This is a genomic window from Microbacterium altimontanum, from assembly GCF_058349865.2.
In genome coordinates this window covers 397,581-450,170 of record NZ_JBYRJB020000005.1, presented here as the reverse complement: position 1 = coordinate 450,170, position 52,590 = coordinate 397,581, and the positions used below count along the sequence as shown (strand labels likewise).

Annotated in this window: 47 protein-coding genes (1 of these 47 cut by a window edge); 16 read left to right on the top strand and 31 right to left on the bottom strand. The window is 69.2% G+C overall.

Annotation, left to right across the window (positions count from 1 at the left end; translation table 11 throughout):
* Positions 1 to 129: 129 nt before the first annotated feature.
* The 12 genes from AC3RX1_RS11550 to pheA all read right to left on the bottom strand — a co-directional run bounded on the left by AC3RX1_RS11550 (position 130) and on the right by pheA (position 12,809).
* A complete protein-coding gene (locus AC3RX1_RS11550; RefSeq protein ID WP_491501378.1) occupies positions 130 to 1,023 on the bottom strand; it encodes a ribokinase in 894 nt (297 codons plus the stop codon).
* Positions 1,024 to 1,025: 2 nt separating this feature from the next.
* The gene (locus AC3RX1_RS11545) at positions 1,026 to 2,009 is read right to left on the bottom strand and encodes an ADP-ribosylglycohydrolase family protein (protein WP_491501377.1); all 984 of its coding nucleotides are present in this window, start codon (positions 2,007 to 2,009) and stop codon (positions 1,026 to 1,028) included.
* Complete coding sequence (locus AC3RX1_RS11540) at positions 2,006 to 2,992, bottom strand: ADP-ribosylglycohydrolase family protein (RefSeq protein ID WP_491501376.1); 987 nt, start codon at positions 2,990 to 2,992, stop codon at positions 2,006 to 2,008. The genes AC3RX1_RS11545 and AC3RX1_RS11540 overlap by 4 nt, the downstream gene beginning before the upstream one ends.
* Positions 2,992 to 4,347: an ADP-ribosylglycohydrolase family protein gene (locus AC3RX1_RS11535; RefSeq protein ID WP_491501375.1), complete on the bottom strand. Its 1,356-nt coding sequence runs from the start codon at positions 4,345 to 4,347 to the stop codon at positions 2,992 to 2,994. Before AC3RX1_RS11535 ends, AC3RX1_RS11540 begins: the two co-directional genes overlap by 1 nt.
* Positions 4,344 to 5,495: an ADP-ribosylglycohydrolase family protein gene (locus tag AC3RX1_RS11530; protein WP_491501374.1), complete on the bottom strand. Its 1,152-nt coding sequence runs from the start codon at positions 5,493 to 5,495 to the stop codon at positions 4,344 to 4,346. Before AC3RX1_RS11530 ends, AC3RX1_RS11535 begins: the two co-directional genes overlap by 4 nt.
* Positions 5,496 to 5,564: 69 nt before the next feature.
* A complete protein-coding gene (locus AC3RX1_RS11525) occupies positions 5,565 to 6,851 on the bottom strand; it encodes an ABC transporter substrate-binding protein (protein WP_491501373.1) in 1,287 nt (428 codons plus the stop codon).
* Between the two features lie 58 nt (positions 6,852 to 6,909).
* Positions 6,910 to 7,746 (bottom strand): carbohydrate ABC transporter permease, encoded by an 837-nt coding sequence (locus AC3RX1_RS11520; RefSeq protein WP_491501372.1) that lies wholly within the window; start codon positions 7,744 to 7,746, stop codon positions 6,910 to 6,912.
* Positions 7,743 to 8,672: a carbohydrate ABC transporter permease gene (locus AC3RX1_RS11515; protein WP_491501371.1), complete on the bottom strand. Its 930-nt coding sequence runs from the start codon at positions 8,670 to 8,672 to the stop codon at positions 7,743 to 7,745. Before AC3RX1_RS11515 ends, AC3RX1_RS11520 begins: the two co-directional genes overlap by 4 nt.
* The gene (locus AC3RX1_RS11510; RefSeq protein ID WP_491501370.1) at positions 8,669 to 9,706 is read right to left on the bottom strand and encodes a LacI family DNA-binding transcriptional regulator; all 1,038 of its coding nucleotides are present in this window, start codon (positions 9,704 to 9,706) and stop codon (positions 8,669 to 8,671) included. Before AC3RX1_RS11510 ends, AC3RX1_RS11515 begins: the two co-directional genes overlap by 4 nt.
* Before the next feature lie 94 nt (positions 9,707 to 9,800).
* Complete coding sequence (locus tag AC3RX1_RS11505) at positions 9,801 to 10,601, bottom strand: HpcH/HpaI aldolase/citrate lyase family protein (RefSeq protein ID WP_491501369.1); 801 nt, start codon at positions 10,599 to 10,601, stop codon at positions 9,801 to 9,803.
* The gene (locus AC3RX1_RS11500) at positions 10,598 to 11,824 is read right to left on the bottom strand and encodes a CaiB/BaiF CoA transferase family protein (RefSeq protein ID WP_491501368.1); all 1,227 of its coding nucleotides are present in this window, start codon (positions 11,822 to 11,824) and stop codon (positions 10,598 to 10,600) included. The genes AC3RX1_RS11505 and AC3RX1_RS11500 overlap by 4 nt, the downstream gene beginning before the upstream one ends.
* Positions 11,825 to 11,828: 4 nt before the next feature.
* Positions 11,829 to 12,809 (bottom strand): prephenate dehydratase, encoded by a 981-nt coding sequence (gene pheA, locus AC3RX1_RS11495; RefSeq protein WP_491501367.1) that lies wholly within the window; start codon positions 12,807 to 12,809, stop codon positions 11,829 to 11,831.
* A 50-nt stretch (positions 12,810 to 12,859) separates the two neighbouring features.
* Here pheA and pgm point away from each other — a divergent pair, with 50 nt between their 5' ends.
* Complete coding sequence (pgm, locus tag AC3RX1_RS11490; protein ID WP_491501366.1) at positions 12,860 to 14,500, top strand: phosphoglucomutase (alpha-D-glucose-1,6-bisphosphate-dependent); 1,641 nt, start codon at positions 12,860 to 12,862, stop codon at positions 14,498 to 14,500.
* A 65-nt stretch (positions 14,501 to 14,565) separates the two neighbouring features.
* Here pgm and AC3RX1_RS11485 read toward each other — a convergent pair whose 3' ends face one another.
* On the bottom strand, positions 14,566 to 15,138 hold the full coding sequence (locus AC3RX1_RS11485; RefSeq protein WP_491501365.1) for a PadR family transcriptional regulator: 573 nt from the start codon (positions 15,136 to 15,138) through the stop codon (positions 14,566 to 14,568).
* Positions 15,139 to 15,214: 76 nt separating this feature from the next.
* Here AC3RX1_RS11485 and AC3RX1_RS11480 point away from each other — a divergent pair, with 76 nt between their 5' ends.
* Complete coding sequence (locus tag AC3RX1_RS11480; protein WP_491501364.1) at positions 15,215 to 15,655, top strand: SgcJ/EcaC family oxidoreductase; 441 nt, start codon at positions 15,215 to 15,217, stop codon at positions 15,653 to 15,655.
* A gap of 29 nt (positions 15,656 to 15,684) precedes the next feature.
* On the opposite strand, the gene AC3RX1_RS11475 is transcribed toward AC3RX1_RS11480, so the two are convergent.
* The gene (locus AC3RX1_RS11475; protein ID WP_491501363.1) at positions 15,685 to 16,833 is read right to left on the bottom strand and encodes a glycerate kinase; all 1,149 of its coding nucleotides are present in this window, start codon (positions 16,831 to 16,833) and stop codon (positions 15,685 to 15,687) included.
* 274 nt (positions 16,834 to 17,107) lie between these two features.
* On the opposite strand from AC3RX1_RS11475, the gene galE reads away from it, so the two are divergent.
* A complete protein-coding gene (galE, locus tag AC3RX1_RS11470) occupies positions 17,108 to 18,088 on the top strand; it encodes a UDP-glucose 4-epimerase GalE (protein WP_491501362.1) in 981 nt (326 codons plus the stop codon).
* A 56-nt stretch (positions 18,089 to 18,144) separates the two neighbouring features.
* Here galE and AC3RX1_RS11465 read toward each other — a convergent pair whose 3' ends face one another.
* A complete protein-coding gene (locus AC3RX1_RS11465; protein ID WP_491501394.1) occupies positions 18,145 to 19,128 on the bottom strand; it encodes a LacI family DNA-binding transcriptional regulator in 984 nt (327 codons plus the stop codon).
* A 136-nt stretch (positions 19,129 to 19,264) separates the two neighbouring features.
* Here AC3RX1_RS11465 and AC3RX1_RS11460 point away from each other — a divergent pair, with 136 nt between their 5' ends.
* The gene (locus AC3RX1_RS11460) at positions 19,265 to 20,557 is read left to right on the top strand and encodes a galactose-1-phosphate uridylyltransferase (protein WP_491501361.1); all 1,293 of its coding nucleotides are present in this window, start codon (positions 19,265 to 19,267) and stop codon (positions 20,555 to 20,557) included.
* A 68-nt stretch (positions 20,558 to 20,625) separates the two neighbouring features.
* On the top strand, positions 20,626 to 21,768 hold the full coding sequence (gene galK / locus AC3RX1_RS11455; RefSeq protein ID WP_491501393.1) for a galactokinase: 1,143 nt from the start codon (positions 20,626 to 20,628) through the stop codon (positions 21,766 to 21,768).
* 117 nt (positions 21,769 to 21,885) lie between these two features.
* Here galK and AC3RX1_RS11450 read toward each other — a convergent pair whose 3' ends face one another.
* Positions 21,886 to 24,144 carry a glycoside hydrolase family 3 C-terminal domain-containing protein gene (locus AC3RX1_RS11450; RefSeq protein WP_491501360.1) on the bottom strand — a complete coding sequence of 753 codons (2,259 nt, stop codon included), beginning with the start codon at positions 24,142 to 24,144 and terminating at the stop codon, positions 21,886 to 21,888.
* A 99-nt stretch (positions 24,145 to 24,243) separates the two neighbouring features.
* Here AC3RX1_RS11450 and AC3RX1_RS11445 point away from each other — a divergent pair, with 99 nt between their 5' ends.
* Positions 24,244 to 24,960 (top strand): TetR/AcrR family transcriptional regulator, encoded by a 717-nt coding sequence (locus tag AC3RX1_RS11445; protein ID WP_491501359.1) that lies wholly within the window; start codon positions 24,244 to 24,246, stop codon positions 24,958 to 24,960.
* Positions 24,957 to 26,471 carry a carboxylesterase/lipase family protein gene (locus AC3RX1_RS11440; RefSeq protein ID WP_491501358.1) on the top strand — a complete coding sequence of 505 codons (1,515 nt, stop codon included), beginning with the start codon at positions 24,957 to 24,959 and terminating at the stop codon, positions 26,469 to 26,471. Before AC3RX1_RS11445 ends, AC3RX1_RS11440 begins: the two co-directional genes overlap by 4 nt.
* Before the next feature lie 72 nt (positions 26,472 to 26,543).
* Here the strand turns inward: AC3RX1_RS11440 and AC3RX1_RS11435 are convergent, their stop codons facing one another.
* From AC3RX1_RS11435 to lplAB, 3 genes are all read right to left on the bottom strand, one after another.
* A complete protein-coding gene (locus AC3RX1_RS11435; protein ID WP_491501357.1) occupies positions 26,544 to 27,530 on the bottom strand; it encodes an LLM class F420-dependent oxidoreductase in 987 nt (328 codons plus the stop codon).
* Between the two features lie 79 nt (positions 27,531 to 27,609).
* Positions 27,610 to 28,638 (bottom strand): DNA-methyltransferase, encoded by a 1,029-nt coding sequence (locus tag AC3RX1_RS11430; RefSeq protein ID WP_491501356.1) that lies wholly within the window; start codon positions 28,636 to 28,638, stop codon positions 27,610 to 27,612.
* A complete protein-coding gene (lplAB, locus tag AC3RX1_RS11425; protein ID WP_491501355.1) occupies positions 28,617 to 29,666 on the bottom strand; it encodes a lipoate-protein ligase LplAB in 1,050 nt (349 codons plus the stop codon). The genes AC3RX1_RS11430 and lplAB overlap by 22 nt, the downstream gene beginning before the upstream one ends.
* Before the next feature lie 174 nt (positions 29,667 to 29,840).
* Here lplAB and AC3RX1_RS11420 point away from each other — a divergent pair, with 174 nt between their 5' ends.
* A complete protein-coding gene (locus tag AC3RX1_RS11420; protein ID WP_491501354.1) occupies positions 29,841 to 31,466 on the top strand; it encodes a DEAD/DEAH box helicase in 1,626 nt (541 codons plus the stop codon).
* A 63-nt stretch (positions 31,467 to 31,529) separates the two neighbouring features.
* Here the strand turns inward: AC3RX1_RS11420 and rhaI are convergent, their stop codons facing one another.
* The 11 genes from rhaI to AC3RX1_RS11365 all read right to left on the bottom strand — a co-directional run bounded on the left by rhaI (position 31,530) and on the right by AC3RX1_RS11365 (position 43,778).
* Positions 31,530 to 32,696, bottom strand: coding sequence for an L-rhamnose isomerase (gene rhaI, locus AC3RX1_RS11415; RefSeq protein ID WP_491501353.1), 1,167 nt, complete (start codon positions 32,694 to 32,696; stop codon positions 31,530 to 31,532).
* Between the two features lie 54 nt (positions 32,697 to 32,750).
* The gene (locus AC3RX1_RS11410) at positions 32,751 to 34,217 is read right to left on the bottom strand and encodes an FGGY-family carbohydrate kinase (RefSeq protein ID WP_491501352.1); all 1,467 of its coding nucleotides are present in this window, start codon (positions 34,215 to 34,217) and stop codon (positions 32,751 to 32,753) included.
* Between the two features lie 40 nt (positions 34,218 to 34,257).
* Positions 34,258 to 34,950, bottom strand: coding sequence for an HAD family hydrolase (locus AC3RX1_RS11405; RefSeq protein WP_491501351.1), 693 nt, complete (start codon positions 34,948 to 34,950; stop codon positions 34,258 to 34,260).
* Positions 34,950 to 35,723, bottom strand: coding sequence for a class II aldolase/adducin family protein (locus tag AC3RX1_RS11400; RefSeq protein ID WP_491501350.1), 774 nt, complete (start codon positions 35,721 to 35,723; stop codon positions 34,950 to 34,952). Before AC3RX1_RS11400 ends, AC3RX1_RS11405 begins: the two co-directional genes overlap by 1 nt.
* Before the next feature lie 36 nt (positions 35,724 to 35,759).
* Complete coding sequence (locus AC3RX1_RS11395) at positions 35,760 to 36,764, bottom strand: LacI family DNA-binding transcriptional regulator (protein WP_491501349.1); 1,005 nt, start codon at positions 36,762 to 36,764, stop codon at positions 35,760 to 35,762.
* A 104-nt stretch (positions 36,765 to 36,868) separates the two neighbouring features.
* Complete coding sequence (locus tag AC3RX1_RS11390; protein ID WP_491501348.1) at positions 36,869 to 37,921, bottom strand: rhamnose ABC transporter substrate-binding protein; 1,053 nt, start codon at positions 37,919 to 37,921, stop codon at positions 36,869 to 36,871.
* Positions 37,922 to 37,975: 54 nt separating this feature from the next.
* Entirely contained in the window at positions 37,976 to 39,025 is a 1,050-nt protein-coding gene (locus AC3RX1_RS11385) for an ABC transporter permease (protein ID WP_491501347.1), read from the bottom strand.
* Positions 39,022 to 40,050 (bottom strand): ABC transporter permease, encoded by a 1,029-nt coding sequence (locus AC3RX1_RS11380; protein WP_491501346.1) that lies wholly within the window; start codon positions 40,048 to 40,050, stop codon positions 39,022 to 39,024. The genes AC3RX1_RS11385 and AC3RX1_RS11380 overlap by 4 nt, the downstream gene beginning before the upstream one ends.
* Positions 40,047 to 41,555 carry a sugar ABC transporter ATP-binding protein gene (locus AC3RX1_RS11375; RefSeq protein ID WP_491501345.1) on the bottom strand — a complete coding sequence of 503 codons (1,509 nt, stop codon included), beginning with the start codon at positions 41,553 to 41,555 and terminating at the stop codon, positions 40,047 to 40,049. The genes AC3RX1_RS11380 and AC3RX1_RS11375 overlap by 4 nt, the downstream gene beginning before the upstream one ends.
* Positions 41,552 to 42,514, bottom strand: coding sequence for an aldose 1-epimerase family protein (locus AC3RX1_RS11370; protein ID WP_491501392.1), 963 nt, complete (start codon positions 42,512 to 42,514; stop codon positions 41,552 to 41,554). Before AC3RX1_RS11370 ends, AC3RX1_RS11375 begins: the two co-directional genes overlap by 4 nt.
* 25 nt (positions 42,515 to 42,539) lie before the next feature.
* Positions 42,540 to 43,778: a hypothetical protein gene (locus AC3RX1_RS11365; protein WP_491501344.1), complete on the bottom strand. Its 1,239-nt coding sequence runs from the start codon at positions 43,776 to 43,778 to the stop codon at positions 42,540 to 42,542.
* 222 nt (positions 43,779 to 44,000) lie between these two features.
* Here AC3RX1_RS11365 and AC3RX1_RS11360 point away from each other — a divergent pair, with 222 nt between their 5' ends.
* The 4 genes from AC3RX1_RS11360 to AC3RX1_RS11345 all read left to right on the top strand — a co-directional run bounded on the left by AC3RX1_RS11360 (position 44,001) and on the right by AC3RX1_RS11345 (position 49,162).
* Positions 44,001 to 44,762 carry a DeoR/GlpR family DNA-binding transcription regulator gene (locus AC3RX1_RS11360; protein WP_491501343.1) on the top strand — a complete coding sequence of 254 codons (762 nt, stop codon included), beginning with the start codon at positions 44,001 to 44,003 and terminating at the stop codon, positions 44,760 to 44,762.
* A 104-nt stretch (positions 44,763 to 44,866) separates the two neighbouring features.
* Positions 44,867 to 46,900 carry a bifunctional aldolase/short-chain dehydrogenase gene (locus AC3RX1_RS11355; protein ID WP_491501342.1) on the top strand — a complete coding sequence of 678 codons (2,034 nt, stop codon included), beginning with the start codon at positions 44,867 to 44,869 and terminating at the stop codon, positions 46,898 to 46,900.
* A gap of 5 nt (positions 46,901 to 46,905) precedes the next feature.
* Positions 46,906 to 48,333 (top strand): rhamnulokinase, encoded by a 1,428-nt coding sequence (locus tag AC3RX1_RS11350; protein WP_491501341.1) that lies wholly within the window; start codon positions 46,906 to 46,908, stop codon positions 48,331 to 48,333.
* 52 nt (positions 48,334 to 48,385) lie between these two features.
* Complete coding sequence (locus AC3RX1_RS11345; protein WP_491501340.1) at positions 48,386 to 49,162, top strand: IclR family transcriptional regulator; 777 nt, start codon at positions 48,386 to 48,388, stop codon at positions 49,160 to 49,162.
* Here the strand turns inward: AC3RX1_RS11345 and AC3RX1_RS11340 are convergent.
* Complete coding sequence (locus AC3RX1_RS11340; RefSeq protein WP_491501339.1) at positions 49,159 to 49,650, bottom strand: VOC family protein; 492 nt, start codon at positions 49,648 to 49,650, stop codon at positions 49,159 to 49,161. The genes AC3RX1_RS11345 and AC3RX1_RS11340 overlap by 4 nt on opposite strands.
* A 116-nt stretch (positions 49,651 to 49,766) precedes the next feature.
* Here AC3RX1_RS11340 and AC3RX1_RS11335 point away from each other — a divergent pair, with 116 nt between their 5' ends.
* The 4 genes in view from AC3RX1_RS11335 to AC3RX1_RS11320 are tightly spaced (each overlapping or abutting the next) and all read left to right on the top strand, a layout consistent with a single transcriptional unit that may run on beyond the window.
* Entirely contained in the window at positions 49,767 to 50,510 is a 744-nt protein-coding gene (locus tag AC3RX1_RS11335) for an SDR family NAD(P)-dependent oxidoreductase (RefSeq protein WP_498239389.1), read from the top strand.
* Positions 50,507 to 51,562, top strand: a complete 1,056-nt coding sequence (locus AC3RX1_RS11330) for an LLM class flavin-dependent oxidoreductase (protein WP_491501337.1) — start codon at positions 50,507 to 50,509, stop codon at positions 51,560 to 51,562. Before AC3RX1_RS11335 ends, AC3RX1_RS11330 begins: the two co-directional genes overlap by 4 nt.
* Positions 51,559 to 52,326 carry an SDR family NAD(P)-dependent oxidoreductase gene (locus tag AC3RX1_RS11325; RefSeq protein ID WP_491501336.1) on the top strand — a complete coding sequence of 256 codons (768 nt, stop codon included), beginning with the start codon at positions 51,559 to 51,561 and terminating at the stop codon, positions 52,324 to 52,326. The genes AC3RX1_RS11330 and AC3RX1_RS11325 overlap by 4 nt, the downstream gene beginning before the upstream one ends.
* A protein-coding gene (locus tag AC3RX1_RS11320) for an alpha-ketoacid dehydrogenase subunit alpha/beta (RefSeq protein ID WP_491501335.1) crosses the window boundary here: on the top strand, positions 52,323 to 52,590 show its 5' portion. It continues 1,688 nt past the right edge of the window; only the first 268 of its 1,956 coding nucleotides appear in the window; its start codon is at positions 52,323 to 52,325; its stop codon lies beyond the right edge, outside the window. The genes AC3RX1_RS11325 and AC3RX1_RS11320 overlap by 4 nt, the downstream gene beginning before the upstream one ends.

The window sequence follows — 52,590 nt, the reverse complement described above, 5'->3', positions numbered from 1 at the left end:
CATATCAGACTGACCACGCGTCACCAGACACGCCGCATCCCGTGACCGATCGAGCGAACGACGAAGCGCCGCCCGGCCGCCAGCCCCGGCGGCGCTTCACCCTGCCCACTTGACAAAACTCACCACATATCAGGCGAGGAAGTCCTCGAGCTGCACTGTCGTCGGGTAGGACGGCTGGGCCCCCGCCACGGTGGCGGCCAGAGCAGCGGCGCCATTCGCTCGGTGAGCGGCGTCCTCGAACGTCCGACCTGCGACGAGACCGGCGGCGAACGCGCCCAGGAAGGCGTCGCCGCACCCGGTGGTGTCGACCGCGATCACGCGGTGCCCGGGGATGCGTGTGACCGCGTCCCGTTCGGCGACGACCACTCCCCCAGCTCCCAGCGTGACGATCAGGACAGCCACGCCGAGGCGCGACAGCGCGCTCCGGATGTCGTCGTCGGATGCGCCGCCGCCCGAGATCGCGGCAAGCTCACCGGCGTTGACGACGAGCACGTCCGTCCATGCCAGTGTCACTGCGTCGAACGACGCCACGGGAGAGGCGTTCACGATCACCGTGGCGCCGGCCCCGTGGGCGCGCTGGGCGGCCGCTGCCACGACGGCCTGCGGAGGTTCGCAGCACAGCGTGACGACATCATCGCTCGAGAGCTCCACCGTCTCGAGGTCGCGGGGAGAGAGGAGGTCGTTCGCTCCGGCGGACAGGACAATGGTGTTCTCCGAGGCGTCATCGACGCAGATGAACGCGGATCCGGTGGGAGTTCCGGTACAGATCCGCACGCCGGTCACATCGACGCCGGCATCGCCGAGGGCACTCAGTGCGAGCCGCCCATGCTCATCGTCGCCGACGCATCCCACGAAGCGGGCGGACGCCCCCAGCCGTGCGGCCGCCGCCGCCTGGTTCGCGCTCTTCCCGCCCGCGGCCTCCGCCACGCTGTGCGCGTGCAGCGTCTCTCCTGGCGCGACGAGATGCGGTACGCGGAAGATGACGTCGACGTTCGCTGATCCGATGGCGACGACGCTCCCCACGATCAGTGCGGTTCCCGCTCGATCGCCTCGGCGATCGACGAGCCGGCAAGGGCCGGAACGCCGATTCCCGCGAGGCGCGCATCCAGGGTGATCTCGGCGGGGATCCACCCGCCGCCGAACAGCGCCGCTGCCGCCGCACCCGCGAGCGCCGCGAGCGTCGTGCCGTTGCGGCCCGTCCCCGCCGTCCCCGCCAGCAGCGCCTCGGCGCTGTCCGCCACACTGACGTGTGCGAGGAGCACCGCCAGCGTCTCGGGCGCGGCGACAGGGTAGCTGTAGATCCAGTCGCACACCTCCCGACCGAGAGCCACGGCGAGACCGAACGGATCGCCGTGCTCCTCGGCGGTCTGCAGAGCGGTGCCCGTCAGCCGCCGACTCCAGCTGCCCGATGGCAGCGCGGCCGCCGCCGCCCGGGCGGCATCGCCTCCCGACGCACCGGCCATCAGCGCCCGGAACAGCACGACGGTGGCATCCGCCGCCCACACGCCGTCGAGGTCGTGCGTGGCATGGGCGTCGGCGGCCGCGAGTGCGCGAGCGGTCTGCTCATCCTCGTGCAACACTGCCGCAGCCAACGCCCGCACCATGGCCAGGTCGTCGAAATAGTGGGGGTTGTCATGCCCGGACTGGGGAGGCCGGAGGCCACGGCGCATGTTGTCGAGCGCGATCGCAGTGCCGGGACGACGACGACCCTGCGGACCGCCCGCCAGGGCGATCCATCCGTCGGTGACGACCGCAGCGTCTCCCGACGCGATCAGCCCCGCACTGAAGGCGAACCACTCGGCGTTCTCGCCGGCGCCCTGCAGAAGCTGCGGCGGCGAGGAGTGCGCGTACGGGCGCGTCGGAGTGGTCTGGTCGTGCTCCCTGTCGAAAGCGTGCAGCACCTCCATCCGAGCGAACCGCTTCGGGGGAAGGGCATGGATGCGGAAGTCGAGATTCGCCGGGTGAAGGCACTCGCCGGCGACGAGTCCGCGGACGATGTCGGTGTTCATCGGTTCTGCTCCCGGAGGTCGATCAGCGCGTCGGCGGCTTCGAGCGGATGGATGCCGGCGGTCGACCGGATGCACGATCCTTCGACCGGCCGCAGAGCCTCGACCCAGTCGGCCGGGATGGCGTCGATGCCCGAGATGGCGCCGGCGACGCATCCGGCCATCGCGGCGATGGTGTCGGCATCGCGTCCGAGGTTCACGGCGAACAGGACGCTCGCGCGGAAGTCGCCGTCTCCGGCGAGGACCGCGGCCATGGCGAGCCCCACTGCCTCCGGCGCGAGATCTGCCCAGTAGTAGTCGTCGACGGCGAGCCGGTCGTGCAGCGCGATCGCGAGGCGCCCGGGATCCGGCTCCGCATCGACCAGCTCGCGCCCCGCCACGAGGTTCCGCGCCGTCCACGAATCGGCGGGGATCGCCGCGAGCGCCGCCGCGTACGCCTCCCGTGCCGTTGCGCCAGACATGGCGGCCGCCACCGCGACCGCCACCACGACGCCGGCGTGGATGCCCTCGCCGCTGTGGCTGACCTCGCCGTCGGCCACCGCGAGACGCGTCGCGACCGCGGTGTCGCCGTCCGACACGATGCCCAGCGGAGCGACGCGCATCGCGAGCCCGTCGCTCCACGCGTGGATGTGATCGCCGGACTGGGGCGGGCGCACACCGCGTCGCAGGTTGTCGATCGCGGCCATCTCGCTGAAGCCCCCGCCGGCGAAGTTGTCGAGCTGGGGAAGCACGTCCTCGATCCACGTCTGCGCGAAGTCGTCGGCCGTCGCCCCCACACCGACCCGGTGGATCGTGCGGGCCGTCAGCAGCGCGTACTCGGTGTCGTCGCTGCCCGCAGGCGGCCACTGCAGATACCCCTCGACCCGGCCGTAGCGGTCCTGGATCTCCTGCGCCGACAGTCCCTCGACGGGGCGACCGATCGCGTCGCCGATCGCCAGCCCGGCCATCGACCCCCTCGCCCGATCACGGGCGGACATCGTGCTCATTATTCCTCCTTGCCGACGGCCAGCGCCGTCGTCCGACGTGCGAGTTCCGAGATCGCGACCCCGTCGAGCCCGGGAAGGCTGGTCGCGATGCGGTCGCGCAGCGGCGCCGTCCACTCGTGTGGCAGCGCCCGAGCGCCCGCCATGGCACCGCACACCCCGCCGACGGTGGCCCCGACCGAGTCGGTGTCCCACCCCGCCATGACAGCAAGCGGCGCAGCCTGCTCGAGTCTTCCGCGACCGCGGGTCAGTGCCCAGGCGATCGTCGCGGCGTTGTTGATGACGTGCACCCAGTGCATGCCTGCGTACCGAGCGGCGAGCGCGGCGAGGTCGTCGTCCAGGGTTCCCCCGCCGCGCCCGAGACGGCGGCCGAAGTCGATGGCGTCGGCGAGGGCGCTGGATGCCGGGACGACCGATGAGGCGGCGTCGAGCACGGTCTCGACGTCGGTGCACACGACCGCCGCCGCCGCGAGCGCCGCCGCCCACAGTTCGCCGTAGACGCCGTTTCCGGTGTGGCTCAGTCGAGCGTCTTCATGAGCCATCCGTGCCGCCGCCTGCGGGTCGCCGGGTGAGACCCATCCGAAGACGTCTCCTCGGATGAGCGCACCGATCCACTCGCGGAACGGATTGCGCACCCGCGCACAGCGATCGGGGTCGATCCCCTCCAACAGGTTGCGATAGGCGACGCGCTCCGCGGTGAAGACCCGGCCTGCCGGAAGCTCCGCGAGCCAGGCCTCCGCCACGTCGTCGACCGTGAATCCTCGTCCACGGCGCTCGACGAGCGCGAGGTTGAGCAGTGGATAGTTGAGGTCGTCGTCCTCGGGCATCCCGTCGATGTTCTCGACGAGGGAGGTCGGAGCGCTGCGCCGGTTCCACGGCCAGCGCGCGAGCACGTCCGCCGGGACGCCGTCGGCGCTGAAGTAGTAGCCGAGGGGCCATCGCCCGGCGGCTGCGAGAAGCTCACGGATCCCCTCCGGGGGGATCTTCTCGACCGGCTTGCCGAGGAGGCACCCCGCAGACCGACCGAGCCACGCACCGTGGATGCGGTCCCCGAGGTCGCCTGGCACGGGCGGGAGGGCGACGGATGCGGGGGCGGCCGCGAGGATGTCGTCAATCCGCTCCGGACGACGCGGGTCCGCGGGAGTCGGAAGGGCGTCGAGCTCGTCGAGCAGTCGCGCTGCGATCATCCGCCGGTCGTCGGGCGCTCGTTGCGGGGACGCCCCGTTCCGGGGGACCTCCAGCTCGCCGCCGGCGCCGACCCACGACGCGGCGATGGCGTCGACATCCCGCCCCTCGTCGCGCGAAGCGACGATCTCCTGCGCGACGAGATCTTCCGGCTGCGACCAGCTCAGCCTCATGAACCGATCCCGGCGAGCGCATCGAGACGCTCGAGGCGGAGCCGCGCACGACGCACGTCGTCGCGCACGATCTCCTCTGCGGCGTCTGCGAGCATCGTCGCGTAGTGGTCGAAGTCGATCCGGCTTCCCTGCGCCACGCCGCGGGCCCACTCCTGCGGGACCGCCTCCGCCCCGCCGAGCGCTGCCGCGATCGCTCCCGCCATTGTGGCGATGGAGTCGCTGTCGCGGCCGTAGTTCACGGCACCGAGCACTGACTCGCGGAATCGGCCCTGATGTGCCACGAGGAACCCGAGCGCGACGGGGAGCTCCTCGATCGACTTCGTCCGCGAGGGGCGGCGGGCATCGGCATCCGGTTCGCGGTAGGCGGCACCCACCGTGTCGAACGGGATCACCGCCTCGCGCAGGGCCGCTGCGAGAGCGCGGGGCTCCGCGTCGGCGTTCTGCCGCGCCGCCGCGACCACGGCCTCGATCGCCGTGCCTGTGCCGTCCCGCGCGAGGTCGAGCGCCGCCGCCACGACGGACTCGGCGTCCGCTCCCGGCGTGAGGGCCGCCGCGACGGCTGCCGCGAAGACACCGGCCGCCTCCCGCCCGTAGCTGGACTGGTGCGCACCGGCGAGGTCGATCGCCTCGGCATACGCCGCCGCCGGATCTGTGGCGTTGACGATCCCGACCGGCGCCATGTACATCGTCGCCCCGCAGTTCACGGTGTTGCCCACGCCGGCCTCGCGCGGATCGATGTGCCCGTACTTCAACCGCAGCACGAGCCACTTCTCGGCGAGGAAGATGCGCTGCAGCAGCACCGTCTCCCGCTCGAGCTCCGGGATCCACCGCACCTGCTCCATGAGCAGCGGCACGAGGTCCTCGGCGAGGTCGAAGGCGTCGAGATGACGTCGGCGCTTCGCGTACACCTGAACGAGCGCCTGAGTCATCAGGGTGTCGTCGGTGACGTGGCCATCGCCCTTGTGGTAGGGGCTGATGGGCTTGCGCGTCTGCCAGTCGGCGAAGAACGGCGGGACGATGCCGTCCACGCGTCCGCCGTAGCGCTCCTCGATGGCCTCGGGGGTGAAACCCTCAGTGGCACCGCCCAGGGCGTCTCCCACGGCGGCTCCCATCAGGACGGCGGCCGTTCGCTCGCGCAACCAGTTCACTGCTCTCTCGCTCTCGCATCGTTCGATCGGGGATGTGGCCGGCGCCGTCGTCGACGCCGGCCACCGGCCTCACTGGTTGGTGTTCGCCCAGCCGTCCTCCAGTTCCTTCGCCAGCTGATCGGTGTTGATCTGGCCCGCAAGGAACTTCTGGTACGCGGGGTTGGCCACCGTGCTCTTCCAGCTCTCGTACTTGGTGAAGGTGTTCCACTGCGGGTTCACGAGGTTCTTGCCGGATGCCAGCACCTCCGCCCAGCCGTTCTTCCCCTCCGTGAGCTTCGCGGCAGCGTCCTGAGCCGATGTCGTCGCCGGGATCTCGCCGTCGGCGATGTTGATCTTCGCGAGGTTCTCGGGCGACTGATAGAACTCGACGAACGCCGCGGCAGCGGGGACGTTCTTCGACGACTTCGTGATCGACAGCGTGATCGGGGCGGACATCTGCTGCGATCCTTCACTGCCCTCGAGGGCGGGGAGCACGATCCAGTGGAACCCCTGCGGAGCCTGCGTCTCGATGTTCGCGATCTGGTACGAGCCGGCCACCGTCATCGCGGCCTTTCCGCCGTAGAAGGTGGGAAGCGCCTCCGACGTCGACTGGGTGACGCTCGTCTTGTCGACGTAGCCCGCGTCGATCATCGACTTGACGCGGGTCGGCACCTGCAGTTCTGCCTCCCCGATCGACGCCTTCGCCTGGCTCTCGTCGGCGCTGGTGAAGAACTTCGCACCGAATCCGAGCCCGAAGCTCGCGAACACCGAGGTCGGGCTGCCGAGGCCCCACGCGAGACCCTTCACACCGTCCTTCGTCGTCGCCTTCGCGATGTCCTGGAACTCATCCCACGTCATCGTGTCGCCGGTCGGGATCGTGACCCCCGCCTTCTCGAGAAGATCCTTGTTGGCGAAGACGACGTAGCTCTGCTGCTCCGTGGGCACGGCGAGGAGCTTGCCATCCTTCTGCAGCCCCTCGCGCACACTGTCGGGGATGTCCGAGACCATCTCGGCGGGCAGCAGCGAGCCGAGGTCGGCAAGATAATCCGCGAAGCGGAGGGTGCTGCCGGGCGAATCGTTCTGCACCACATCGGCGGCGACACCGCCGGCATACTGCACCTGCAGCTTCTGCTGGAGGCTGTCGGCGGGCGCCACCTGAAGCGTCACGTCGACGTCGGGGTACTTCTTCTCGAAGTCCGCCACGATCTGCTTGGTCGCCTCGATCGCGGCAGGCTGGTTGTTGAAGTACTCATACGTGATCTTTCCGGTCGGCTGACCGGAGGCGTTCGTCGACGGGGTCGTCGAGCCTCCGCCGGAGCACCCGGCGAGAGCTGCAATGCTGACGACGGCGACGGCGCCGGCCAGGATGGGACGCATTCTCATGATCCTGATTCCCTTCTGATGTGATTGCGATGGTGGGGTACTGAAGCCGGTCTCAGCCTTTGACCGCGCCGGCGAGCATGCCGCCCGTCAGCCGTTTCTGCAGGATGGCGAAGAAGATGATGCTCGGGATGCTCGCCAGGAGCGCGCCGGCCGCCAGCGGCCCGATCAGGCTGATGCCCTGTCCGTTGACGAACGTGCTGAGAGCCACGGACAGGGTGTACTTGTCGCTGCTCTGCAGCAGGACGAGCGCGAAGAAGAACTCGTTGTACGCCGACACGAAGGTGAAGATGGCCGTCGCGATCAGCCCGGGCCGCAGCAGCGGCAGAACCACGCTCGCCAGCACCCGCATCCTCCCGGCCCCGTCGATCGCCGCGGCCTCCTCGATGTCGATGGGTATGCCCGCGACGTAACCCTGCAGCATCCACAGCGCGAACGGCAGCGAGTAGACGACGTAGACGATGCCCAGTCCGCCGAGGGAGTCGAACAGTCCCATCGAGCGCAGGATGAAGAACATCGGGATGATGATGATCGGGACCGGGATGATCTGGCTGACGAGGATCCAGCCGACTCCGGCAGCGCGGATCTTTCCGCGGTAGCGCGCCATGACGTAGGCGCCGGGCACCGACACCAGCACCACCACGATCGTCGTCGCGACCGACACCACGATGCTGTTCACGGCCGCCTGGACCAGCCCTTGGGACTGGAGCGCCTGCACGAAGTTGTCGAATGTCGGCTCGGTCGGGATCAGATGAACGGCGAGCGAGTTGAGCTCGCGGTCGCTCTTGAAGGAGGTCGAGATGAGCCAGACGAACGGGAAGCCCAAGAAGATGATGAACAGGGCGAGCGCGACGTACTGGAAGACGCGAGTGAGAACGGGTGTCCGGTTCACTTCTTCACCACCAGACGTCGCAGCCGGGTCAGCTGCGACAGCAGCAGGATCACGACCAGCACGAGCAGGATCACGAACGTCATCGCTGCCGCGACGCCGGTGTTCCCGTTGTGGAACGCCTCGTCATACACGAACAGCATGGGCAGAAGCGTGCGTCCGCCCGGTCCTCCCCCGGTGAGCACGTAGACGATGCCGAACGAGTTGAAGTTCCAGATCGCGCTGAGGGTCGCGATCGAGACGATGACGGGGCGCAGTCCGGGCAGCGTCACGTGAACGAAGCGCGCCCACGCGCCGGCGCCGTCCACGGTGGCCGCCTCCATCAGCTCCGCAGGGATCTGCTGAAGCCCGGCGAGCATCGTGATGGTGTTCTGAGGGATGCCGGTCCACACCGCGACGAGGATCACGGCGGGAAGCGCGAGAGCGAAGTCACCCAGCCAGTTGATGCTGTCCGGACCTCCCAGCGCGGCGATGAGCCAGTTCAGCGGCCCGTTCGTGGGCGAGTAGATCATCTTCCACATGATCGCCACGACGACCGGCGGCATGGCCCACGGGATGATCGCCAGGACGCGGGCGATCCCACCGAAGCGGATGTTCGTGTTCAGGAGGAGTGCCAGGCAGAGCCCCAACACCACCTGGAGGACCGTGACGCTGATGGTCCAGATCGCGCCGATGCCGAAGGAGTGCCAGAACGGGGCATCGCGGAAGACCTTTCCGAAATTGTCGAGGCCGACGAACGTCGGCACCTCCGTGCTGGCCAACTGGGAGTCGGTGAAGGCGTAGCCGAGCCCGATGAGGATCGGCAGCACACTCAGCGCGACGATGGGGATGAGCGACGGAAGGACGAGGGCGGCGGCCTCGTTCCGTCGAGCGGCGGACAGTCTGCGCTGCCGAGGGCCGAGCACAGGAGAAGGTGCGAGCGTCGTCATGATGCAAGGATCCCGGCGGTGCTCAGCGTCGTGGAGCGCCGCACGACGAGGCGAGGTTCGACGCTGAGGAGGCGGGCCGGGCGTTGCGGCTCCGCGAAGCGCTGCAAGAGCAGCTCTGCGGCGAGCCGGCCACGCTCGGCTGCGTGGAGCGAGACGCTCGTCAGGCTCGGGTTGTACACGGCGGCGATCTCCGTGTCGTCCACGCCGGTGAACATCACGTCGTCGGGGATGCGCAGACCCGCGTCGGTGGCGGCGTTCATCGCACCGATCGCGATGAGGTCGTTCGCGGCGATCACGGCGTCCGGCCGGTCGACCGGCCGTCGGCGGTGCCAGCCGGTGAACAGATCGGCCGCCGCCGCTCGCGCCGCCGCCACGGTGAAGTCGTCGGCGAGCACCTGCCGGCAACGGTCAGCGTCGAGCCCCATCGTCCGCACGGCACGGTAGAAGCCCCGTTCTCGAGACGACCCGGGATTCGTGTCGAGGGGCCCATTGAGGAAGACCAGATTGCGGCGGCCCAGAGCGGTGACGTGACCGACGGCCATGCCGATGCCCTTCGCCGAGTCGACGTGGACGACGTCGACGGGTGCGTCTTCGCCGAGCGAGCCGATCACGACGACCGGGATTGGCGAGCTCGTGATGGCCCGGCGCAAGCGGTCGTTGACACGTATCGGGGAGATGATGATGCCGTCGGCGGCTGACGCCGCATGCCGCACGAGTTCCACCGCCTGATCGTTGCTGCCGGTGGAGGTGACGCTGACGGACGGACCGCCGTGCCCCATCGCTCCTTCGATGGCCCGGAGCATCGCGACGTAGTTCGGGTTCCCGATGTCATCGACGGCGAATGTGATGCGGCGAGGGGCGCCGGTGCGCAGCGCGCGCGCCGTGGCGTCGGGGAAGTACCCGAGATCGCGGGCGGCCGTACGGACCTTCGCCACCGTCCGAGGGCTGGCCACACCGCCGGAGAGCGCTCGGGAGGCCGACGCGATCGACACGCCCGCCGCCGCGGCGACCTGGTGAAGTGTCGGTCTTGCCATGTCATCTCCTCGTCGAGCATCGGTGGAAACGTTTACAGTTCGGAGCCGCACGTCCCCTCAGGTGCGGATACGGTAGCGACCTCGGTCTCCGCCGTCAACCACGCGCGCGATCGAGCAGAAGGCGCGCCCGACCGACCATCGCAGCATCCACCATCTGACCGTCGGCGAGCCGCGTCACTCCTCCGCCCGGCTCGACGACGGAGATGACTTCCCGCGCCCAGGCGACCTCGGCGTCCGACGAGCGGAACACGGCGGCGATCGGCGCGATCTGCGACGGGTGGATCGCCATCCGCCCGACGAGGCCCTGTTCCCGTCCGCGGCGCGTGTCCGAGACGAGCCCGTCGACGTCGGCGATCGCGGGATACGCGGAGAGCATGGGCGGGGCGATCCCGGCGGCGCCGGCGGCGTAGACGGCGGCGAGGCGGGCGTGCTCGATGACCGGCTCGCCTCCGCCGAGCTGACTGCGCAGGTCGCTCTCGCCCAGTGCGATCTCGGTGACGGCAGGATGCGCCGCGATGGCGGCGGCGCAGAGCACCGCTCCCGCCGATTCGAGCAGTGCTGTGACAGGACGCCCCGGGGCCAAGGCCGCTGCCGCGTCCACGTCGTGGACCCCCTCCACCTTCGGCAGGCGCAGCCCGACAGTGGGGGGAAGCCCTGCCACGGCTCGCAGGTCGTCGAGATCGCCGGCGTTCACCCTGATCTGGATCGTCACGCCGTCCGTCGGATCGTGGCTCGCCGCCCATGCGCACGCAGCGGTCCTCGCTGCGGTCTTCGCATCGGCGGCCACAGCGTCCTCCAGGTCGATGACGACGAGGTCGGCGCCGCTGGCGGCGGCCTTCGCGAAACGGTCCGGCCGGTCCCCTGGCACGTACAGACCCGCGACGCGCAGCGTCATATCGTCCCCGCTTCCCGGAGCGCCGCCAGTTGGGCATCGTCGTATCCCACGCCACGCAGGACGGCGTCGGTGTCCTGCCCGTGCTGCCGGCCGGCCCAGCGGATCCCGCCGGGCGTCCGCGACATCCGGAACAGCACGTTCTGCATCGCGACAGGGCCGAGTTCCTCATCGTCGACGTGCACCACGGTGCCGAGCGCGCGATACTGCGGGTCGTCCATCACTCCCCGCACGTCGTAGACCGGCGAGATGGCGGCATTGGCCTCTTCGAACGCGGTGATGACCTCATCGGCGTCTCGTTCGCCGATCCACTCCTGCACGGCATCGTCGAGTTCGTCAGCGTGAAGGGCGCGATCGTGGCCGGTCGCGAACCATTCGTGCTCGACCACATCGGAACGGCCCACCAGCCGCATGACCCGCTCGGCGATCGACTGCGAGCTCGTCGACACGGCGAGCCAGACGCCGTCCCGCGACCGATAGACGTTGCGCGGCGCGTTGTTGACGGAACGATTGCCGACGCGGGGCTGAACCACCCCGAGCTGGTCCCAGGCGGTGATCTGGCCGCCCAGCATCATCAGGATCGGCTCGATGATCGCCATGTCGATGACCTGGCCGCGCCCGTCGCGCTCTGCCCCGCGCAGTCCGACCATGATGGCGTAGGCGGTGGCGAGCGCGGCGATCCCGTCCGCGAGGCCGAAGGGCGGCAGCGTGGGCGGACCGTCGGGCGCGCCGGTCAATGCTGCGAAGCCGCTCATCGCTTCGGCGAGGCTGCCGAACCCGGGCCGTGCGGAGTACGGACCGAACTGTCCGAAGGCAGTGACCCGCGCGAGGATCAGGCGCGGGTTCACATCGAAGAGGCGGTCGGGGCCGAGGCCCCATCGCTCCAGGGTGCCCGGCCGGAAGTTCTCGATCATCACGTCGGCCTCGGCTACGAGTCGCAGGAGGACCTCGGCTCCCTCCGGGCGGGAGAGGTCGATCGTCACGTCGCGCTTGTTGCGCCCGAGGGTCTTCCACCACAGGCTCGCTCCGTGCTTCTGCGGCCCGTGGCCGCGAGCGGCATCCGGCCTGCGCGGGTGCTCGACCTTGATCACATCCGCACCGTAATCGCCCAGGAACGTCGCCGCGAGCGGTCCGGCGAAGAGCGTCGACACGTCGAGCACACGCACGCCGGCGAGTGCGGCGGGAGTGGAAGACGTTGCAGTGTTCTCCTGTTGCTGCCCGTTCACCGGCTCATGATAGCCACACGGCGTTCGGCGCCTCGGGTTCGCCGGAGACGAGGCCACGCAGCCAGTCCCGGGCCTCGACGAACACGTCGTCGGCATACCGGTCGGGATAGTGCACGATCGCGCGGTCGGCGCGGGGGTACGAGCCGAGGAACACGACCTTCGGGCTGAACCGGCGCAGGCCGAGCAGCGCATCGGCCATCCGCTCGTCGCGCACATGTCCGTCGGCGTCGATCACGAAGCGGTACCGACCGAGCTCGTCGCCGATGGGCCGCGACGCCAACAGCGACAGGTTGATGCCGCGCGTCGCGAACTGCTCCAGCATGTCGAGCAGCGCGCCGGGGTGGTCGTCGGGCAGCTCGACGATGAGCGATGTCTTGTCGGCTCCCGTCGGCTCGGGCGGCGCCACGGTGCGCGAGACGAGCACGAACCGGGTGACCGCCTTGGGGTTGTCGCCGATGTTCTCGGCCAGCAGGGCGAGGTCGTGGTGCTGCACGATGGCCGGTGGAGCGATCGCCGCATCCGCGCTCGTGGTCCCGTCGAGCATCTCGAGCGCCGCGGCCACATTGCTCGACGCCGGCAGATGCGCGTGCGCGGGGAGGTTCTCGCCCAGCCACTGCAGGCACTGCCCGTACGCGACGGGATGCGCGGCCACGAGGTTCACGTCCTCGAGGGCTGTGCCGGGCGGCGCGACGAGCACGAACTGCACGGGGACGAGATACTCGCCGATGATGCGCAGGCCCGGCATCGTCGCGAGGGCGTCCTGCGTGGTGGTGACCCCGCCGTCGACCGAGTTCTCGATCGCGATCATCGCCGCATCCGACCGCCCCTCGATCACGTCGGCGAGCGCCTCGGGCACGTTGCGCACGGTGCGCCAGCTCTGCCCGCGGGCCTCGGGGACCTGCGCGAGAGCAGCCTCCGTGAACGTCCCTGCCGGCCCGAGATAGCTGTACGTGCGGCGTTCGGGCGATGCGGGGGGCTGCGTCATCCGATCAGCCTACCGATGCGCTCACGCCTGGTTCGGGGCAGACTGGACAGATGAGCCGTGCAGGAACGCCCGCCCAGGAGTCAGACCTCATCGACATCGACGAGGTCATCAACGCCTACTACGACCTCAAGCCCGACGCCGACAACACTGCGCAGCGCGTCGTGTTCGGCACGAGCGGCCACCGCGGCTCGTCCCTGAACCGCAGCTTCAACGAAGACCACATCCTCGCGACGACGCAGGCGATCGTCGACTACCGCAACGCGCAGGGCATCGCGGGGCCGCTCTTCCTCGGCCGGGACACCCACGGCCTGTCGCGGCCGGCGGAGCGGACGGCGATCGAGGTGCTCGTCGCGAACGGCGTCGATGTGTACGTCGACTCCCGCAACTCGTGGGTGCCGACTCCCGCGCTCAGCCACGCGATCCTCACGGCGAACCGCGGGCGGGATGCCGATGACCCGGCGCGCGCCGACGGCATCGTCGTGACGCCCAGTCACAACCCTCCGGCCGACGGCGGCTTCAAGTACAACCCGCCGAACGGGGGACCCGCCGACACCGACGCGACCGGATGGATCGCCGACCGCGCGAACGCGCTGATCGCCGCGGGCCTCGACGAGGTCAAGCGGACGCGGCTCGCCGACATCGACACGGACACGCTCGGCCGTTACGACTTCCGCGAGCGATACGTCGCCGACCTCGGCACGATCATCGACATCGAGGCGATCCGCAGGGCCGGCGTGCGCATCGGCGCCGACCCGCTGGGCGGCGCGTCCGTCGAGTACTGGGCCCTCATCGCTGAGATGTACGAGCTCGACCTCACCGTCGTGAACCCGGAGGTCGACCCGACGTGGCGGTTCATGACGCTCGACTGGGACGAGAAGATCCGGATGGATCCGTCGTCGCCGTCGGCCGTGGCGGCGCTCGTGGCCGCTCGCTCCGAGTACGACATCCTCACCGGCAACGACGCGGATGCCGATCGGCACGGCATCGTGACGCCGGACGCGGGGCTGATGAATCCGAACCACTACCTCGCCGTGGCGATCGACTACCTCTACTCGCACCGGCCGGAGTGGCCGGCCGGCGCCGCCGTCGGGAAGACGCTCGTGTCGTCAATGATCATCGACAAGGTGGCAGCCCAGCTCGGCCGCGACCTGCTCGAGGTGCCCGTCGGCTTCAAGTGGTTCGTGCCGGGCCTCCTCGACGGTTCCGTCGCATTCGGCGGCGAGGAGTCGGCGGGAGCGTCGTTCCTGCGCAGCGACGGCAGCGTGTGGACGACCGACAAGGACGGCATCCTCCTCTGCCTGCTGGCCAGTGAGATCCTCGCGGTCACCGGCAAGACGCCGTCGCAGCGGTATGCGGAGCTGGAGGCCCAGTTCGGCGCGTCGGCCTACCAGCGGGTGGACGCCCCGGCGACTCCCGAGCAGAAGGCAAAGCTCGGACGGCTCTCCCCCGACGATGTGACCGCGACGACGCTCGCCGGCGAGGAGATCACGGCGAAGCTCTCACATGCGCCGGGCAACGGCGCGCCGATCGGCGGTCTCAAGGTGCAGACGGAGCACGCCTGGTTCGCCGCTCGGCCCTCGGGCACGGAGGACGTCTACAAGCTCTACGCGGAGTCGCTGCGCGGCCCCGAGCACCTCGCGCAGGTGCAGGAAGAGGCACGCGCGGTCGTCGACGCGGCGCTCGAGGGCTGAACCGCCCTCCCGATCGAGCCGGTCGAGCCGGTCGAAGCAGTCGAGCACCGAACCGCTGAACCGCTCTACCAGCCGAGCTCGCCGGCCTCCAGCCGTGCGAGGAGTGCGGCGATCCACTCGCGCTCCGCGCGCAGCTGATCCGCCTCGTATTCGGCTTCGATGATCAGCACCGGCGGAAGATCGCCGACCTCCGCCAGATCGGCGGCCACCACGGCGAGGTCCGCCTCGAGCGTGGCGAGCCGGGCCCGGAGCGCGAGAATCGCTTCGCCGCGCTCGAGGATGCCGATGAACGACAGCGCCGCCACCGTGATCGTGCGGTCCGGCTGCGGCACTGCCAGCAGCGTGGTGACGCGACGGCGGACCTCCGCGCGCCCGGCGTCGGTCAGCGCGAAGACCGTGCGCTCGGGCCGTCCGCCCGCCTGCTCGGAGCCGATCGCCTCGATCAGGTGCGCCGCCTGCAGCTTCTGCACGGCGTGGTAGATGCTGCGCGGAGCGCCCACCACGAAGTCCTTGCGGGTCTCGACGACGAAGCGATGGATGTCGTACGGATGGCGCGGCCCGCGGGTAAGCAGCGCCAGCACCGTGAGACCGGGCAGATCACGCTCGTCACGCGTGAGCTGTCGGGCGGTCTCGGTCACGCGCCGAGTCTACGGCTTGACAACGAATAGTGCAGTCTGCATTAATAATTAGTGCAACTTGCCATAAGGAGACATCATGACGACGACAACCACCGTTCCGTCAGGAGTGCGGGAGGCGCTCGACCGCATCCGGCAGGCGTGGGACGCCGGCGACGCCCAGGCCTATGCCGCCGAGTTCACCGCAGACGCGAGCTACGTGATCTTCGCGGGGATCATCAGCCTGGGGCGGGAGCAGATCCGTCGCGATCACGTTCCCGTGTTCGAGCGGTGGCAGCGCGGTTCACGGATGGCCATGCAGATCCTCGACGCGCGCATGCTCGGCGACGACGTCGCCGTCGTGCTCACCGAGGGCGGCCTGTACAAGGGTGAGGCCGTCCGCGTGCGGCACGACAAGGTGCAGACCTTCGTGATGGTGCGGGACGGCGACGTCTGGCGCTGCGCCGCGTTCCAGAACACGAAGCGCAACCGGATCATGGCGGCCGTCAACGCCCGGGAGATGAAGCGGCTCGCGCGCTGACGTCGGCGCGGGCGAGAGGCGCGGCCACCTCAGGCCATCCCGGCGAAGCGCTCGGCGAGAGCCTGCCCCGCTCCCCGGAGCCAGTACCCGGCATCGGCTTGAGCGGCTTCGGCGCCGCCGGCCATCTCGGTGAGCGACACCGTCTCGGTGAAGGCGGCGGCATCGGCGTCCGTCGCGATGCGCCCGGCCACGAGGGCGACGGGCACATCCGCTTCGGCGGCGAGCGCCGCGACGAGCGCCGGCACCTTGCCCGCCGCGGATTGACCATCGAAGGATCCCTCGCCGGTGACGACGACGGATGCGTCAGCCAACGCATCCGGAAGTCCGATGACGTCGGCGACCTGCACTGCTCCGGGCAGGAGCTGTGCACCCCACGCCTGCAGCGCGAATCCGGTGCCGCCGGCGGCGCCCGCGCCCGCGGCGGCCGGGTCGGCCTCGGGGAGCGCCTCAGCGAGCGCTGCCGCGTAGTGGGCGAGAGCCGCATCGGCCTCCGGCGCGTCTTCGGCCGCGAGCCCCTTCTGCGGGCCGAACACGGCCGCCGCGCCCGCCAGCCCGAGCAGCGGGTTGGTGACGTCGGTGAGCACGCGCACCCCGCCGGGTGGCAGCGGAGACAGCCCCGACACGTCGACGGTCTCGATCTGGGCGAGGCCCCGCACTCCCGGCGGGATGATGCTGCCGGCGGCATCGCGGAACCGGGCACCCATCGCGACGAGCATCCCTGCCCCGCCCTCGGTCGACGCACTCGAGCCGACGCCGAGGATGAGGCGCGAGACGCCGTGCCGCAGGGCCGCCGCGATCGCCTGGCCGAACCCGACCGTGTGCGATTCCCACGCCAGGCGGAACCGGCCGAGCATCTCGATGCCGCTCGTCGAGGCGAGCTCGACGACGCCCGTCCCCCCGGGCGCATCCGCGGTGGGCGGAAGCAGCAGCCACTCCGCGTCCTTCGCGCGCCCCGCCGGATCGGTCACCGTGAGGGGCATCCGGCGCGCACCGGGGACCACCGCCGCGAACGCGTCGAGCGTCCCCTCACCGCCGTCGGCCATCGGCCGCGCGAGGACACGCGCATCCGGTTCGACGTCGCGCCAGCCGGCTGCGAGCGCGTCGCAGGCGGCCGCCGCGCGGATCGAGCCTTTGAAGCTGTCGGGGGCGAGGACGACGACGGATGCGTGACGTGTCACACGCGCGAGTCTACGGGCCGCCTCCCCGGCCCCTGACCTGCCATCTGCCATCTGGCCACCCACCGAACCCATCGACTGGTACCGAGCCCACCCGCTATCGGCGGTGGGTTCGGCACTGGGTGGTGGGTTCGCGTCGCGGGACGCCGGCCGAATGTGCCAGGGGGCGCGTTCGCGACCGGGCAGAATGAAGTGATCGTGATCGAACTCGAGCAGATGCTCGTCGCCGGTGCGCGCTTCGCGCCGGGGCCGCTGCTCGGCCCCGCAGAGGAGTGACATGACCTGGCTCGTGACCGGCGGCGCCGGCTACATCGGCGCACACATCGTCCGCGCGCTGGGATCGGCTGGCCTCGAGCCGGTCGTGCTCGACGACCTGTCGAGCGGACACGCCGGCTTCGTCCCCGACGGCGTCCCGTTCGTGCGCGGGTCGATCCTCGATCGCGACCTCGTCGAGGACACCCTGCGCGATCATGAGGTCGAGGGCGTCATCCACGTCGCCGGGTTCAAGTACGCCGGGGTGTCGGTCACGCGCCCGCTGCACACGTATCAGCAGAACGTCGAGGGCACCCGCATCGTCCTCGAGGCGATGGCGGCAGCGGATGTCGCGAATCTGGTCTTCTCGTCGTCGGCGGCCGTGTACGGCACCCCCGACGTCCCCCTCGTCACCGAGGACCTGCCGAAGCGGCCCACCTCCCCGTACGGCGAATCGAAGCTCATCGGCGAATGGCTCATCGCCGACCAGGGAACTGCGACGGCCGAGGCGACGCATCCGCTCCGCCACACCTCGCTGCGCTACTTCAACGTCGTCGGATCCGGCGATCCGGCGGTGTACGACACGAGCCCGCACAATCTCTTCCCGCTCGTGTTCGAGGCGCTGCTGGCGGGCAGGACCCCGAAGATCTTCGGCGACGACTACGACACCGAAGACGGGACGAACGTCCGCGACTACGTGCACGTCGCCGACATCGCCGCCGCGCACGTCGTCGCCGCGCAGCGGCTCGCCTCGGGTGCCGCGATCGAGCCCGCGTACAACCTCGGCTCGCAGAACGGGCTCTCCGTACGCCAGATCATGGACGCCATGGCGCGCGTGACCGGCATCGACTTCACTCCCGACGTCGCGGCGCGCCGCCCCGGCGACCCCGATCGGATCGTCGCGACGGGCGAACTCGCCGCCCGCGACCTCGACTGGGCCAACCGCTACACCGTCGACGAGATGGTCCGCTCGGGATGGGAGGCCCGCCGCGCCGGGGGCGCGTAGCCGCTCGGCCGCGGGCATACTCTGCATGGACGCGATCCACGGATGCGTCGGCTGATTCACCCCGCCGGAGGGGGGCCGCTGCTCGCTCGCACCACCAGGTCGGCCTCGATCGTCTCAAGCCGCGGTGTCCAGGCCACCTCGATACCCGAGACCAGCACATCGACGGCGCGCTCGCCGAGAAGGTCGAAGTCCTGGCGGACTGTGGTGAGGGGCGGGCGGTATTCTGCGGCATCCGCGACGTCGTCGAAGCCCACGACGCTCACATCGTCGGGTACCACGCGTCCGGCCTCGGCGAGAGCGCGCAGCAGGCCGAGGGCCATCTGGTCGTTCGCCGCGAACACGGCGGTGGCATCGGCAGGAATCGTCGAGCCGACGAGGTGACCGGATGCCGCGGTCCAGTCGCCGCGCACAGGCTCCGGCACCGTCGCCCCCGCGGCGGCGAGCGCCTCGCGCCATCCCCGTTCGCGCTCGGCTGCGGCGAACGAGCCGACCGGACCGGCGACATGATGCACGGTGCGGTGGCCGAGCGCGAGGAGGTGCTCCACCGCCCGTCGCGCACCCCCGGCGTGGTCCGTCCGCACGACGCCGAAGCGTTCGTCGGGCGGAGAGTCCACGACGACGAGCCGCAGCTCGGCCGGGGCCACCGCCTCGCGAGCCAGTGCCGTCGCCTCGTTCAGCACGATCACGCCGTCGACGCCCTGGTCGTGCAGCCGTTCGAAGGCGTCGGCGATCGCGCGGTCCCCCGCCCCGGCGACGCCGAGCGTCACGACCACGACCGAGTAGCCGCGCGCTGCTGCGGCATCCGCCACCGCCTGCAGCATGCGGGAGTTCCCCACCGTGGCGAGGGTCGCTGCCACGAGGCCGATCGTCTGCGTGCGTCCGGTCCGCAGTGCCCGGGCCGCGCGGTGCGGCCGGTAGCCGAGCTGCGCCATGGCCGCTTCGACGCGCGCCCGCGTGGCCGGATCCACGCGCGGGCTGCCGTTCACCACCCGCGACACTGTCTGCCCCGAGACGCCGGCGCGGGCCGCGACATCCGTCATCGACACCCGGCGGTTCTTCTCCCCCACGGCCGCCCCTCCTCCCGGAGCCGTGCGGAACTCCGGACGCTTCGTCGATGTTGACGATAACACACCGCCCTTGCTAGCGTGTGAACGTCAACATGGAGGAGTTCCGCACATGTCCGAACCTCGCGCCGCCCTTCCCGGCGAGACACTCGGCGCCGGCGTCGTGAAGCGGCCGACCCGCCTCGCCGACGGCCGCGAGCTGATCTACTACGACGACCCCGGCACGACACTCGGTGCCGACCGCGCCGTCGACACCCGCACGCTCGACCCGCGTCCGGAGACCGCCACGATGCGTCTCGACGTGCTCACCGGCGACTGGATCTCGGTGGCCGCCGCCCGTCAGAACCGGGCATTCCTGCCGCCGGCCGAACTCGATCCGCTCGCCCCGCAGACGCCGACGAACCCGAGCGAGATCCCGTCGCTGTACGACGTGGCGGTCTTCGAGAACAAGTCTCCGTCGTTCGGGCCGGCCCTCGCCGCGGCGACCGGCACCGCTCCGGTGGCGGCGAACCCGCCCGAGGGCCTCGCCGACCTCGCGCAGATGGGGCTCGGCCGGGAGCGCACGAGCGTCGGCCGCTGCGAGGTCGTGTGCTTCAGCCCCGACACGGCCGGTTCGTTCGGAACGCAGACCGAGACCCGCGCCCGCACCGTCATCGAGGCGTGGGCCGACCGCACCGCGGCTCTGTCGGCCCTCCCCGGCGTCGAGCAGGTGTTCCCGTTCGAGAACCGCGGCGAGGCGATCGGCGTGACGCTCGGCCACCCGCACGGCCAGATCTACGCCTACCCGTACATCACGCCCCGCACCACCCGGCTGCTCGAGCAGATCGGCCGCACCTCCCCGACGCTGTTCCAGGACATCCTCGACTTCGAGCGCGCATCCGACCGCGTCGTGCTCGAGGGCCTGCGCTGGACGGCGTACGTCCCGTTCGCAGCACGCTGGCCGCTCGAGGTGCACATGATGCCGCATCGGCACGTCGCGGACTTCGCCGAGACCTCCGACGCCGAGCGCGACGAGCTCGCCCGGCTCTACCTCCTGCTCCTGCGCGGCGTCGATCGCCTCTACCCCTCTCTCCCCACGCCCACGCCACACGGCGCTGACGCGTCGGGCGGAGCCGCCGGCGCCGGGGCCCTCCCCACGCCCACTCCACACGACGCTGACGCGTCGCGCGGAGCCTCGGGGCGCGGGGCCCCAACGCCGTACATCGCGGCCTGGCATCAGGCGCCGGTGCACGTCGGCCGCGACTCCGTGCGCCTGCACCTCGAGCTCACGAGCCCGCGGCGCGCGGCCGACAAGCTGAAGTTCCTCGCCGGCTCCGAAGCGGCGATGGGCGCCTGGATCGCCGACATCCCACCCGAGACCGCCGCCGCCCGCCTGCGCGAGGCGCTGGAAGGAGTGACCCTGTGACGGAGTCGAAGACGACGGATGCGTCGGCCGACGGCCGCTCGCTCAGTGCGCATGCATCGGCCCGCGCCTTGTTCGAGACGCTCGGCGGCCGCGCAGCGGGAGAGTGGTCGGCCCCGGGCCGCGTCAACCTGATCGGCGAGCACACCGACTACAACGACGGGTTCGTGCTGCCGTTCGCGATCGACCGGCGCACGCACGTCGTGCTCGGTCTGCGCGACGATGCGCGGATCCGCGTCGCCTCGACGTTCGCCGGCGAGCCGGTCGAGGTCGGGCTCGACGAGCTCGACCGGCTCTTCCCGAGCACGGGCGCGCCGGCCGTGCCGGAGTGGGCCGCGTATCCGCTCGGCGTGGCGTGGGCGCTGAGGCAGGCCGCGACGGCGCCCGGCCGGGGGGTCGACATCGCGATCGCGTCGGACGTGCCGGTCGGCGCGGGCCTCTCCTCCTCGGCGGCCATCGAGGGGGCGACGGCCGCCGCCCTGAACGACGTCTGGGGTCTCGGGCTCGACGCGGCCCACCTGGCCCGCGTGGGCCGCCGCGCCGAGAACGAGGCCGTGGGAGCACCCACGGGCATCATGGACCAGATGGCTGCGATGCGCGGCCGCGCCGATGCCGCGATCTTCCTCGACTGCCGCTCGCTCGATGCGGAGATCGTCGACCTCGGTTTCGCCGCCGCCGGTCTCGACGTGGTCGTGATCGACACGGGCGTGAAGCATGCGCACTCCACCGGCGGATACCGGGAGCGTCGCCAGGCGTGCGAGCGCGGCGCGGCGATCATGGGCGTGCCCGCCCTGCGCGACCTCGACGTCGCCGACCTCGACCGGGCGGAGACCCTGATGGACGAGGTCACGTTCCGTCGCGTGCGCCACGTCGTCACCGAGGACCAGCGCGTGCTCGACACGGTGCAGACGCTCCGCTCGCAGGGGCCCGCCGCGATCGGCGCGCTGCTCGACGCATCCCATGCCTCGATGCGCGACGACTTCGAGATCTCCGTGCCCGAGCTCGACACGGCGGTCGAGGCCGCCCGCGCTGCCGGGGCGATCGGCGCGCGCATGACCGGCGGCGGGTTCGGCGGCGCGGCGATCGCGCTCACACCGCACGACCGCGTCGATGCGGTACGGGATGCGGCGACCGCCGCATTCGCCGCCGCCGGCTACGCGGCACCCCACGTGTTCACCGTGACGCCGTCCGACGGCGCGCGTCGCGACGCCTGACCCCGCGCGGGAGCGGGGCCGCCCCGTTCGCCCTCGCGGGCCCGCTCACCTGTCGCAGATCGACCGTCCGACGCGGGACGAAGGTCGATTCGCGACAGGTGAGCGGTCCGGGCGGCGCTACTGCTGCTGGGCGTTTGCCGCGGCGATGAGTCCCTCGACCATCTCGGGCTGCACCGGCATGCCGGGGAAGTTCGCTAGGCGCCCGATCGGGAAGGCGGCCATCATCTTCCGCATCCCCTCGTCGTCGGGCATGAGCGCGCTGCCGTCGCCCAGCTGCTCCGTCATCCCGGCGAGGGCCTGCTGCACCATCGGTCCGGCGACGGGGTCGGCCAGGAGCTCCCCGACCGACGAATTCATCGTCAGCGGCACCCGCACCGCGTCACCGCTCACCGCGACCGTCGTGCGGGAACGGATGTCGCGACTCGAGGCCGCGACCTCGACGACGTAGTCGCCGCCCTCGACGACCCAGCGGTCGACACGGATGTCCCAGTAGGCGAGATCGGACCGCCGCACCGTGAGCCGCACCTCGCGCTTCTGACCCGGCTGCAGCTCGACCGACACGAACGCCTTCAGCTCCCGCGGCGCACGCTCGACGGTGGAATCGGCGAGCGAGGTGTACACCTGCACGACCTCTCGTCCCGCCGCGTCGCCGGTGTTCGTCACCGGCACGGTCACCACGACGTCGCCCGATGCGTCCACGGCGGCCGACGCATGCCCGTACGCGAACGACGTGTACGACAGTCCATGCCCGAACGGGTATGCGACCTGCATCGCTCGCGCGTCGTACCAGCGGTAACCGACGAGCAGTCCCTCGCCGTACCGCACGTGGCCGAGTGAGCCGGGGAAGTTGCCGTACGAGGGATTGTCCTCGAGTCGGAGAGGAATCGTCTCGGCGAGCCGTCCCGACGGGTTCACGGCGCCGAACAGCACGTCGGCGGTGGCGCCGCCACCCGCCTGACCGAGCAGCCACGCCTCGAGGATCGCCGGCACCCGGTCACGGAACGGCAGCGCCACCACCGAGCCGTTCGAGAGCACCACGACGGTGCGCGGATTCGCGGCGAGCACGGCGTCGAGCAGCGCGAGCTGGTCGGCGGGAAGGTCGATCTGCTCCCGGTCGTACCCCTCCGACTCGGCGGCCGCGGGCAGCCCGAGGAACACGACGGCGACCTCGGCGGCGGATGCGGCGGCCGCCGCCTCGTCGCGCAGGGCCGCCGCGTCGCCGGCGCCGGTGAGCGAGAACCCCTCGGCGTATGCGACGTCACCCTCTGCGGCTGCGCGGATCTCGTCCAGCGCGTGGTCGAGACGCGTCGGGTTGATGAGCGACGAGCCGGCGCCCTGGTAGCGGGGGCTCGTGGCGAAAGCGCCGATCACCGCGATCTTCGCATCGCGCCGCAGCGGAAGGATGCCGCCCTCGTTGCGCAGCAGCACGATCGACCGCCCGGCGGCCTCGCGTGCCAGCGCGTGGTGCGCGTCGACGTCGAGCGGTCCGGAGGCCTGCGGCCGTACCTGCGCCTTGCGCACGAGCTCGAGCGCGCGACGCGCGGCGGTGTCCACGACCGCCTCGTCGAGGAAGCCGTCCCGCACCGCGGCGACGATGCGGGCGTCGTTACGGCCGCCCGAGCCGGGCATCTCGAGGTCGAGCCCCGCCGCGATGCCCGCGACGCGGTCGTTCACCGCACCCCAGTCGGAGACCACGAGGCCCTCGAAGCCCCACTCGTCGCGGAGCACGCGCTTCAGAAGCCACGGGTCTTCGGAGGCGTAGACGCCGTTGATGCGGTTGTACGAGCACATCACGGTCCACGGCTGCGCCTCTTCGACCACGCGCTGGAAGCCGCGCAGGTAGATCTCGCGGAGCGGCCGGGGGTCGACGTCGGAGCTCACGCGCATCCGGTCGTGCTCCTGGTTGTTCGCCGCGAAGTGCTTCAGCGACGCCCCGACCCCCTGCGACTGGATGCCGCGCACCCACGCCGCGCCCATGGCGCCCGAGACGATGGGGTCCTCGGAGAAGTACTCGAAGTTGCGGCCGCACAGCGGCGAGCGCTTGATGTTCACGCCCGGGCCGAGGAGCACGGCGACATCCTCGATCTGGCACTCGGCCCCGAGCGCCGCGCCCACGCGCTCGACGAGGTCGACGTCGAACGACGAGCCGAGGCCGACGGCGGGCGGGAAGCAGGTGGCGGGAACGCTGTCGGAGAGGCCGAGGTGATCGCTGGCGCCGACCTGCTTGCGCAGCCCGTGCGGGCCGTCGGTCATCATGATCGACGGGATGCCGGCATCCGGAATCGCCTTCGTCGTCCAGAAGTCGGCGCCGCTCGCGAGCGAGGCCTTCTGCTCCAGAGTGAGGCCGCTCACATCGGCGGGGAGCTGGTCGGTCATCGGGTTCTCCTTCTTCCGGACGCTCTGCGCTGAGCACTGCAGAAACCATATGCCACTTGGTTTTGAGAAATCAAGCACTGTTCGGTTTATCGTGATGTCATGCCGAAGACCGGAGCGCAGCGCCGCGGCTCCTACGCGAAGGGCGTCGCCAAACGCGAGGAGATCCTGGCCCGCGCCCTCGACGTGATCGCCCGCGAGGGGTACGCGCGCGCCTCGGTCAAGCAGCTGGCCGACGCGGTCGGGCTCAGCCAGGCGGGGCTCCTGCACTACTTCGACTCCAAGGAGGAGCTGTTCACCGAGATCCTCCGCAAGCGCGATGACGTCGACGCTGCGGCCTCGGCGGGATCGGGGGCCGATGACCCGACTCTCGCCGCGATGCGGACCGGGTTCCTCGAGGTGATCCGTCACAACAGCGAGGTGCCCGGCGTCGTGCAGCTGTTCTCCCGGCTGGCCGTCGACGCCGTCGACCCGGAGCACCCCGCCCATGCCTACTTCCTGCAGCGCGGTGCGGGGCTGCGAGCGGCGTTCGCCGATGCGATCGTCCGCGCACAGGCAGACGGGGTGATGAGGGGCGACCTCGACGCCGACACGTTCGCGCGCATCTTCCAGGCCGTGGCGGACGGGCTGCAGGTGCAATGGATGCTGGACCCCCGCGTCGACATGGCAGGCACCGTGGACGCCCTGTTCACCGCGCTCACCGGAGCGCAGGACGGGACGCAGGCGCCGGTTGCGCAGCCCGGAGCCGAGACGAGCCACGGCGAGGCGTCGGTTGCGGAGCCAGGAGCCGAGACGAGCGCCGGCAAGGAGCCGCGATGAACCCGACCGAGGATCAGATCGTCCGGACCACCGCCGGAGCCGTGCGCGGCCGCCGGCGCGGCGGGTCGATCGCGTTCCTCGGCATCCCGTTCGCGAAGGCCCCCGTCGGCGAGCTGCGGTTCGCCGCTCCGGTTCCGCCCGAGCCATGGGACGGGGTGCGCGACGCCCTCGAGTACGGAGCGACGGCGCAGCGGAAGGCGCTCGCCGAGCAGACCCTCATCCCCGAGCCGTCGGTGCCGGGCGACGCGACCCTGAACGTCAATGTCTACACACCCGACGTGGCAGCGTCGTTGCCGGTGCTCGTGTGGATCCACGGGGGCGGCTACATCGGCGGATCGCCGGCGAGTCCCTGGTACGACGGTGCCGCGTTCAACCGCGACGGTGTTGTCACCGTCACGCTGTCGTACCGCCTGGGGTTCGACGGGTTCGGACACATCCCCGGTGCGCCGTCGAACCGCGGAGTGAGGGACTGGCTCGCCGGCCTCGAATGGGTGCAGCAGAACATCGCGGCATTCGGCGGCGACCCGCACCGCGTCACGATCGCCGGGCAGTCGGCGGGCGGTGGCGCCGTCCTGACGCTGCTCGGGATGCCGCAGGCGCAGCATCTGTTCCAGGCCGTGTGGGCGGCCTCTCCGGCGGTGGCGAACGTCTCGCTGGAGCGCGCGGGGACGCTCACGGCGAAGATGGCCCGGATGGGCGGCGTGCCGGCGACGCGTGACGGATTCGCCTCGCTCGACGAGGCGACGGTTCTCACGCTGCAGACCGAGGCCGGAAAGGGCGAGTCGGGCGACCCGATGGGCGAGTCGCGCGACCTGCTCGCGAACGGGCTGCAGTGGGGGCCGCTGCTCGACGGCGATCTGCTGGCGCAGCCGACGCTCGAGGCGATCCGCGCGGGAGTCGGCGCCGACAAGCCGCTCGTGTTCGGCACGACCGACGACGAGTTCACGATGGCCACAGACGGGATGCGTCGGAAGCTGCGACTGGTCCCCGCTGCGATCGGTCTGGCGGTCCTCGGTCTGCGCGGGCCGAGGGGCAGGGCGTATCTCGCGGCGAACCGCCATCAACGACGGAAGGGCACCGCGGCCGTGCTCGGCCGGTTCGTGACCGATACCGTTTTCCGCGCGCCGCTCGTGCGGATCGCGCAGGCGCGATCGGCGGGCTCCGGTGCGCACGGCGTCGACTGCGAGCGGAATGATGACGCCGCGCCGACGTGGGTCTACCGCTTCGTCTGGGTCTCGCCGTCGATCGGCTGGGCGTGCCACTGCCTCGACATGCCGTTCTGGTGGGACTGCCTGGACTCCCCCGTCGGCGTCGAGTACACCGCCGGACCCCATCCGCCACAGGCGCTCGCCGACGCCGTGCACGGCGCTGCCGTCGGGTTCATTCGCAGCCGCGACGCCGGCTGGACCCCGTGGAGCTCGAGCCCCGGCACGACGCGACTGTTCGGGGCCGACGCATCCGCCCGCGACGTGGTCGCCGACGGGTACGCGAGCGCCCAGGCGCTGGTCTGACGCACCGCGGTCAAGACGGATCCCGCACAAGACGCCCCCGCTCGAGACGCATCCCGCTCAGACGCATCCCGCTCAGGACAGGGCGGGTATGACCTCACGCTCGAACAGCTCGACGCCCGAGAGGTCGTACGCCATCTCCGGGAAGTAGTGGATCGAGTAGCCGAGCCCGTGCTCGCGACGGGTCGTGAGCTTCTCGATCACCTGCTCCGGGGTGCCGAACGCGTCGGAACCGAGGTAGTCGTGCTCGATCCGGTCGGCGTGCTCCTGTCCGACGTGGGGCAGCAGCCGCGCCTTGACGGCGGCGAGCCGTTCACGCGCCTCGGCCTCGGTCGGCGCGACGATCGTGTTGAAGTTCGACGACCGCACGATCTCGGACTGATCCCGCCCGATCCGCTCGCAGTGACCGCGCAGCGCGGCGTCCTTGCGGTCGAACTCCTCGAGCGAGCCGGCGAAGTTCGTGTACGACGCGTACTGCGCGGCGATCCGCAGCGTCACCTTCTCGCCGCCTCCCGCGATCCACAGCGGCACACCGCCCGGCTGCACGGGCAGGGGACGCACGATCGCGCCGTCGACCTGATACTCGCGCCCGTCGAAGGTCGCAGTGCCGGTGGTCCAGGCCTGATGCATGATCTCGACGCCTTCGCGCAGCTTGCGCAGCCGCGCGGGCACCTCGGGGAACCCGTAGCCGTACGCGCGCCACTCGTGCTCGTACCACCCGCCGCCGATCCCCATCTCGAGGCGCCCGGCGGAGACGTGGTCGACGGTTGCGGCGACCTTGGCGAGGTACGCCGGGTTGCGGTATCCCATGCAGGTGCACATCTGTCCGAGACGGATGCGTGAGGTGCTCGCCGCGAACGCCGCCATGAGCGTCCACGCCTCGTGGGTCGCCTCCTCGCTCGGCACGGGAGTGGTGTGGAAGTGGTCGTAGACCCACAGCGATTCCCACGGCCCCGCGTCGGCGCGCTGCGCGAGTGTGCGCATGGTGTTCCAGTGGTCGTTGTCGACGATGTCGACGAGGTCGAAGCGCCAGCCCTGGGGGAGGAATGTTCCGAATCGCATGCGGTCAGCCTACGACGCGGGATGCGGCGGCGCGGCGCGGCGCCGCGCTTGCGGGGCGCGGCCCGGCCCGGCGCTCCGGCTACGCACGTTCGGGCGTCGCCTGGCCGACCAGGCGGGCGTGCGGCATCCGTGCCCGCATCACCGCAATGGCTTCGGGGCTGTTGTCGACGAGGACCGCGCGGCGGCCGAGGGCCGCGGCCACGGCCCCGGTGGTGCCGCTGCCCGCGAAGAGGTCGAGAACGCGATCCCCGGGACGGGTCGATGCCTGCACGATGCGCCGCAGGATGCCCTCGGGCTTCTGGGTCGGGTATCCCGTCTTCTCGCGACCGCTCGTCGGCACGATGGTGTGCCACCACACGTCGGTCGGGAGCTTTCCTCGCGCCGCCTTCTCCGCGGTGACGAGGCCGGGCGCCATGTACGGTTCCCGGTCGACGGCGCTCGAGTCGAACCAGTACCGATCCGGGTCCTTCACGTACACGAGGATCGTCTCGTGTTTCGTCGGCCAGCGGCGCCTGCTCTTCGCCCCGTAGTCGTACGCCCAGATGATCTCGTTGAGGAACCTGTCGCGGCCGAACAGCGCATCGAGCAGCACCTTCGCATAGTGCGCCTCACGGAAGTCGAGGTGGAGGTACAGCGTGCCGTCGTCGGCGAGCAGCCGCCATGCTTCCCGCAGTCGCGGCTCGAGAAAGCCCCAGTAGTCGTCGAACCGGTCGTCGTAGACGCGCAGGCTCTCGCGGATCCGCGCGTACTCGCGGCCCCGGAACCCGCGCTGCCGCTCGGCGTCGGGGAACGCCATGGGGGCGTCGCGTGCAGAACTCCGGTGATCCGAGCCCGGAACGGCCGGGAACGGCTGATCCGGGCGGCCGGAGGTCAATATTTGCGGAGTTCTGCACACGGAGGCGGTCTGCCCTTCGCGATCGGGCATCACGCGGTGCCGCGCCCGGCCGGTGTTGAACGGCGGGTCGAGGTAGACGAGGGTGAAGGCGCCATCGGGGAGGATGGACGCGACGGCGAGGTTGTCGCCGTGATGGATGTCGACCTCGCCCGGGCGCCCGGCACTGGGTCCGATGGCCCCGCCGGCGACGCTCACGGCACGCGGCGCAGCCACGCCTCGGTCGCGAACTTCGACTCCACGAGCGCCTCCGCCTCCGCGTATTCCTCTTCGGTGATGTGGCCGGGAACCGCCCCGTAGAGGTTCGCGAACGTGTCGATGAAGCGCTCGATGATCGCCTCGCGCGGCAGACCCGTCTGGCTCCGGAGCGGATCCACTCGCTTGGCCGCCGACACCGTGCCCTTGTCGCTGAGCTTCTCGCGGCCGATGCGCAGGACCTCGGTCATCACCTGACCGTCCATGTCGTAGCTGAGCGTCGCGTGGTGCAGCACTCCGCCGTTGGCGAGGCGCTTCTGCGCGGCGCCGCCGATCTTGCCCGAAGGACCGGCGATGTCGTTCAGCGGCTGGTACACGGCGTCGATGCCGAGCGAGCGCAGCGCCTGCAGCACCCAGTCATCGAGGAACGCGTACGAATCGGCGAACGTCATGCCCGCGACGAGCGACGCGGGGACGTACAGGGAGTAGGTCACGATCGAATTCGCGCCCATCATCATCGCGCCACCGCCGGAGATGCGCCGCACGACGTCGTAGCCGTGCCGCGCCGCCCCGTCCGGGTCGACCTCGTTGCGCAGGGACTGGAACGACCCGATCACCACCGCGGACTGGTCCCACTCCCACATCCGCAGGGTCGGGTTGCGGCGCCCGTCGCCGACACGGGTGGTGAGCACTTCGTCCAGGGCGAGATTCATGCGCGGCGACACGGGCTTGTCATGCACGATCTCCCACGAGAACTCGTCCCAGCCCGGCGCGACGATGAGCGCCCGGCGCACCGCGGTCGCCACCGCTTCGGGGGTGAAGCCGAGCATCTGGGCGCCCTCGGGCAGCGCCGCCCGCACGGTCGCGGCGATGGCGGCGGCATCGGCGTTGACATCGAGTCCGGTGACGGCCGCGTCGATGTCGGCGAGGGCGTCGTCGGGCTCGAGGAAGAAATCTCCCGCCAGATGAAAATCCGAGATGCGCCCGTCGCGCACCTCGAGGTCGACGACGACGAGCTTGCCCCCCGGCACCTTGTATTCACCGTGCATGTTCACAGCCTACGGCCCGGTAGAGTGGATGCCGCGGCCCTGCCGCTGCGTCGTCGATACGCGCGCCACCGGGAGCTTCCCTCCCGCCCCGGCATCTTCTCGAACGGCGAAACGATGCGCACCTCTGCGCCGTCGCCCACCGCACGTCCCCGTGCACCACCCGAAAGCATCCCTATGTCTTCCTTCCTGTCTCTCGGCGTGCCCGCCGATCTCGCTGCCGTGCTCGAAGCCGACGGCAAGACCGAGGCCTTCCCCATCCAGCGCGACACGCTGCCCGATTCGCTGGCCGGCCGCGACGTGCTGGGCCGCGGTCGCACCGGCAGCGGCAAGACCATCGCGTTCGCGCTGCCCCTCGTGGCGCGCCTGGCCGCATCCAACCGCCGCCGCCAGCCCGGCAAGCCCCAGGGCCTCGTGCTCGCACCCACGCGTGAGCTCGCCTCGCAGATCGCAGCGACCGTGGCTCCGCTGGCGGATGCCGCGGGCCTGACGGTGACCACGGTCTTCGGCGGAGTGAGCCAGCGCCCCCAGGAGCAGGCGCTGGGCCGCGGCGTCGACATCGTCGTGGCGTGCCCCGGTCGCCTGGAGGACCTCATGAAGCAGGGCGTCGTGCGCCTGGACGAGGTTGAGATCACGGTGCTGGATGAGGCCGATCACATGGCCGACCTCGGGTTCCTGCCCGGCGTCACCCGCATCATGGCGGCCACACCCGCCGCCGGCCAGCGCCTCCTGTTCAGCGCGACCCTCGACCGCGGCGTCGACAAGCTCGTCACCCGATTCCTGCACAACGCCGTCACGCACTCGGTCGACGAGGCCTCCGTACCGGCAGGCGCCATGACGCACCGCGTGTTCGTCGTGGACGCCGAGCAGAAGTCGGCCCTGGTCCGGCATCTGGCCTCGGGCCGCGCCCGCCGCATCCTGTTCACCCGCACCAAGCACCAGGCCAAGAAGCTTGCGAAGCAGCTGACGGCGGCGGGCATTCCGGCGGTGGACCTGCACGGCAACCTGTCTCAGAACGCGCGCGAGCGCAACCTCGCCGCCTTCGGCGCCGATCCCGAAGCCGGCGGTGTGCGCGTGCTCGTCGCGACCGATGTCGCCGCCCGCGGCGTGCACGTCGACGACGTCGAGCTCGTCGTGCACGTCGACCCGCCCGTCGAACACAAGGCATACTTGCATCGCTCGGGCCGCACGGCCCGCGCCGGAGCCGAGGGCACCGTCGTCACCGTGGCGCTCGACGCGCAGCGCCGCGACGTCACCGACCTGCTCCGCAAGGCGAAGCTGAAGGCGCCGTTCGAGACGGTGGATGCTGAGGATGCCGCGGTCGCAGAGCTCGTCGGCGAGCCTGCTCCGCACGTCAAGCCGGTGGTCGCGCCTGCTGCGGCGGCGCGCAACGCAGCTTCAGGTCGAGGCGCAGGTCGCGGCACCGGCCGTGGGAATTCGGGTGGGGGCGCCGGGCAGCGCTCCGCTGGCTCGGCGAACGGCCGGCGTCGCTCTGGCAGCTCGGGCGCCGCGGACTCACCAGTTGCTCCGTCCGGCGGAGCAGCTGGTGAGTCGCGGCGAGACGGCGCGGCCGGCAATGCGGCGCGCGGCAACCAGCGTCCGAGCGGTCGCCGCGCGGGCGGTGCCGGACGCTCTCACGAGCAGCACGGCGGTTCCGGTGGACGCTCCTCCGGGGCGCAGGCACCGCGCACGCCGGCCCCGCAGAGCGGGCGCACGGCGTGCGGCAAGCCGACCATCGGCGCGACAGTGGGCAGCGTCCGCTCCCGCGGTTCCCGCCGCGCGTCGCACCCCGGCGGTCACTGAGCGCCCAGCGAGCGCCCCGCTCAGCACCCCGGCGGTCACTGAAAGCCCAGCGGAGCGCCCCGCTCACGCACCCCAGCCGGCCTGGACACCGCCTACCCGCTCAGCGACGATCTTCTCCTGGTAGCCCGACGCTCGGAACGCGGCGATCGGGTCGGCGGGAAGACCCCGGCCCTCGCGCCAGGAGGCAAGGTCCGCGCGCACGTCCGTGTAGAACGCGTCCATCAGAATGCCGTTCGCGCCCAGTACGTCGTTCTCGGTCTGTGCGGCGGTCAGCGCCTCGCGGTCGACCAGCAGTGCGCGGGCGGTCATCTCCTGAACGTTCAGCACCGACCGCAGCTGTCCGACGATCTTCTCTTCGATGTTGTGGCACTGGTCGAGCATGAACGCCACCGGTGACCCGACGTCGTAGCCGCCGCCGCGCACGACCTCGAACAGGATCCGGAACAGCTGGAAAGGATCCGCCGCCCCGACGATGAGGTCGTCATCCGCGTAGAAGCGCGAATTGAAGTCGAACGAGCCGAGCTTGCCGAGTCGCAAGAGCTGAGCCACGATGAACTCGATGTTCGTGCCGGGCGCGTGATGACCGGTGTCCAGACAGGTGAAGGCCTTCTCGCCCAGCGCGCTGACGTGCACGTAGGACGTACCCCAGTCCGGCACGTCGGTGTGGTAGAAGGCCGGCTCGAAGAACTTGTACTCGAGGACGAGGCGCTGCTGGTCGCCGAGGGCGTCGTAGATCTCGCGGAGCGACTCGGCGAGCCAATCCTGCCGGGAGCGGATGTCACCCTGGCCCGGGTAGTTCGTGCCGTCGGCGAGCCAGATCTTCAGGTCGCGTGAGCCGGTCTGATGCATGATGTCGATGCACTCGAGGTGGTGATCGATCGCCTTGCGTCGCACCGCGGCATCGCCGGAGGCGAGGGAGCCGAACTTGTAGGCCTCATCCTGGAACGTGTTCGAGTTCACGGTGCCCAGTGCGACACCGAGGTCGTTCGCATACGAGCGCAGGGCACCGTAGTCGTCCACCTTGTCCCAGGGGATGTGCAGAGCGACCGTCGGGGCAAGCCCCGTGTACCTGTTCACCTGAGCGGCGTCGGCGATCTTCTCCTGCGGGGTGCGGGGCGTACCGGGCGTGCCGAAGACGCGGAACCGCGTGCCCGAGTTGCCGAACGCCCAGCTGGGAAGCTCGATAGCCTGCCGCTCGAGTTCGGACGCGATGTCACTGAACTGAACCATGGGAATCCTCCTGGATCATGGCCGCTGACCTCTTCTGCGGCTCAATTGGGGTGGTCATGTGTGGGCCGGTTCGACGAACGGGTGCCCGGTCTGCTGCGCCAGGCGCTCACAGAGAACCCGGTAGCGGTCATCGAGTGCGGCCGTCAGCCCCGGATCGGGGTCGACGACACCGCGCGCCCCAGCGAAGCGCTCGGCTATCACGCCCAGCGGCTCGCCACTGATCGCCGCAGCCGCGATGACGGCCGCGCCGCGAGCGCTGCCGGCTCCGGGCGTCACGACGATCTGCTGACCCAGGGCGGATGCCCGGATGCGGTTCCAGACGTCGCTGGCTGCTGCGCCCCCGGCGACGTGGTGACGCCGGCACTCCACTCCCAGCTGACCGAGGCGTTCCAACGCGAGGCGCTCGACGAGGGCGACACCCTCGTAGACCGCGCGAAAGCGCGCTACGGGCGTCGTGGCCTCGCGTGCTCGCCCGTTCAGATCGATCGAGAACCCCTCGAATCGCGGGTCCACGATCGGGAATCGTTCCCCCTGCCGCGCCAGCGGGTACACGACCAGTTCGGACGGACCGTATCCCTCCACTGCGCGGGCTGCATCCGCGGGATCGAGTCCGGCGGTCAGGCCGCCGCGCAGCACTCCCGCCCCCGTGTTGGAGGCGCCGCCAGCCCAGAACAGACCATCCGGCGCGGCGTGCGAATACACCCCTGAGGCAGGGTCCATCACCTCGTGCGGGGAGACCGCCTTGAGCACGAGCGTGGTGCCGAGCACGCCGACGGTGTCGCCCTCACGGACGGCTCCGGTTGCGAGCTGCCCCGTCGAGCCATCTGTCATCCCGGCGACGATGCTCACCCCGGCAGGCAGCCCGAGCTCTTCGGGGTGCGCGATCTCGCCGATCACCGTGCCGGGATGCACCAGTTGCGCCATTCGTCCTCGCTGCAGACCCAGCAGGGCCAGAGCGTCCTCGTCCCAGCTCGCCGAAACGGGGTCGATGCCGCTCTTGAGCGCGTGTGACGTGTCGGAGGGAAGCAGGCGACCCGCCAGAGCGGCCGCGGCGATGTCGGGAGTGAAGACGTAACGGGCGGCGGGGGACGTGGCATGCATCCACGCGGCACGGGCGAGGGCGGTCGTCGGCCGATCAACGATGCCCGCCTCGGCGAGCCGCCGTCGCTCGTCGGCCCCACGGGGGTCGTCGTAGAGCACGGCGTCACCGATCGGGCGGCCCAGCGCGTCGGCAGGGACGACCGTGCCGGAGGTCCCCGTGATCGACACCGCACGCACCTCGCCGGCGCGCACGTCGAGGCGGCCTGCGAGGGCCCCGACGAGTTCGCGGGTCAGACGCCCGTGGTCGGCAGCCTGCACGCGCGCCCCCGGCGCGCCCGCCCCAGTCTCACCGTCCGCGGCGCCCGCGCCCCGCACGGGCAGCGCGGCGCGCGCTTCAGCGACGGTCTGTCCGGTATCCACGTCGACCGCCTGCACGCGCACGTCCGCGGTGGCCAGATCGACGCCCAGCACGATCGTCATCGCACTGCCCCCACGCTCTCGCACCGCTGTGTGGTCCGGCTCATGCCCGCGACTCCAGGAGTTCGAACAGACGTGGCCCGAGTCCGTCCAGCCCGCGCACGACCAGGTCGGGTTCGGAGAGCTGGTCGGGAGTGGGGGAATCGGGGGCCTCTCCGCGCAGCACCCATACGGTGGAAAGCCCGAGCGCGCGGGCGGGCCGCACGTCGGTGTCCAGGCGGTTGCCGATGTGCACGGCCTCGTCGGGCGTGGCCCCCGCCTGTGCGAGCGCCCACTGGAACAGCTCGGGCGAGGGCTTCTCGTGTCCGACGAGCGCCGACACGCCCCAGACGTCGATGAGTGGGGCGACGCCGTCCCGCTCGAGCGCCCGCACGACACCCTCCTCCTGGTTGGCGAGGATGCCGACCGTCACCCGGTCGCGCAACGACCTCAGAAACGGCAGCACGTCGGGGTACAGCGTGCCGACCGGGTGCACCCAATGCTCGCGCGTACGCGCGTGCAGCTCGTCGCGCCGCTCGCGCGAGCCGAGAAAGCGCTCGGCCAGCGCCCCCCGCAGCGATCCCCCCTGGGCAGCCCTGCTCCGGTCGTACAGTTCACGGAACATAGCCCGATCTGTCGGCGGCAGGCCGTCTGCGGCCCGGAGGTCATCGAGTGCGACCAGCACCGCCGCGACGAAGTTCTCGTCGTCGTAGATCGGACCTCCGACGTCGCAGAACACCGCCTTCAACCGTGCCATCAGACCGTGCCCGCCAGGTTCCTGCGACGCTCGATCATGTCGGTGCGCTCGAAGTACTTCGCCACAGCCTCGTCGCCCAGGCCCCGCATCCCGCCGACCGAGAGCGCATCCAGCCGGACCCGCGCGCCTTTCACCGTCATGAGAGTGATCGCCTCCGCAGCCTCGGCTGTACCGGCCAACGCCACCATCCCGTGATTGCCGAGCACGACAGCCGAGGGCAGTTCGCCCCGTTCGTCGACATAGCCGCGCAGTCGGTCGAGGAAGATGCGGCCGAGGTCGATGCCGGGTGCCGCGTACGGCACGAACAGCGGCACCCCGATGACCACCGCTTCGTCGGAGTAGACCCATTCGTCGAACGCGGTCGCTGCGTGGATGCTCGCAAGCAGCCCGACCACGGGCGTCGGATGCGTGTGCGCGACGAACGCGGTCGGCGCGACGGACTGCACGGCAGCATGCACGAGGGTCTCTATCGACCCGCGCCGGCGCACTCCCCCGTGCATCCCCGCGTCAAGAAGCGCCGTGAGCTCCTCCTGGCCCCGGGAACGGTCCTCCATCAGCATGATGAGCGGCTCGACCTCGGTCACGACGAAATCGTCGCGACTCGCACTGGCCATATACGATCCCGACGCCTTCACCACGATCCGCCCATCGGCCAGCCGCTGAGAGGTGTTCCCTTCCGCGAGGATCACGAGATCCTTCGCGGGGTCGCCGAGGGTCCGGCTGAGTCCGACGAGTTCGTCGCTTACGAGATCGGGCTGCCAGGTCGTGGCCATGGGTCGCGTCTTTCGGTCGGGGCGGATGAAGTGGTGTCATCGCTGGGGTGGTCGTGCGGTCGATTCGCGCACCACCATCTGCGGCTCCAGCAGCAGCTGGCTGTGCGTGTGCGTCTCCGGGCGGTCGATCTCGTCCAACAGCATGCGCACGGCATGCGTGCCCAGCGCCGAACGGGGTTGCCGGACGGTGGTCAGCGAGACAGGCACCGCGCCGGCCCAGATCAGATCGTCGAAGCCGACCACCGAGACATCGTCGGGGACGCGGATGCCCCGGCGGGCGAACTCGAGCAGGACGCCGAGCGCGATGAGGTCGTTGCTGCACATCACCGCCGTGGGCAGCTGATCCCGGGAGCGCGCTGCCAGTATCGCCCCGAGCGCGCGGCCGTCGTCGATCCCCCATGATCGCGTGGTCACTCGCTCCACCGTGCCGCTCATCATCTCGATGAAGCCCCGGAAGCGCTGATCTGTCTGCGGGTGGGTGCCGAAGGGACCAGCGAACACGATGCGACGGTGCCCCAGGGTGCTCAGATGCTCGCCGGCGATGCGGCCGCCCGCGGCATCATCGGTCTTGACCCAGCAGCGCATCGATGACGAGCCGACCCGGTCCACGTACACGAGGGGGATGCCACGGCCGTCGAGGCGGTCGAGCGTCGGGTCATCCTCCTGCACGGGTGCGATGATCATGCCGTGCACACGCTGCTGCACGAGGATGTCGAGGTTGTCCTGCTCGCGTGCGGCATCCTCGCCGTTGTGGATCATGACGACACCCACGCCGAGCGCCTTGGCCTCGGCCTCGGCACCCAACGCCACGTCGACGAAGAACGGGTTCGCCAGGTCGGCGAGGGCGAGTCCGAGCGTTCGCTGGCGACCGTTGCGAAAGCGGCGCGCTCGTGGGGTGGGGATGAAGTCCAGCTCGGAGATCGCTCGCAGAACGCGGTCGCGGGTCTCGGTCCCGACATAGCCCGGACGGTTGAGCACATTGCTGACTGTTCCCGCCGAGACGCCGGCCCGACGTGCCACGTCGCGGATCGTCGCCCTCATCGACGCCTCCTCTCGGATCACACCGGCTCGGGGAAAGTGGGCCGGCGCCATGAGCCGGGGCCCGCCGCGCGCTGTGCTGCGGGCCCCGGCCATGGCTCTGCAACTCAGAAGGAGAAGTCGCCCACGTTGCTCTTGTCGAACACGAACATCGGGCCGAGGACGATCTCCCCGTCCGCGCCGATGGTGTATTCGCCGAGCTTGCCGGCGGTGAACTTCTCGCCTTCCTTGCCGGTGATGTCCCCCTTGATCAGCGCATCCGCCGCGTATGAGGCGAGGTAGCCGAGGTCCTCGGGGTTCCACAGGCCGAACTGGTCGACGATGCCGCTCTCGACGTACTCCTTCATCTCGCTGGGAAGGCCGAGACCGGTCACCCAGACCTTGCCCTGGAACTCCTTGGTGTCAGCGAGGTAGTGCGCAGCCTCCTTCACCGAGACGGTGTCGGGAGCGATGATCGCCTTCAGGTCCGGGATCGACTGCATGAGACCCTGGGCCTCCTGGTACGCCTTCTGATCCTGGTCGTCACCGTACGCGACCTTGGCCACCGTGATGTTGGGGTGGTCCTTCTTCAGCAGCGCCTGGATGGCATCCACCCACGCGTTCAAGTTGGCCGCGTTGGCGCCACCGGACAAGATCGCGATGGTACCGCCATCGGGTCCCAGGTGGTCTGCCGTGAGCTTGACGAGGCCCTCGGCGATGCCATCGACCGTCGCCTGGTTGACGAAGACGTCGCGGCAGTCCGTGTCGGTGTCGTACGCGACGACCTTCACGCCCTGGCTCTGCGCCTGGGTCAGGTCGTTGCAGACGGCGGCGGGGTCGTTCGCGGCGATCGCGATCGCCTTCTGCCCCGTCTGAATGGCTGTCTGGATGAACGGCACCTGGTCGGCTGAGCCGGTTGCCGTCGGCCCCTCCTCCTTGAAGGCCATGCCGAGTTCCTTCGCAGCTGCCGCGGCTCCCTTGTCGGATGCCTCGAAGTACTTGTTGCCGAGGCTCTTCGGGATGAAGGTGACGCTGGCGTCACCGCCGTTCGAACCGCCATCGTTGTTGCCGCCCGCGTTGTTCGCGGTGCCGGAGCAGCCGGCAAGCAGCAGACCGGCAGCAGCAACCGCTGCGACCGAGAGGGTGATCTTGCGAGCGAGCCCGCCGGATGAGATCCTCATTGTTCTTCCTTCCGTTGCGGATTGTGATTCAGGTGTGTACTCGTGATGGGTGGGTCATGCGCCTGCCGCAACGAGCGCGGAGGCCTTCGACCGTCGTCGTCGCGAGACGAATCCCGCGATGCTCGCAACAACGACGGAGAAGATGAGGGCGACACCGGTGACGATGCTGATGGTGTCGGAGCCGATTCCGGCCAGCTGCAGGGTCTTGTTCAGCGCCGCGATGAGCAGGCCGCCGGCCAGAGCACCGAAGAGCGTGCCCTTGCCGCCCCAGATCGACACGCCGCCCAGGACGATGGCGGTGACCACTTGCAGCTCGAAGCCGAACCCGTTCGTGCCGATGGCGTTGCTGTACTGCAGCGTGAAGTAGACGCCGGTGGCCCCTGCCACCAGCCCGCTCAGCACGAACAGGATGAACCGCGTGCGGTTCACCGGCACTCCCGAGAAGGCGGCCGTCTCGGGGCTCAGACCGATGGCGAAGATGCCGCGGCCGAACGGGGTGAAGTGCAGCAGGACGCCGAACACGATGGCCAGGACGACGATGGCGATCGCGACCGGCGGGAACGGCAGCCCCCACAACGGCGCGGTGAGGAACCGCGGCACCTCGGGCGGGAACCCGGTGATCGACGTGGTGCCGAGCAGGCCCACCGCGATGCCGCGGAACAGTGCAAGGGTACCGATGGTCACAGCGAGGCTGGGCAGTCCGACGACGGTCACGAGCACGCCGTTCAGCACCCCGGCGAGCGCACCGCCCAGCACGCCGATCACGGCCGAGAGCCAGAGCGGGACGCCCGCCTGGAACGAAAGACCGAAGATCGCGCTGGAGAACCCGAGGATCGAGCCCACCGACAGGTCGATGTCGCCGGTGACGATCACGAGTGTCACGGGCAGCAGCATCAGCAGCACCGGGGCCGCGTTCAGGATCATCGTCTGATAGGTGTACGGCTGGGCGAAGAAGGGGATCGTGTAGGTGCCGATGAGCAGCAGGATGATGATCGCCAGCACGATCACCGATTCGGGGCGCAACAGCACCCGGCGCCAGAACGGCCGCGCATGGCGGGCATACGTGGTGGCGTCGATGACACCCGTCGTCGTCGCGGTGGTCATTTCTCACTCCCGCCTCTCTTGGCCCGGCGCATCCGGTTGACGAACAGGATGCGGTCCAGCAGGATCGCGCCGACGATGAACAATCCGACCAGGGACTGCTGCCACAGGCTCGGCACACCCAGCACGGGCAGCGCGTTGGAGATCGTCGCGAGGAAGAAGGCGCCCAGTGCCACGCCCCAGATGGATCCGGAGCCGCCGACGATCGCTACACCGCCGATGACGGCGGCTGCCACGGCCTGCAGCTCGTATCCGGTGCCCACTTGCGCGTCGCCCGTCGCATAGATCGCGAGGTACACCAGTCCCGCCAGCCCCGCGAGCGCACCGCTGGCGACGAAGGCTCCCAGTGTGAGCCGACGCTCGCTCAGGCCGAACAGGGTCGCTGCCTCGGGGTTGGACCCCAGCGCGTACAAGTCGCGGCCCGAACGCCGGCTGGTCATGTACCAGCCGACCAGCAGCACCACCACGAGCACGACCAGCAGCAGCACCGGGATGGTGAGGAAGGGCATCGTGCCCAGGGCGCGGAACTCTGGCGGCAGCCAGCTTGAACGGATGAAGTGCGGCCCGATCCACAGGATCGCGATGCCGCGGTAGGCGTACATCGTGCCCAGTGTGATCACCAGCGACGGCACCTTCAGGAAGGCCACCAGCAGACCGTTGAGAAGACCGAGGAACGCTCCGAGCGCGACGCCGATGAGCACCACGACGGGGATCGGGATGCCGGGGACGTTCGCGAACAGCCATCCCGACAGGTACGTCGACAAGCACAGGGTCGAACCGACGGACAGGTCGATGTTCCGGGTGATGATCACGATCGCCTGGCCGATGGCGATGAGGATCAGCATCGTGGGCTGCCGGAGCAGCTCACGCCAGCCACCGTCGGAGAAGAGGAAGCTGGGCTGGATCCACGCCGTGACGGCCAGGAGTGCGATGATCAGGACGATGAGCCCGAACTCGCGTGCTCTGATCAGGGTCTGGAACCAGGACCGCCCGGTCTCGACGGGCGCAACCGTATGCGTGACGCTCATGCGGCTTCCTCCGTCGCGTGAGTGGCGGCGTACATGACGTTCTCGGGCGTGGCCTGGCTGCGCAGCAGGTCGGCGGTGATGCGTCCCTCACGTACGACGAGCACGCGGTCGGCCATGCCGAGCACCTCCGGCAGTTCGGAGGAGATCATCAGCAGGGCGACCCCGGCGCCGGCGAGTTCCGAGAGCAGGCGGTGCACCTCGGCTTTGGTCCCCACATCGATGCCACGCGTGGGCTCGTCGATGATGAGGATCTTCGGCCGCGTGGCGAGCCACTTGCCCAGAACGACTTTCTGCTGGTTCCCGCCCGAGAGCATGGATGCCTCGGTGTCCAGTGCGTGCGTCTTGACCCGCAGACGGGCCGCCCACAAGCGTGCGCTCGGCTCCTCGAGCGAGGAGGTGATGAAACCGAACTTGGCGAGGTTCTCACGGATGGCGAGGGTGATGTTGCCCTGCACACCCGCCGACATCGCCAGGCCCTGCTTGCGGCGATCCTCGGGAACGAACCCCATGCCCAGCCGCATCGCGGCCATGGGCTTGTTCGGCGGGACGGGCTTGCCGCCGATGGTGACCGTGCCCGAGTCGTAGCGGTCGACCCCGAAGACCGCTCGGGCGATCTCGCTGCGTCCTGCTCCCACCAGTCCGGCGAAACAGACGATCTCGCCCGAGTGCACGGTGAAGCTGACGTCCTCGAAGACGCCGGCACTGGAAAGCCCCTGCACCTCGAGCACCGGGTCGCCGATCGTGGCCTCCTGCTTCGGGAAGAGGTTGTCCACGCTGCGACCGACCATCTGTCGGATGATCGCGTCTTCGGTGACCTCGCGTGCGCGGTTCGTCGCGATGTACGCGCCATCGCGCATCACCGTGATGGTGTCACAGAGGGCGAACACCTCGTCGAAGCGATGGGAGATGAAGATGAGCCCGCGCCCCTCATCGCGCAGCTGACGAGCAATGCCCATCAGCCGGTCGACCTCGGTTCCCGAGAGCGCTGCCGTCGGCTCATCCATGACGATGACTTTGGCGTCCAGCGAGATCGACTTCGCGATCTCGACCACCTGCTGGTCGGCGATGGAAAGTCCACGCGCCTCGCGGTCGGGGTCGATCGGCACGCCGAGTCGCCTCGTGAGCTCGACGGTCTCGCGGCGCATCCTTCCGCGATCGATACCACCGAATCGCGAATACGGCTGGCGCCCCACGAAGATGTTCTCCGCGACACTGAGGTCGGGGAACAGTGTGGGCTCCTGGTAGATCACCGCGATGCCGGCATCCTTCGCGTCCTTCGTGTTGTGGAAGTCGACGCTCTCACCATCGAGCATGAACTCGCCGCCATCGCGGCGGTAGAGCCCACCGATGATCTTGACGAGCGTCGACTTGCCGGCGCCGTTCTCGCCCACGAGTGCGTGGATCGAACCGGCCTCCAGTGTGAGGTCCGCGCTGACGAGCGCGTGCACGGCGCCGAAGGACTTGCTGACGGCGGTCAGCTGCATGAGGGGTGCGTCGGTTGTCATGCCTCCACCTCGATCTCAACGGAGTAGGAACGGCTCTCTCCCGGCGCCAGCACAGGCAGCTTCCCGTGCGCGCGCGCCGCGGCCCTGCCCTGGATCTCCGGCGTGTTGGCCGGCTCCAGACCGAGGACGTAATGCTTGGTCGCGGTCAGCTTCCATTGGAAGATCGCCGGCAGCGTGTCGGAGTACCGCAGCGTGAGCGACATTCCACGGGCCTCGTTCACGACGCGGGCGACACGCTCGGTGCCTGCTTCGTGCACGTAGACCTGCTCACGGAAGCCGACCGACGGTGCACCGATACCGGCACGTTCGGCAAAGCCGGCCGCAGCATCGGCGTCGCGCGGCTCGACGGACGCGGCTGAGATCTCGATCCTGGTGTCGGCGTCCACCAGCGGCCAGCCGAGATTCACGTGATAGAGCACCATGTGGTCCTGCGGGCGCTCCGCCTCGTTGGTGATCGTGTCCTGGATCCGCAACGACGACGATCCCACCGCCGAACTGATCCGTCGTTCCAGCAGCAGATTCTCCTGAAAGACCGCGGTCTGGCGCACCTGACCGCCGACGGCCACGATCTCAGGGGTCGCGGTGACCTCGCTGATCCGTGCAGGGATGCTGCCGATGCGACCATGCATCCCGCTCACGCCCGCTTCATCGTCGGCGGGCGGCCCGAAACTGTCGAGGCCGCATGTGGTCACCAGTCCACCTCCGAACGTCCGCAGCCAGCCGCGGCCCTCGGGCTCGTAGGCATCCGGCCGGGTGATACCGGTGGACGAGAGCCACGCCAACGGGACGCCACGGAACGTGGCTGCGCCGATGTCGAGGCCGCGATCGGGGTGCACGTCGAACTCCAGACCGCCACCGTTGACGACACGGAACCTGCGCGCCCCCCGGGCAGGACCGTCATCTTCGACGAACCGGTCGACGCGGGCGACCTGATCGAGCGATCCGACGCGGGTCAGCACCTCGGAGCGCGGCGTTCCGAAGATGTCAGGCAATGGTCCCCAGCTCCTGGTTGTCCGGGCCGAAGTGCTTGAGCATGACGAGGTCGTCGGTGCTGCTGCGGTTCGAGATCGTGACTCCTGCGCGCGCCGCCTTCTCGGTGACGAAGAACTCGTCCTGGCTGAGCTGACCGAAACGCAGCAACGTGGCGGCCTGCGTGTCATGCGGGCCGAACGTGCCCGCGCCTTGGACGACGATCACGCCATACGCGTCCTGATCGGTGATCGTGACGGTCTGCCCGGGACGGACGGTGAGTTCCTTCGCGCTGAACGATGAAGAGCGGTACACGATCCAGTTCTCCACGTACGCCGCACCGCCCTCCGCCTCCGAGGCTGCCGTGGCGCGCGGGCGCATGAACCGGTTCGCGACGAAGTCGGGGTCGACGTTCTTGTCCCAGTCGAGCAGATCGATGATGAAGTCGTAGTCGCCGTGGTGGTCGTGCGGAACGTCCTTCCAGAGCAGTTCTTCGGGCACCTCGCGGTTGTTGCTCCACGACTCGCACATGCTGAACACGTCACTGGCCGACTGCGGCTCGTACGTGCAGATGCTCGCCGGTGCGTGCAGGACGCCGGCCGGAATGTCCCATCCGGTGCCCAACTGGGTGCGATAGCCGAGTGAGTAGTCGGTGATGCGGTTATCACCCCCGGACCCGAACCGGGCCAACCGCTCCTTGAGCTGGGCGCGGGTGGTGGCCGGCTGCAGGCCGAGGAACGAGATCGCCTGGTCGCCGGTGTAGTTGTTCATGTGCGGCGAGTAGTAGTAGGACTCCGGCTTGCCGACCTTGTCGACGAGGGCCGCCTTCTCATCACTGTGGTGCACGTGGAACGGCAACGGTTGCAGGTTGTCGTAGAACTTCGAATACATCGTCCATCCGCCGAAGCGATCCTGCAGGCGGGAGCCGATCACCTCGGCCTTGTGATGCCCGACGAACTCGTCGAACGGCAGCAACCCGCCGTCCGGATCGACGACGAGGCTCAGACCCTCCCATGGACCGGTGAGCGGGCCGTTGTCGGCCCGGACTGTCGAGGCGAGCCAGCGCTCATCGATGCCGCCGCGGGTCTGCTGGAACGGAAAGTAGTCGTCCGGGTGAAGTCGGATGCGGCGCCCCGGAGTGCAGAAGGCACGAGGCACCCACGCCGGAGCGAGGCGCACGATGCCCCTGCCCGCATCCAGCGCGCGATCGAATCCACTCGCTGCGGAGGTGACGTTGTCGTATGCCTCGGTCATCGTCGATGATGCCCTTCTGCTGGAGTGCGTCGACGAATCCTGCTGCGACGCTGCCGTTCGGGAGTGGTTCAATGAACCTGCCGGGAATGTAACATCGGCGTGCGCCGTGTGTCAACGGTTTCGCATGACACAAATTCGATCCCAGTGTTTTCGGGCATTCTCGGGCCTGGCATGTTCGGTGTCAGGGCGATATAACAGGAACATCACACCGAAGGGACATCAATGGCGATCACCAGCAGCACCGAGTCCGAGGAACGACGCAGCCGACTGCTGGCCATCCTGGAGCGCGACAACGTCATCCGCCTCGCGGAGGCGGCCGAGGCTCTCGGCGTCTCTGCCATGACCATTCGCCGAGACCTCGCCGATCTCGAATCCGAGGGTCTGCTGCGGCGGGTCCGCGGCGGCGCGATCTCGGTGATCGGACCTCGGCCATACGGCGAGCGGCAGTCGGTGCATTCACGCGCGAAGGAAGTGATCGCCGAGAAGGCGCTCGCCCTGGTGCCGAGGTTCGGATCGATCGCTTTCGATGCGTCGACCACGGTGGGAACCCTGGCCGCGCGCATCGGGGTGCGGTCCGGGCTCATCGCGAGCACGAACTGCTACCCCACCTACGCATCGATGAAGGGCACGCCCGGCGTCACCCCGATCCTCATCGGAGGGGAGACCGAGGAGTCCACCGATACCTTCGTCGGACCGCTCGCCGTGCAGGCGGCAGAGTCGCTGCGGTACATCCGCTTCTTCTCCTCGGCGAGCGCCGTGGACGCGAGCTACGGGACCACGGAGGTCTCTCTCGCCGAAGCGCAGATGAAACGCGCATTCGCGGCCGTCGCCAAGGACGTGGTGCTGTGCGTCGACTCCTCCAAGCTCATGCAGGAGGCCACTGCCTCCGGCCTGCACCTCAGCAGGGTGTCCGTGCTGATCACCGAGCTCGCGCCCAGCGATCCTCGACTGGATGAGTTCCGCGACCACGTCGAAGTGCGCTGAGACTCGCGCTTGTTCGCCACGTTATTTCTTGTTACATTTTTCACCGAAACGAACGTTTCTTAACACGTCGGCACCGGGGCCGGCGCGGAATCCGGATTGAGGCCATGAGCGATACCAGAGCTGAACTCGTCAGACGTTCGAACCGTCTGGGGAGCGACCCGAAGAACACCAACTACGCCGGCGGCAATACCTCGGCCAAGGGCACCGAGATCGACCCCGTCACCGGGCAGCCGGTCGAACTCCTCTGGGTCAAGGGCTCGGGCGGGGACCTGGGCACCCTCACCGAGAACGGGCTGGCCGTCTTGCGCCTGGATCGGTTCCGGTCCCTGGTGGACGTCTACCCCGGCGTGGACCGCGAAGACGAAATGGTCGCCGCGTTCGACTACTGTCTGCACGGCAAGGGCGGAGCCGCCCCCTCGATCGACACCTCGATGCACGGTCTGGTCGACGCTCCCCACGTTGATCACCTGCACCCTGACTCGGGCATAGCGATCGCCACCGCTGCCGACGGCGAGCAGCTGACCGCAGCGATCTTCGGCGACAAGGTGGTCTGGGTGCCCTGGCGCCGGCCCGGCTTCCAGCTCGGGCTGGACATCGCCGCGATCAAACGCGAGCACCCCGATGCGATCGGCTGCATCCTGGGTGGTCACGGCATCACCGCGTGGGGCGAGAGCAGTGCGGACTGCGAGCGCAACTCGCTATGGATCATCGCCACGGCTGAGGCTTACATCTCCGCCCACGGCGTCGCCGAGCCGTTCGGCCCCGTCGTGCCCGGCTACGAGCCGCTTCCCGAAGCGGAGCGTCGCGCCAAGGCCGTCGCCCTTGCACCCACGATCCGAGGCATCGCCTCGCACGACAAGGTGATGGTCGGACACTTCGACGACTCCCCCGCCGTGCTCGACTTCCTTTCCCGGGAGAAGCTGCTGCCGCTGGCCTCACTGGGCACAAGCTGCCCGGACCATTTCCTCCGCACGAAGATCAAGCCGATGGTGCTGGATCTGCCGGCCGATGCTTCGATCGAAGAGTCGTTGGCACGCCTGGATGCGCTGCACGCACGCTACCGCGCCGATTACCAGGCGTACTACGACACATACGCGACCGCCGACAGTCCCGCCATCCGCGGCGCGGACCCGCTCATCGTGCTGGTCCCTGGTGTCGGGATGTTCAGCTATGGCGCCAACAAGCAGACCGCACGGGTCGCCGGCGAGTTCTATCGCAATGCGATCAACGTGATGCGAGGTGCTGAGGCGCTGTCCACATACGCACCCATCTCCGATGCGGAGAAGTTCCGCATCGAGTACTGGGCTCTCGAGGAGGCGAAGCTGCAGCGCATGCCGAAGCCGAAGACGCACCAGGGACGGATCGCTTTCGTCACCGGTGCGGCATCCGGCATCGGCAAAGCCATCGCGACTCGACTCGCTGCCGAAGGCGCGTGCGTTGTGATCGCCGATCTCGACCTCGAGAAGGCGCAGGCCACCGCTGCCGGCATCGGCGGGGCCGACGTCGCCGTCGGCGTCGGCGTGAACGTGGCAGACGCCACGGCTGTGCAGGCGGCGATCGATGCAGCCGTACTCGCGTTCGGCGGCGTCGACCTCATTGTGAACAATGCCGGACTCTCGATCGCGAAGTCCCTGATCGAGACCACCGAGGCGGACTGGGACCTGCTGCACAACGTGATGGCGAAAGGCTCCTTCCTGGTGTCGCAGGCAGCGGCGAAGGTCCTCATCGAGCAGGGCCTGGGCGGCGATATCGTCTACATCTCGTCGAAGAACTCCGTGTTCGCGGGACCGCGGAACATCGCCTACTCGGCGACCAAGGCCGACCAGGCGCATCAGGTGCGGTTGCTGGCGGCGGAGCTCGGCGAGTACGGCGTGAAGGTCAACGGCATCAATCCGGACGGGGTCGTGCGCGGATCCGGCATCTTCTCCTCCGGTTGGGGTGCCGACAGGGCCAAGACCTACGGGGTGAAGGAAGAGGACCTGGGCCAGTTCTACGCCGACCGCACGATCCTCAAGCGCGAGGTCGTTCCCGAGAGTGTGGCCGACGCCGTGTTCGTGCTGACCGGACCTGAGCTTTCGCGTACGACAGGCCTGCACATCCCCGTCGACTCCGGCGTCGCAGCCGCATTCCTGCGGTAACGGCCATGGGCAACGGATCCGTCGCCGCGATTGACCTCGGCGCCACCAGCGGTCGTGTCGTCGTCGGACGCATCGTTGACAAGACGGTGAGTCTCGAGATCGTGCAGCGTTTCGTCAACCACCCCGTCAGCTACTGGGAGGGTGACCGCGAGGCGCTGCACTGGAACCTGCTCGAGCAGTACCGGGCGATCAAGATCGGCCTGCGCACGGCGCTGTTGCGCGAGGGCGAGCTTCGCAGCACAGCGGTCGACTCGTGGGGCGTCGATTACGGATTGGTGCACGACGGTGCCCTGATGGGAAACCCGTACCACTATCGGGATGACCGCACCACCCGTGGGGTGAAGGCCACACACGACCTCGTGCCGCCGGAAGAGCTCTATGCGGTCAGTGGACTGCAGATCATGCCCATCAACTCGCTCTACCAACTTGCCGATGACCGTCTCATGGGACGTCTCGAGCCAGGGGTGCGCGGGGTGCTGATCCCCGATCTCATCACCTACTGGTTGACCGGCCGGCTGATCGCCGAGCGCACCAACGCGTCGACGACCGGGCTGCTCGACGTGCGATCGCGAGAGTGGGCGGGCGGTCTGTTCCGACGGCTCCACCTGCCCGCGGACCTCTTTCCCGAACTGGTGGAGGCCGGGACGCCGGTCGGCGGCCTGCTGCCCGGGATCGCCGAGGAGGTCGGTGCACAGATCCCTGTGCATACGGTCGGCTCCCATGACACCGCATCTGCCGTCGTCGGGCTTCCGGCCGTGGACGACGAGTTCGCCTACATCTCCTGCGGTACCTGGGCACTGGTCGGCGTGGAGCTCGAGAATCCGGTACTGACCGACGCCGGGCGACGCGCCAACTTCACAAACGAGGGCGGCGTGGACGGGCGGACCCGCTACCTGAAGAACATCATGGGGCTGTGGATCCAGTCCGAGAGCATCCGGACCTGGGAGCGCAACGGAAGCGAGATCGATCTGCCGGCCCTTCTGGCTGAAGCGGCTTCCCTGCCAGAAGGCTCCCGTTTCGATGCGAACGATCCACGACTGCTGGCTCCCGGCGACATGCCCACGCGGATCGCCGAGTGCTGTCGCGAGGCCGGTCAGCGCGTCCCGCAAACGCCTGCAGAGTTCGTGCGCGCCATCAACGAGAGCCTTGCCGACGCGTTCGCCGCGGCCGTGCGCTCGGCCGCGGAGCTCTCCGGCAAGCACGTCCGCGTGGTGCACATGGCTGGCGGCGGCTCGCAGAACGAACTGCTGTGCCAGCTGTCGGCCGACCGTCTGGGGCTTCCCGTCATCGCGGGTCCCGTGGAAGCGACGGCGCTGGGCAACGTGCTCGTGCAGGCGCGCGCGACCGGCCTGGTCTCAGGCAGCCTCGACGCGCTGCGTTCGATCGTCGCGGCGAGCGTACCCACGCGCCGCTTCGAGCCTCGGGGGCGGTGAAACCGCCGGGTGCGATGTCCCATTTAGATAGAAGTTCATCGATACTGTTGGAATGACCCCTGAGGTTGCCGCTCCGGTTCCTGGTGCGCTGCGAACCATCGAACGCGCCCTACTCGCCCTCGACCTCATCGCAGCGGCGAATCCGCCGCTCTCGATGCGCGAACTCGCGCGGCAACTCGATCACAACCTGTCATCGACGTACAACATCGTCAATACACTTGTCGCCGGCCAGCACGTCATCAAAGACGAAGGCGGGAATCTGCACATCGGCCCCCGCGTCGCAGCACTCGCGGCCGCGTACGACCGGGACTTCTCGTCGCGGTTCGCGAGATACGTCGACGACGTTGCACAGGCGACCGGAGAAACTGTCTACCTGACCGCCAAAGAAGGAAGCCGTGTCGTCATCAAGATCGTCCAGGACGGCTCGCGCCCGTTGCGCGTGGCCGGCCTCGCCGTCGGGTTCTCCGGTCAAGAAGATCAGCGAGCGTCGGGGAAGGCCGTGCTCGCTCATCTGCCTTCGGATGAGATCGCGACAATCGTCGCCCGCAATCACCCCAGCGAGTCCGCCCCACTGCTCGCCAAGCGTACGGAAGACCTCGAGTCCACCCTGGCCGGTGTTCGTCGCGATGGGTTCGCCTTCGATGACGAGGAGTTCGAGGCCGGGATCGTCTGCGTAGCGGCGCCGATCTTCGATCGCGCGGGCGAAGTCGTCGGCTCGATCGCGGCAAGCGGAGCTGCTGTGCGCCGGCAGGAATTCCGCAGCTCGGTGGTGGAGGCGGTCTCGCGAGCCGCGGGGGCCATGACCCGTGACCTCGGTGGGGACGCTTAGGCGCCGATCCCCAGGCGCGCGGCGCGTTCGGGAGCGTACTGCAGCAATTCCAGAGTGATGCCATCCGGGTCCCACAGATAGCAGGCCCATCCACCCGCGTTCGCCCCCTCGGTGATCTCGACCGGCGGATTGCGAAAGCGGACACCTGCGGTGCGCATGAGCTCGTATCTCTCATGGATGTCGTCGACGAGAAGGGCGAGGTGCGCGACGCCCACGCGATTGGTGGGCAGGCCATGATCCTCGGTATCACGCTGCTTCGAGTACTCGATTAGTTCGAGCATGTGGCTCGAGTAGCGGGATTCGACCCCTGGGAGCTTGAACTGCGCAACCTCTAGGGTCACTCCGGCGATACCGACCAGCCGGTCCGTGTAGGCATTCTCCTGGCGTTGGCGATGGACCAGCTCGAGCCCGAGTATTCGGGTGTACCAGTCGATGGAACGCTCGATGTCGCTCACTGTGAAGGAGAAGTGGAGAACGTCGGCGATCATGTGCGACCTTACAGAATGAGACGAAATTCGATATAAATGGAACTCTTGCGAGATAACCGTAGTACGGCTACGGTTGCACCGCAACGTAGTAGGGCTTGCCAGCCAAGGAGCAAACAATGACGTCTTCCTCCCCCCGCACCGTGTTCATCGTCGGCGGAGCGAGCGGGATCGGCCTTGCGAGCGCCGAACTGCTGATGGAAGACGGTTGGGACGTCGTCATCGGAGACCGGAACGTGGCGGGACTCGAGCACGTGGCAAAGAGCCTCGGAGACCGCCTGGCCGGCGCGATCGGTATCGACGTCACCAATCAGGACTCCGTCGATGTGGCTTTCGGACGCGTCACCGCCGAACACGGCCTCGATGCTTTGGTGAACGCCGCGGGCATCCTTCAGCTGGGAACGATTCTGGACATCACACCCGCCGATTGGCAGCGAATGCTCGATGTCAACCTCACGGGTGCTTACCGCACTTGCCGCGCGGCGGTGGCGCACATGGCCGCGCACGACGGCGGCGCTATCGTCAATCTCACCTCGCAGTCCGGTCGCACAGCGTCGTTCTACAGTGGCCCGCATTACGTCGCTGCGAAGGCCGGCGTCATCGGCTTGACGATGACGATCGCCTCGCAGCACGCATCCCAGCAGATTCGGGCCAACGCCGTGGCGCCGGGGCTGGTCGAGACGCCCATGATCGCCGACGCCTACACGCCCGCTCAACGCGAGGCCATGACGGCGAAGACCCCGATCGGCCGCTTCGCCAGCCCACGAGAGGTCGCGGAAGTCGTGCGATTCCTCATCTCCGACCGCTCGGCGTATATGACCGGTCAGACGCTGAACGTCAACGGAGGGAGCTTCATGCTATGAACACCGATCGCCTTCGGCTCGGTCTCGCGGTGCCGATCTTCGCAAATCCTGGGTTCGTCGACATCCGGACACCCTCATTCGTCGAACTGGAGTGGGCTCCCATCCTCGCCGCAGTACGTGAGGCCGAGTCACTGGGTTACGACTCGCTCTGGGTTGCCGACCACATGTTCCTCGGCCGCGACGGCGCCATCCTGGAGAGTTGGACGACACTCAGCGCACTCGCGACTGCAACGTCCCGGATGCGCCTGGGCAACATCCACCTCGGAGTCGGGTTTCGCAATCCCGCGCTCGTCGCCAAGATGGCTGCGACTCTCGACGTCATCAGCGGCGGACGCTTCGACCTGTTCATCGATCCGGGGTGGCGTGAGCGCGAGCACACGGCATACGGGTTCGCGTGGGAGCCATCCCGTGAGGTACGCGTCTCGCAGGTGGCCGAGGCCGTCGAGTTGATACGGGAGTTGTGGACGGGACGGCCTGTCGATCACCGAGGCATGCACTTCCACACCGACCGCGCCATCAGCACGCCCACACCGACACACCGACCCGAGTTGTGGATCGGTGAAGCGTTCGACGATGTGACGCTCGATCTCGTGGCCCGCCACGCCGACACATGGAACTCCATGCCCGCCGGGTTGGAGGTGCTCGCCGACAAGATCTCCCGCGTCAATGCCGCATGTGAAGCACGCGGCCGTGCTCCCCAGACTCTGCGCAAGACGCTGGAAACCCAGGTGCTAATAGTCGAGGACGATGCCGAGTGGGACCACTGGTTGGCCCACTGGGCACGCCTGCGAGACGAACACCCAGCCGGGGCTGCAATGAGCGACTTCTTGGACTTCGTTCACGCCGGCAACCCTCAACTCAGTGACGGCCTTGAACCCGAAGTTCTGAAGGAGGAGTTCATCATCGGAACTGCCGAAGAAGTCACAGCGAAGCTGCGCGCCTACCAAGAACTCGGGATCAGTGAGGTGATCTGCTGGTTCATGGACTTCCCGGCTTCGACGACGATGCGTGCCCTCGCTCCGCTGCGCGAAACGGCGAGCGTGGCACTGTGAGCGCGCGATCGGTCGCCGTGGTCACCGGGGCCGGGTCCGGCACTGGTCGCGAGACCGCCCTGCTCCTGAACGCCGAAGGGATCGACGTCATCGGTGTCGACCTGGACTGGCGGTGGGACGATGGGTTCGTCACACGCGTCACGGGCGGCGTCCACGACCCCGTGGTGTGGCGTCAAGTCGCGGAACTCGTGGACACGCAAAGCGGGATTTTGGATCGCATTGCACTGTGCGCGGGCAAGCTCGCCATCGGCAGCGCGACCACGGTGTCCGATGCCGACTTGCGGCTTGTGTTTGAAGTCAACGTATTCGGCGCATTCGAAGCCCTGCGCACTCTGCTGCCACGTATGACGAGCGGAGGAAGCATTGTCGCCGTAACGAGCATCGATGCCTCGCACGCCGAGCAGAATCTTGCGGCATACAGCGCTTCCAAGGGCGCGCTTCTCCAGCTGATGCGGTCCGTGTCGCTCGACTACGGCCACCTCGGCATTCGCGCCACCGCGATCTCACCCGGCGTCATCGACACACCCTTCTTCCAAGAGCACGTTGATGCAGCGCCGGACCCAGCCGCGTTTCTCGCCGCCAAGACCGCGCGCTATCCGATCGGACGGATCCTCGACCCGGTTGAGGTTGCCCGGGTGATCGTGTTTGTCCTGTCGCCGCTCGGATCGGGCATCAGCGGTACCGAGGTCATGGTCGACGGCGCGCTCAATGCCGGCTTCGACTACCGGCCACCGTCGCGAGAAGAGGAAGGGGAGAGGGAATGACCGACACAGAGCTGACCGATCAAGAGGCCTTTGAGCAAATGGCCTTCATCCGGGCGTTCGAGCAGAGGGCGCAGGACTGGAGTCATGAGGGGTTGATCGCCGGCTCGATCCACCTGTGCTTCGGTCAAGAGGCGATTCCCGTGGGAGCCGCGGCGGCGCTGCGCGAGGAAGACCGCGTGATCGGCACATACCGCGGCCACGGGTGGGCGCTTGCACTCGGCGCCGACCCCACAGCGGCATTCGCAGAAGTGGCTCAGAAGTCGG

Excerpts from the sequence above, each read along its gene's own strand:
- AC3RX1_RS11545 (WP_491501377.1), bottom strand. The coding sequence starts at position 2,009 with ATGAACACCGACATCGTCCGCGGACTCGTCGCCGGCGAGTGCCTTCAC.
- AC3RX1_RS11540 (WP_491501376.1), bottom strand. The coding sequence starts at position 2,992 with ATGAGCACGATGTCCGCCCGTGATCGGGCGAGGGGGTCGATGGCCGGG.
- AC3RX1_RS11535 (WP_491501375.1), bottom strand. The coding sequence starts at position 4,347 with ATGAGGCTGAGCTGGTCGCAGCCGGAAGATCTCGTCGCGCAGGAGATC.
- AC3RX1_RS11525 (WP_491501373.1), bottom strand. The coding sequence starts at position 6,851 with ATGCGTCCCATCCTGGCCGGCGCCGTCGCCGTCGTCAGCATTGCAGCT.
- AC3RX1_RS11515 (WP_491501371.1), bottom strand. The coding sequence starts at position 8,672 with ATGACGACGCTCGCACCTTCTCCTGTGCTCGGCCCTCGGCAGCGCAGA.
- AC3RX1_RS11510 (WP_491501370.1), bottom strand. The coding sequence starts at position 9,706 with ATGGCAAGACCGACACTTCACCAGGTCGCCGCGGCGGCGGGCGTGTCG.
- AC3RX1_RS11505 (WP_491501369.1), bottom strand. The coding sequence starts at position 10,601 with ATGACGCTGCGCGTCGCGGGTCTGTACGTGCCAGGGGACCGGCCGGAC.
- pheA (WP_491501367.1), bottom strand. The coding sequence starts at position 12,809 with ATGACGCAGCCCCCCGCATCGCCCGAACGCCGCACGTACAGCTATCTC.
- pgm (WP_491501366.1), top strand. The coding sequence starts at position 12,860 with ATGAGCCGTGCAGGAACGCCCGCCCAGGAGTCAGACCTCATCGACATC.
- AC3RX1_RS11480 (WP_491501364.1), top strand. The coding sequence starts at position 15,215 with ATGACGACGACAACCACCGTTCCGTCAGGAGTGCGGGAGGCGCTCGAC.
- galE (WP_491501362.1), top strand. The coding sequence starts at position 17,108 with ATGACCTGGCTCGTGACCGGCGGCGCCGGCTACATCGGCGCACACATC.
- AC3RX1_RS11465 (WP_491501394.1), bottom strand. The coding sequence starts at position 19,128 with ATGACGGATGTCGCGGCCCGCGCCGGCGTCTCGGGGCAGACAGTGTCG.
- AC3RX1_RS11460 (WP_491501361.1), top strand. The coding sequence starts at position 19,265 with ATGTCCGAACCTCGCGCCGCCCTTCCCGGCGAGACACTCGGCGCCGGC.
- AC3RX1_RS11450 (WP_491501360.1), bottom strand. The coding sequence starts at position 24,144 with ATGACCGACCAGCTCCCCGCCGATGTGAGCGGCCTCACTCTGGAGCAG.
- AC3RX1_RS11445 (WP_491501359.1), top strand. The coding sequence starts at position 24,244 with ATGCCGAAGACCGGAGCGCAGCGCCGCGGCTCCTACGCGAAGGGCGTC.
- AC3RX1_RS11440 (WP_491501358.1), top strand. The coding sequence starts at position 24,957 with ATGAACCCGACCGAGGATCAGATCGTCCGGACCACCGCCGGAGCCGTG.
- AC3RX1_RS11435 (WP_491501357.1), bottom strand. The coding sequence starts at position 27,530 with ATGCGATTCGGAACATTCCTCCCCCAGGGCTGGCGCTTCGACCTCGTC.
- lplAB (WP_491501355.1), bottom strand. The coding sequence starts at position 29,666 with ATGCACGGTGAATACAAGGTGCCGGGGGGCAAGCTCGTCGTCGTCGAC.
- AC3RX1_RS11420 (WP_491501354.1), top strand. The coding sequence starts at position 29,841 with ATGTCTTCCTTCCTGTCTCTCGGCGTGCCCGCCGATCTCGCTGCCGTG.
- rhaI (WP_491501353.1), bottom strand. The coding sequence starts at position 32,696 with ATGGTTCAGTTCAGTGACATCGCGTCCGAACTCGAGCGGCAGGCTATC.
- AC3RX1_RS11410 (WP_491501352.1), bottom strand. The coding sequence starts at position 34,217 with ATGACGATCGTGCTGGGCGTCGATCTGGCCACCGCGGACGTGCGCGTG.
- AC3RX1_RS11405 (WP_491501351.1), bottom strand. The coding sequence starts at position 34,950 with ATGGCACGGTTGAAGGCGGTGTTCTGCGACGTCGGAGGTCCGATCTAC.
- AC3RX1_RS11400 (WP_491501350.1), bottom strand. The coding sequence starts at position 35,723 with ATGGCCACGACCTGGCAGCCCGATCTCGTAAGCGACGAACTCGTCGGA.
- AC3RX1_RS11395 (WP_491501349.1), bottom strand. The coding sequence starts at position 36,764 with ATGAGGGCGACGATCCGCGACGTGGCACGTCGGGCCGGCGTCTCGGCG.
- AC3RX1_RS11390 (WP_491501348.1), bottom strand. The coding sequence starts at position 37,921 with ATGAGGATCTCATCCGGCGGGCTCGCTCGCAAGATCACCCTCTCGGTC.
- AC3RX1_RS11385 (WP_491501347.1), bottom strand. The coding sequence starts at position 39,025 with ATGACCACCGCGACGACGACGGGTGTCATCGACGCCACCACGTATGCC.
- AC3RX1_RS11380 (WP_491501346.1), bottom strand. The coding sequence starts at position 40,050 with ATGAGCGTCACGCATACGGTTGCGCCCGTCGAGACCGGGCGGTCCTGG.
- AC3RX1_RS11375 (WP_491501345.1), bottom strand. The coding sequence starts at position 41,555 with ATGACAACCGACGCACCCCTCATGCAGCTGACCGCCGTCAGCAAGTCC.
- AC3RX1_RS11365 (WP_491501344.1), bottom strand. The coding sequence starts at position 43,778 with ATGACCGAGGCATACGACAACGTCACCTCCGCAGCGAGTGGATTCGAT.
- AC3RX1_RS11360 (WP_491501343.1), top strand. The coding sequence starts at position 44,001 with ATGGCGATCACCAGCAGCACCGAGTCCGAGGAACGACGCAGCCGACTG.
- AC3RX1_RS11355 (WP_491501342.1), top strand. The coding sequence starts at position 44,867 with ATGAGCGATACCAGAGCTGAACTCGTCAGACGTTCGAACCGTCTGGGG.
- AC3RX1_RS11350 (WP_491501341.1), top strand. The coding sequence starts at position 46,906 with ATGGGCAACGGATCCGTCGCCGCGATTGACCTCGGCGCCACCAGCGGT.
- AC3RX1_RS11345 (WP_491501340.1), top strand. The coding sequence starts at position 48,386 with ATGACCCCTGAGGTTGCCGCTCCGGTTCCTGGTGCGCTGCGAACCATC.
- AC3RX1_RS11340 (WP_491501339.1), bottom strand. The coding sequence starts at position 49,650 with ATGATCGCCGACGTTCTCCACTTCTCCTTCACAGTGAGCGACATCGAG.
- AC3RX1_RS11335 (WP_498239389.1), top strand. The coding sequence starts at position 49,767 with ATGACGTCTTCCTCCCCCCGCACCGTGTTCATCGTCGGCGGAGCGAGC.
- AC3RX1_RS11330 (WP_491501337.1), top strand. The coding sequence starts at position 50,507 with ATGAACACCGATCGCCTTCGGCTCGGTCTCGCGGTGCCGATCTTCGCA.